This window comes from Shigella sp. SIG3 (assembly GCF_053555855.1).
Map to the genome: position 1 here is coordinate 1 of NZ_JBQZXE010000019.1, position 41,038 is coordinate 41,038.

Annotated in this window: 33 protein-coding genes and 2 pseudogenes; 20 read left to right on the forward strand and 15 right to left on the reverse strand. The window is 53.1% G+C overall.

Annotated elements, in window-relative coordinates; genetic code table 11:
* Nucleotides 1-117: 117 nt before the first annotated feature.
* Genes argH through argC form a run of 3 tightly spaced genes read right to left on the reverse strand, consistent with a single transcriptional unit; the run spans nt 118 to nt 3,340 of the window.
* Nucleotides 118-1,491, reverse strand: coding sequence for an argininosuccinate lyase (gene argH / locus ACUU1I_RS06095; protein ID WP_001230091.1), 1,374 nt, complete (start codon nt 1,489-1,491; stop codon nt 118-120).
* Nucleotides 1,492-1,551: 60 nt separating this feature from the next.
* Nucleotides 1,552-2,328 carry an acetylglutamate kinase gene (gene argB / locus ACUU1I_RS06100; protein ID WP_077696320.1) on the reverse strand — a complete coding sequence of 259 codons (777 nt, stop codon included), beginning with the start codon at nt 2,326-2,328 and terminating at the stop codon, nt 1,552-1,554.
* 7 nt (nt 2,329-2,335) lie between these two features.
* Nucleotides 2,336-3,340: an N-acetyl-gamma-glutamyl-phosphate reductase gene (gene argC, locus ACUU1I_RS06105; RefSeq protein ID WP_000935388.1), complete on the reverse strand. Its 1,005-nt coding sequence runs from the start codon at nt 3,338-3,340 to the stop codon at nt 2,336-2,338.
* A 153-nt stretch (nt 3,341-3,493) separates the two neighbouring features.
* On the opposite strand from argC, the gene argE reads away from it, so the two are divergent.
* The 4 genes from argE to ACUU1I_RS06125 all read left to right on the forward strand — a co-directional run bounded on the left by argE (nt 3,494) and on the right by ACUU1I_RS06125 (nt 10,564).
* On the forward strand, nt 3,494-4,645 hold the full coding sequence (gene argE, locus ACUU1I_RS06110) for an acetylornithine deacetylase (RefSeq protein ID WP_005071452.1): 1,152 nt from the start codon (nt 3,494-3,496) through the stop codon (nt 4,643-4,645).
* A gap of 351 nt (nt 4,646-4,996) precedes the next feature.
* On the forward strand, nt 4,997-7,648 hold the full coding sequence (gene ppc, locus ACUU1I_RS06115) for a phosphoenolpyruvate carboxylase (protein ID WP_001005561.1): 2,652 nt from the start codon (nt 4,997-4,999) through the stop codon (nt 7,646-7,648).
* 182 nt (nt 7,649-7,830) lie between these two features.
* Nucleotides 7,831-9,564 carry a phosphoethanolamine transferase CptA gene (locus ACUU1I_RS06120; protein ID WP_000556326.1) on the forward strand — a complete coding sequence of 578 codons (1,734 nt, stop codon included), beginning with the start codon at nt 7,831-7,833 and terminating at the stop codon, nt 9,562-9,564.
* Between the two features lie 148 nt (nt 9,565-9,712).
* On the forward strand, nt 9,713-10,564 hold the full coding sequence (locus tag ACUU1I_RS06125) for a helix-turn-helix transcriptional regulator (RefSeq protein WP_000274626.1): 852 nt from the start codon (nt 9,713-9,715) through the stop codon (nt 10,562-10,564).
* Here ACUU1I_RS06125 and ACUU1I_RS06130 read toward each other — a convergent pair.
* The 5 genes from ACUU1I_RS06130 to ACUU1I_RS06150 are packed head-to-tail and all read right to left on the reverse strand — an operon-like array spanning nt 10,551 to nt 15,500.
* On the reverse strand, nt 10,551-10,892 hold the full coding sequence (locus ACUU1I_RS06130; RefSeq protein WP_000323849.1) for a PTS fructose-like transporter subunit IIB: 342 nt from the start codon (nt 10,890-10,892) through the stop codon (nt 10,551-10,553). The two genes, ACUU1I_RS06125 and ACUU1I_RS06130, sit on opposite strands and share 14 nt — an antisense overlap.
* A 1-nt stretch (nt 10,893) precedes the next feature.
* A complete protein-coding gene (locus tag ACUU1I_RS06135) occupies nt 10,894-11,772 on the reverse strand; it encodes a [formate-C-acetyltransferase]-activating enzyme (protein WP_000204101.1) in 879 nt (292 codons plus the stop codon).
* Entirely contained in the window at nt 11,738-14,035 is a 2,298-nt protein-coding gene (locus tag ACUU1I_RS06140; RefSeq protein WP_000184806.1) for a formate C-acetyltransferase, read from the reverse strand. Before ACUU1I_RS06140 ends, ACUU1I_RS06135 begins: the two co-directional genes overlap by 35 nt.
* 50 nt (nt 14,036-14,085) lie before the next feature.
* On the reverse strand, nt 14,086-14,406 hold the full coding sequence (locus tag ACUU1I_RS06145) for a PTS fructose-like transporter subunit IIB (RefSeq protein ID WP_000161274.1): 321 nt from the start codon (nt 14,404-14,406) through the stop codon (nt 14,086-14,088).
* A 14-nt stretch (nt 14,407-14,420) separates the two neighbouring features.
* Nucleotides 14,421-15,500, reverse strand: coding sequence for a PTS fructose transporter subunit EIIC (locus ACUU1I_RS06150; protein ID WP_001004442.1), 1,080 nt, complete (start codon nt 15,498-15,500; stop codon nt 14,421-14,423).
* Nucleotides 15,501-15,808: 308 nt separating this feature from the next.
* On the opposite strand from ACUU1I_RS06150, the gene ptsP reads away from it, so the two are divergent.
* From ptsP to ACUU1I_RS06170, 4 genes and pseudogenes are all read left to right on the forward strand, one after another.
* The gene (gene ptsP / locus ACUU1I_RS06155; protein ID WP_001185161.1) at nt 15,809-18,310 is read left to right on the forward strand and encodes a phosphoenolpyruvate--protein phosphotransferase; all 2,502 of its coding nucleotides are present in this window, start codon (nt 15,809-15,811) and stop codon (nt 18,308-18,310) included.
* 11 nt (nt 18,311-18,321) lie between these two features.
* Entirely contained in the window at nt 18,322-18,984 is a 663-nt protein-coding gene (gene fsa / locus ACUU1I_RS06160) for a fructose-6-phosphate aldolase (protein WP_000424835.1), read from the forward strand.
* 10 nt (nt 18,985-18,994) lie between these two features.
* Nucleotides 18,995-20,087: pseudogene (gene gldA, locus ACUU1I_RS06165) on the forward strand (bifunctional L-1,2-propanediol dehydrogenase/glycerol dehydrogenase).
* Nucleotides 20,088-20,361: 274 nt separating this feature from the next.
* Complete coding sequence (locus ACUU1I_RS06170; RefSeq protein ID WP_000647876.1) at nt 20,362-20,979, forward strand: DUF1287 domain-containing protein; 618 nt, start codon at nt 20,362-20,364, stop codon at nt 20,977-20,979.
* Between the two features lie 26 nt (nt 20,980-21,005).
* On the opposite strand, the gene yijE is transcribed toward ACUU1I_RS06170, so the two are convergent.
* From yijE to metF, 3 genes are all read right to left on the reverse strand, one after another.
* Entirely contained in the window at nt 21,006-21,911 is a 906-nt protein-coding gene (gene yijE, locus ACUU1I_RS06175) for a cystine transporter YijE (RefSeq protein ID WP_001577485.1), read from the reverse strand.
* 93 nt (nt 21,912-22,004) lie between these two features.
* Nucleotides 22,005-24,185: a catalase/peroxidase HPI gene (gene katG / locus ACUU1I_RS06180; RefSeq protein ID WP_005071466.1), complete on the reverse strand. Its 2,181-nt coding sequence runs from the start codon at nt 24,183-24,185 to the stop codon at nt 22,005-22,007.
* 328 nt (nt 24,186-24,513) lie between these two features.
* Nucleotides 24,514-25,404, reverse strand: a complete 891-nt coding sequence (metF, locus tag ACUU1I_RS06185) for a methylenetetrahydrofolate reductase (protein WP_000007518.1) — start codon at nt 25,402-25,404, stop codon at nt 24,514-24,516.
* Nucleotides 25,405-25,479: 75 nt separating this feature from the next.
* On the opposite strand from metF, the gene ACUU1I_RS06190 reads away from it, so the two are divergent.
* On the forward strand, nt 25,480-25,614 hold the full coding sequence (locus ACUU1I_RS06190; RefSeq protein ID WP_000660586.1) for a hypothetical protein: 135 nt from the start codon (nt 25,480-25,482) through the stop codon (nt 25,612-25,614).
* Between the two features lie 138 nt (nt 25,615-25,752).
* On the opposite strand, the gene metL is transcribed toward ACUU1I_RS06190, so the two are convergent.
* Nucleotides 25,753-28,185 (reverse strand): bifunctional aspartate kinase/homoserine dehydrogenase II, encoded by a 2,433-nt coding sequence (gene metL, locus ACUU1I_RS06195; protein WP_000110745.1) that lies wholly within the window; start codon nt 28,183-28,185, stop codon nt 25,753-25,755.
* Nucleotides 28,186-28,187: 2 nt separating this feature from the next.
* Entirely contained in the window at nt 28,188-29,348 is a 1,161-nt protein-coding gene (gene metB, locus ACUU1I_RS06200; RefSeq protein ID WP_005050443.1) for a cystathionine gamma-synthase, read from the reverse strand.
* A 276-nt stretch (nt 29,349-29,624) separates the two neighbouring features.
* Between metB and metJ the strand changes: the two genes are divergently transcribed.
* Both metJ and ACUU1I_RS06210 read left to right on the forward strand, forming a co-directional pair.
* Entirely contained in the window at nt 29,625-29,942 is a 318-nt protein-coding gene (metJ, locus tag ACUU1I_RS06205) for a met regulon transcriptional regulator MetJ (RefSeq protein ID WP_000852812.1), read from the forward strand.
* 183 nt (nt 29,943-30,125) lie between these two features.
* Nucleotides 30,126-30,734, forward strand: coding sequence for a YiiX family permuted papain-like enzyme (locus tag ACUU1I_RS06210; protein WP_000797352.1), 609 nt, complete (start codon nt 30,126-30,128; stop codon nt 30,732-30,734).
* A 60-nt stretch (nt 30,735-30,794) separates the two neighbouring features.
* Here ACUU1I_RS06210 and rpmE read toward each other — a convergent pair whose 3' ends face one another.
* Nucleotides 30,795-31,007, reverse strand: a complete 213-nt coding sequence (rpmE, locus tag ACUU1I_RS06215; RefSeq protein WP_000710769.1) for a 50S ribosomal protein L31 — start codon at nt 31,005-31,007, stop codon at nt 30,795-30,797.
* Nucleotides 31,008-31,209: 202 nt separating this feature from the next.
* Between rpmE and priA the strand changes: the two genes are divergently transcribed.
* The 7 genes from priA to rraA all read left to right on the forward strand — a co-directional run bounded on the left by priA (nt 31,210) and on the right by rraA (nt 39,175).
* A complete protein-coding gene (gene priA, locus ACUU1I_RS06220; RefSeq protein WP_005050440.1) occupies nt 31,210-33,408 on the forward strand; it encodes a primosomal protein N' in 2,199 nt (732 codons plus the stop codon).
* A gap of 155 nt (nt 33,409-33,563) precedes the next feature.
* Entirely contained in the window at nt 33,564-34,589 is a 1,026-nt protein-coding gene (cytR, locus tag ACUU1I_RS06225; protein WP_000644904.1) for a DNA-binding transcriptional regulator CytR, read from the forward strand.
* A gap of 91 nt (nt 34,590-34,680) precedes the next feature.
* Nucleotides 34,681-35,640 (forward strand): cell division protein FtsN, encoded by a 960-nt coding sequence (gene ftsN / locus ACUU1I_RS06230; RefSeq protein WP_000068834.1) that lies wholly within the window; start codon nt 34,681-34,683, stop codon nt 35,638-35,640.
* A 92-nt stretch (nt 35,641-35,732) separates the two neighbouring features.
* Entirely contained in the window at nt 35,733-36,263 is a 531-nt protein-coding gene (gene hslV / locus ACUU1I_RS06235; RefSeq protein ID WP_000208242.1) for an ATP-dependent protease subunit HslV, read from the forward strand.
* A 9-nt stretch (nt 36,264-36,272) separates the two neighbouring features.
* Nucleotides 36,273-37,604, forward strand: a complete 1,332-nt coding sequence (gene hslU, locus ACUU1I_RS06240; protein WP_001293341.1) for an HslU--HslV peptidase ATPase subunit — start codon at nt 36,273-36,275, stop codon at nt 37,602-37,604.
* Between the two features lie 66 nt (nt 37,605-37,670).
* Entirely contained in the window at nt 37,671-38,597 is a 927-nt protein-coding gene (menA, locus tag ACUU1I_RS06245) for a 1,4-dihydroxy-2-naphthoate polyprenyltransferase (RefSeq protein WP_005050436.1), read from the forward strand.
* Nucleotides 38,598-38,689: 92 nt separating this feature from the next.
* Nucleotides 38,690-39,175 (forward strand): ribonuclease E activity regulator RraA, encoded by a 486-nt coding sequence (gene rraA, locus ACUU1I_RS06250; RefSeq protein WP_000872908.1) that lies wholly within the window; start codon nt 38,690-38,692, stop codon nt 39,173-39,175.
* An 84-nt stretch (nt 39,176-39,259) separates the two neighbouring features.
* Here rraA and zapB read toward each other — a convergent pair whose 3' ends face one another.
* Nucleotides 39,260-39,505: a septal ring assembly protein ZapB gene (gene zapB, locus ACUU1I_RS06255; protein ID WP_001296623.1), complete on the reverse strand. Its 246-nt coding sequence runs from the start codon at nt 39,503-39,505 to the stop codon at nt 39,260-39,262.
* 425 nt (nt 39,506-39,930) lie between these two features.
* Between zapB and glpF the strand changes: the two are divergent.
* Together glpF and ACUU1I_RS06265 are read left to right on the forward strand one after the other, a co-directional pair.
* Nucleotides 39,931-40,776, forward strand: a pseudogene (gene glpF, locus ACUU1I_RS06260) (glycerol uptake facilitator protein GlpF).
* Nucleotides 40,777-40,815: 39 nt separating this feature from the next.
* The coding region (locus tag ACUU1I_RS06265) for an FGGY family carbohydrate kinase (RefSeq protein ID WP_449144816.1) at nt 40,816-41,038 on the forward strand (223 nt) is incomplete at its 3' end.

A 41,038-nucleotide genomic window follows, 5' to 3' on the forward strand; every position in this document is an offset into this window, starting at 1 on the left:
CACCAGAATGCTGACAAATTTCTGCCTGATGCGGCGTAAACGCCTTATCCGCCTACGAAGTGTCGCACTTTGTAGGCGTGGTAAACTCCCCATTTTCAGGGGAGCAATATAAACAAATTACTCTAACCGAGCCTGCGCAAAAGCAATCGCCTGCGCCACCTGCTGCGGTGAGACGCCGCCTTTTGCCGCACGCTTTTCGAGGCACGATTGTAGCGACAGAATCGGATAGACATCTTCGCCAATCACCTGACTGAATTTCTGCAACTCACTGAGTGGCAGATCTTCCAGCGGTTTGCCCTGACGAATGGCTTCCACCACCGCTTCACCCACAATATGGTGCGCCTCGCGGAAAGGTACGCCTTTCGCCACCAGGTAATCCGCCAGTTCAGTGGCGTTCGCATACCCCTGCTGCGCCGCTTCCTGACAACGCGGACGTTTCACCTGAATGCCGTCCAGTACCAGCGCCGCCATATGCAGGCAGTCCAGCCAGGTATCGAGCGCGTCGAACAGACCTTCTTTGTCTTCCTGCATATCTTTGTTGTAAGCCAGCGGCAAACCTTTCAGCGTCATCATCATGCCGGTTAACGCACCCTGCACCCGGCCGCATTTACCGCGAATCAGCTCCAGCGCATCCGGGTTTTTCTTCTGCGGCATTAATGATGAACCGGAAGTCACGCGGTCCGAAAGCTCCACAAACCCCGCTTCGCCGGTGTTAAAGAAAATCAGATCTTCAGCAAAACGCGACAGATGCACCATGCCGATAGCGGCAGCAGAAAGCAGTTCCAACACATGGTCACGGTCAGAAACACTGTCCAGACTGTTACGGGTCGCCGAAGCAAAGCCCAGCCAGCCTGCTAACTGTTCACGGTCGATTTCATAGGCCGTTCCCGCCAGCGCGCCACAGCCTAATGGGCTGACATCCAGACGCTTAAGCGCATCCTGCAAACGGCTTTCATCACGCGCCAGCATCTCAACATAGGCCAGGCACCAGTGCGCGAACGTCACCGGCTGGGCGCGTTGCAGGTGAGTGTAACCTGGCATTACCGCGTCCTGATTGTTTTGTGCGGTTTCCACCAGCGCCGATTGCAGCTGCCGGTTAGCCGTCAGTAACTCGCTAACGGTATCTTTGCACCACAGTTTCAGGTCAGTCGCTACCTGATCATTACGGCTACGCCCGGTATGCAGCTTTTTGCCTAACTGGCCCACTTTGTCGATCAGTTTGCCTTCCACCCAGCTATGGATATCTTCGGCGTCGCTTTCAAGGATTTGTTGTGGCCTGGCGCGAACATCTTCCAGCAACACGTTCAGCGCCTCTTCCAGTTGCGCCTGCTCTTCTGCGGTTAACACGCCGACCGTTACCAAGGCTTTGGACCAGGCCACAGAGCCAACAATATCCTGCTCCGCCAGACGGTAATCAAAGCGCAGTGAGTCGTTGAATTGTTTGAACCGTTGATCTGCTGCCTGGGTAAAACGCCCGCCCCAAAGTGCCATAACTCTGTTTCCTTATTTTGAAATTCAATGCCGGAAAGCTGCTCCTCCGGCTAACAAAACTTAAGCTAAAATCCGCGTACCCATCGGCATACCGTTAAACAGTGCCGGAAGCTGCTCCGCATAACGCCAAGAAGCGATATCTACCGGACGGCCCAGCGTGCGGGCCGCATCCAGCGCCGCGTTCACTTTCACTATCATGCCGTCAGTAATAATGCCCTGCTCAATCAGTTGTTCTGCTTTCGCGGCGGTCATTTCGGCAATGCGTTGCCCTTTGCCGTCGAGAATGCCGCTGACGTCGGAGAGCAAAATCAGATCCGCGCCCAGCGTTGCCGCCAGCGCCGTTGCCGCCTGGTCGGCATTGACGTTCATCAGTTGCCCTTCGTCTGTTACGCCAATGGAGCTGACCACCGGCAGATAACCGTTCTCCAGCAAGGAGTTGATAAGCTTAGGCGAACCTGGCTGCGCCAGTCCAACATGACCTAACTCTTCATCAAGCTGGGTCACTTTGACGCTGTCGCCGTCACCGAGAAACAAACCTACGGCCGCAATCTGATGTTTCTTCGCCCATGCCAACAGGGTTTTATTTGCCGTTCCCGCCAGTGCTCCGGTGATAATGTCTATCTGATCAGCAGGCGTCACCCGCAGGCCGTTTTTCTTTTTCACCGGCAGATTCAGCCCTTTCATCAGCTCATCCACCACGCAACCGCCGCCGTGCACAATCACCAGCGGACGCTGATGTGACTCACGATAATTCACCAATGCGCTAAACAGACGTTCCAGCGCCTCTTCACTATCCAGCAGTACGCCGCCCAGTTTGATAATTAATGGATTCATCATTGCACCCTTAAATAAGAGACTGCGTTTCCGCATAGCCGAAACGAATATTGGCGCACTGTACCGCTTGTGCCGCCGCGCCTTTCAGTAAGTTGTCTTCGGTCGCCACAATAATCAGATGCTCGCCCTGAACGGCAAACCCGATATCGCAAAATGGCAGCCCAACGACATTTTTCAGCGCCGGAACGCCTTTGTCATACAGCCGCACCAGCGGTTTATGGGCATACGCCTGCTGTAACGCTTGCGCGACTTGCGCCTGGGTCACACCCGATTTCAGGCGGCAGGTAATGGTTTCGAGAATGCCGCGCGGGAAATTGCCCAGATGTGGGGTGAAGATAACGTCAGCACCGAGGTGTGTGGCGATCTCTGGTTGATGGCGATGAGTAAAGACGCCATACGGTTGCAGGCTAACTTCACAAAAACTATTTGAAATCGCTGCCTTACGTCCTGCACCGCTCACGCCGCTGGTGGCGTTGATCACCGGCCACTGATTGAGGTCAAGAAGATCGGCATCAATCAACGGTTTCAGCGCCAGCTGTGCCGCCGTCGGATAACAGCCTGGCACCGCAATCAAATTCGCTTCTTTTAATTTATTACCGCACCACTCCGCCAGACCGTAGGCTGCCTGTTCCAGCAGTTCCGGGTATTGATGGGTAAAGCCGTAATATTTTTCATAGAAGGTGGCGTCGTTAACACGAAACGCGCCGGAAAGGTCGAACACCACGCAGCCCGCTTCAAGAAACTGCGGCGCTAAATCGTGGCTAACTTCATGGGCGGTGGCGAGAAACACTACGTCCACCCCTGGGCTAAACTCGCTGATATCCGACATCGGCTGCAACGGCAGCTCAACGATGCCTTTTAGCTGCGGATGCAAATCGGAGATTAACTTTCCCGCATCATTGCTTTGCGCTGAAACAGTCAAAGCGGTTATGTTCATATGCGGATGGCGATTTACATAGGTCACTAGCTCTGCGCCAGCGTAGCCGCTGGCACCCACAATCAGCGTATTCAACATCGGGGCTATTCACCTTCTTATGTCTGGTTGCCAGGTTAAACGTAAAACATTCACCTTACGGCTGGTGGGTTTTATTACGCTCAACGTTAGTGTATTTTTATTCATAAATACTGCATGAATATTGATACTATCATGACCAGAGGTGTGTCAACAATGAAAAACAAATTACCGCCATTTATCGAGATTTACCGCGCTCTGATTGCCACACCTTCAATAAGCGCTACGGAAGAGGCACTCGATCAAAGCAATGCAGATTTAATCACTCTGCTGGCGGACTGGTTTAAAGATTTGGGCTTCAATGTGGAAGTGCAGCCTGTTCCAGGAACTCGCAACAAATTTAATATGCTGGCCAGTTACGGACAGGGGGCTGGCGGCTTGTTGCTGGCGGGGCATACCGATACGGTGCCATTTGATGACGGTCGCTGGACGCGCGATCCGTTTACACTGACGGAGCATGACGGCAAGCTTTACGGCTTAGGCACCGCCGACATGAAAGGCTTTTTTGCGTTTATCCTTGATGCGCTACGCGATGTCGACGTCACGAAACTGAAAAAACCGCTCTACATTCTGGCGACTGCTGATGAAGAAACCAGTATGGCCGGAGCGCGTTATTTTGCCGAAACTACCGCCCTGCGCCCGGATTGCGCCATCATTGGCGAACCGACGTCACTACAACCGGTACGCGCACATAAAGGTCATATCTCTAACGCCATCCGTATTCAGGGCCAGTCGGGGCACTCCAGCGATCCAGCACGCGGAGTTAACGCTATCGAACTAATGCACGACGCCATCGGGCATATTTTGCAATTGCGCGATAACCTGAAAGAACGTTATCACTACGAAGCATTTACCGTGCCATACCCTACGCTCAACCTCGGGCATATTCACGGTGGCGACGCTTCTAACCGTATTTGCGCTTGCTGTGAGTTGCATATGGATATTCGTCCGCAGCCTGGCATGACACTCAATGAACTTAATGGTTTGCTCAACGATGCATTGGCTCCGGTGAGCGAACGCTGGCCGGGTCGTCTGACGGTCGACGAGCTGCATCCGCCGATCCCTGGCTATGAATGCCCACCGAATCATCAACTGGTTGAAGTGGTTGAGAAATTGCTCGGAGCAAAAACCGAAGTGGTGAATTACTGTACCGAAGCGCCGTTTATTCAAACGTTATGCCCGACGCTGGTGCTCGGTCCGGGTTCCATCAATCAAGCTCATCAGCCTGATGAATATCTGGAGACGCGGTTTATTAAACCCACCCGTGAGTTGATTATCCAGGTAATTCACCATTTTTGCTGGCATTAAAACGTAGGCCGGATAAGGCGCTCGCGCCGCATCCGGCACCGTTGCCAAACTCCGGTGCCGCAATAATGTCGGATGCGATGCTTGCGCATCTTATCCGACCTACACCTTTGGTGTTATGTATGGCGATTTTTTAACATTTCCATAAGTTACGCTTATTTAAAGCGTCGTGAATTTAATGGCGTAAATTCCTGCTATTTATTCGTTTGCTGAAGCGATTTCGCAGCATTTGACGTCACCGCTTTTACGTGGCTTTATAAAAGACGACGAAAAGCAAAGCCCGAGCATATTCGCGCCAATGCGACGTGAAGGATACAGGGCTATCAAACGATAAGATGGGGTGTCTGGGGTAATATGAACGAACAATATTCCGCATTGCGTAGTAATGTCAGTATGCTCGGCAAAGTGCTGGGAGAAACCATCAAGGATGCGTTGGGAGAACACATTCTTGAACGCGTAGAAACTATCCGTAAGTTGTCGAAATCTTCACGCGCTGGCAATGATGCTAACCGCCAGGAGTTGCTCACCACCTTACAAAATTTGTCGAACGACGAGCTGCTGCCCGTTGCGCGTGCGTTTAGTCAGTTCCTGAACCTGGCCAACACCGCCGAGCAATACCACAGCATTTCGCCGAAAGGCGAAGCTGCCAGCAACCCGGAAGTGATCGCCCGCACCCTGCGTAAACTGAAAAACCAGCCGGAACTGAGCGAAGACACCATCAAAAAAGCAGTGGAATCGCTGTCGCTGGAACTGGTCCTCACGGCTCACCCAACCGAAATTACCCGTCGTACACTGATCCACAAAATGGTGGAAGTGAACGCCTGTTTAAAACAGCTCGATAACAAAGATATCGCTGACTACGAACACAACCAGCTGATGCGTCGCCTGCACCAGTTGATCGCCCAGTCATGGCATACCGATGAAATCCGTAAGCTGCGTCCAAGCCCGGTAGATGAAGCCAAATGGGGCTTTGCCGTAGTAGAAAACAGCCTGTGGCAAGGCGTACCGAATTACCTGCGCGAACTGAACGAACAACTGGAAGAGAATCTCGACTACAAACTGCCCGTCGAATTTGTTCCGGTACGTTTTACCTCGTGGATGGGCGGTGACCGCGACGGCAACCCGAACGTCACTGCCGATATCACCCGCCACGTCCTGCTGCTCAGCCGCTGGAAAGCCACCGATCTGTTCCTGAAAGATATTCAGGTTCTGGTTTCTGAACTGTCGATGGTTGAAGCGACCCCTGAACTGCTGGCGCTGGTTGGCGAAGAAGGTGCCGCAGAACCGTATCGCTATCTGATGAAAAACCTGCGTTCTCGCCTGATGGCGACACAGGCATGGCTGGAAGCGCGCCTGAAAGGCGAAGAACTGCCAAAACCAGAAGGGCTGCTGACACAAAACGAAGAACTGTGGGAACCGCTCTACGCTTGCTACCAGTCACTTCAGGCGTGTGGCATGGGTATTATCGCCAACGGCGATCTGCTCGACACCCTGCGCCGCGTGAAATGTTTCGGCGTACCGCTGGTCCGTATTGATATCCGTCAGGAGAGCACCCGCCATACCGAAGCGCTGGGCGAGCTGACCCGCTACCTCGGTATCGGCGACTACGAAAGCTGGTCAGAGGCCGACAAACAGGCGTTCCTGATCCGCGAACTGAACTCCAAACGTCCGCTTCTGCCGCGCAACTGGCAACCAAGCGCCGAAACGCGCGAAGTGCTCGATACCTGCCAGGTGATTGCCGAAGCGCCGCAAGGCTCCATTGCCGCCTACGTGATCTCGATGGCGAAAACGCCGTCCGACGTACTGGCTGTCCACCTGCTGCTGAAAGAAGCGGGTATCGGGTTTGCGATGCCGGTTGCTCCGCTGTTTGAAACCCTCGATGACCTGAACAACGCCAACGATGTCATGACCCAGCTGCTCAATATCGACTGGTATCGCGGCCTGATTCAGGGCAAACAGATGGTGATGATTGGCTATTCCGACTCAGCAAAAGATGCGGGCGTGATGGCAGCTTCCTGGGCGCAATATCAGGCACAGGATGCATTAATCAAAACCTGCGAAAAAGCGGGTATTGAGCTGACGTTGTTCCACGGTCGCGGCGGTTCCATTGGTCGCGGCGGCGCACCTGCCCATGCGGCGCTGCTGTCACAACCGCCAGGAAGCCTGAAAGGTGGCCTGCGCGTGACTGAACAGGGCGAGATGATCCGCTTTAAATATGGTCTGCCAGAAATCACCGTCAGCAGCCTGTCGCTTTACACCGGGGCGATTCTGGAAGCCAACCTGCTGCCACCACCTGAGCCGAAAGAGAGCTGGCGTCGCATTATGGATGAACTGTCAGTCATCTCCTGCGATCTCTACCGTGGCTACGTACGTGAAAACAAAGATTTTGTGCCTTACTTCCGCTCCGCTACGCCGGAACAAGAATTGGGCAAACTGCCGTTGGGTTCACGTCCGGCGAAACGTCGCCCAACCGGCGGCGTCGAGTCGCTGCGCGCCATACCGTGGATTTTTGCCTGGACGCAAAACCGCCTGATGCTCCCCGCCTGGCTGGGTGCAGGTACGGCGCTGCAAAAAGTGGTCGAAGATGGCAAACAGAGCGAGCTGGAAGCCATGTGCCGCGATTGGCCATTCTTCTCGACGCGTCTCGGCATGCTGGAGATGGTCTTCGCCAAAGCAGACCTGTGGTTGGCGGAATACTATGATCAACGTCTGGTAGACAAAGCACTGTGGCCGTTAGGTAAAGAGTTACGCAACCTGCAAGAAGAAGACATCAAAGTGGTGCTGGCGATTGCCAACGATTCCCATCTGATGGCCGATCTGCCGTGGATTGCAGAGTCTATTCAGCTACGGAATATTTACACCGACCCGCTGAACGTATTGCAGGCCGAGTTGCTGCACCGCTCCCGCCAGGCAGAAAAAGAAGGCCAGGAACCGGATCCTCGCGTCGAACAAGCGTTAATGGTCACTATTGCCGGGATTGCGGCAGGTATGCGTAATACCGGCTAATCTTCCTCTTCTGCAAACCCTCGTGCTTTTGCGCGAGGGTTTTCTGAAATACTTCTGTTCTAACACCCTCGTTTTCAATATATTTCTGTCTGCATTTTATTCAAATTCTGAATATACCTTCAGATATCCTTAAGGAATTGTCGTTACATTCGGCGATATTTTTTTCAAGACAGGTTCTTACTATGCATTCCACAGAAGTCCAGGCTAAACCCCTTTCTAGCTGGAAAGCCCTGGGTTGGGCACTGCTCTACTTTTGGTTTTTCTCTACTCTGCTACAGGCCATTATTTACATCAGTGGTTATAGTGGCACCAACGGCATTCGCGACTCGCTGTTATTCAGCTCGCTGTGGTTGATCCCGGTATTCCTCTTTCCGAAGCGGATTAAAATTATTGCCGCAGTGATCGGCGTGGTGCTATGGACGGCCTCTCTGGCGGCGCTGTGCTACTACGTCATCTACGGGCAGGAGTTCTCGCAGAGCGTTCTGTTTGTGATGTTCGAAACCAACACCAACGAAGCCAGCGAGTATTTAAGCCAGTATTTCAGCCTGAAAATTGTGCTTATCGCGCTGGCCTATACGGCGGTGGCAGTTCTGCTGTGGACACGCCTGCGCCCGGTCTATATTCCAAAGCCGTGGCGTTATGTTGTCTCTTTTGCCCTGCTTTATGGCTTGATTCTGCATCCGATCGCCATGAATACGTTTATCAAAAACAAGCCGTTTGAGAAAACGTTGGATAACCTAGCCTCGCGTATGGAGCCTGCCGCACCGTGGCAATTCCTGACCGGCTATTATCAGTATCGTCAGCAACTAAACTCGCTAACAAAGTTACTGAATGAAAATAATGCCTTGCCGCCACTGGCTAATTTCAAAGATGAATCGGGTAACGAACCGCGCACTTTAGTGCTGGTGATTGGCGAGTCGACCCAGCGCGGACGCATGAGTCTGTACGGTTATCCGCGTGAAACCACGCCGGAGCTGGATGCGCTGCATAAAACCGATCCGAATCTGACCGTGTTTAATAACGTAGTTACGTCTCGTCCGTACACCATTGAAATCCTGCAACAGGCGCTGACCTTTGCCAATGAAAAGAACCCGGATCTGTATCTGACGCAGCCGTCGCTGATGAACATGATGAAACAGGCGGGTTATAAAACCTTCTGGATCACCAACCAGCAGACGATGACCGCCCGCAATACCATGCTGACGGTATTTTCGCGCCAGACCGACAAGCAGTACTACATGAACCAGCAACGTACGCAGAGTGCGCGTGAATACGACACCAACGTGCTGAAGCCGTTCCAGGATGTGCTGAATGACCCTGCGCCGAAGAAACTGATCATCGTTCATCTGCTGGGTACGCATATCAAATACAAATACCGCTACCCGGAAAATCAGGGCAAGTTTGATGGCAATACCGATCATGTTCCTCCAGGATTAAGCGCAGAAGAGCTGGAATCATATAACGATTATGACAACGCTAACCTGTATAACGATCATGTGGTTGCCAGCCTGATTAAAGACTTTAAAGCGGCAGACCCGAACGGATTCCTGGTTTACTTCTCTGACCACGGTGAAGAGGTTTACGACACGCCGCCGCACAAAACTCAGGGGCGTAACGAAGACAACCCGACGCGCCACATGTACACCATTCCGTTCCTGCTGTGGACGTCGGAAAAATGGCAAGCGACTCATCCCCGTGATTTCTCACAGGATGTCGATCGTAAATACAGCCTGGCGGAACTGATCCACACCTGGTCAGATTTGGCGGGCTTATCTTACGACGGTTACGATCCAACCCGTTCAGTGGTGAATCCGCAGTTCAAAGAAACTACCCGCTGGATTGGTAACCCGTACAAGAAAAACGCGCTGATCGATTACGACACTCTGCCGTATGGCGATCAGGTGGGTAATCAGTAGATGACCTTTGTATAGCGTCTGGCGCTATTTGCCGGATGCGATACTGCCGCAATGTTTACATCGAACTCCCCTCAGGCCACACTTTTCAGGTGGCCTTTTTTAATAATGCCAGTTACTGTTTTCCCGTCTACATACCTAAGGGAATAACATGTATCACGACGTCAGCTATTTGCTCTCCCGCCTGATCAACGGCCCGCTGTCCCTGCGCCAGATTTACTTTGCCAGCAGTAACGGCCCGGTGCCCGATCTTGCGTATCAGGTCGATTTTCCACGGCTGGAAATTGTGCTGGAAGGTGAGTTTGTTGATACCGGCGCTGGAGCAACGTTAGTTCCCGGCGATGTGCTGTACGTTGCCGCTGGTGGCTGGAATTTCCCACAATGGAAAACACCCGCTACCACCTTTAGCGTGCTGTTTGGCAAACAGCAACTCGGCTTCAGCGTCGTGCAATGGGATGGCAAACAATATCAAAATCTGGCGAAGCAACACGTCGCCCGACGCGGCCCACGCATAGGTTCTTTTCTGCTACAAACGCTCAATGAAATGCAAATGCAGCCGCAGGAGCAGCAAACGGCAAGGCTTATCGTAGCCAGCCTGCTTAGCCACTGCCGCGATTTGCGCGGCAGCCAAATCCAGACCGCCTCACGCAGCCAGGCACTATTTGAAGCTATTCGCGATTATATCGACGAACGCTATGCCTCCGCGCTTACCCGCGAATCTGTCGCACAGGCATTCTATATTTCACCAAACTATCTCTCGCACCTGTTTCAAAAAACGGGGGCCATTGGTTTTAACGAATACCTGAATCACACGCGACTGGAGCACGCTAAGACGTTATTGAAAGGCTATGACCTGAAGGTAAAAGAAGTGGCGCACGCCTGCGGCTTTGTCGACAGCAACTACTTCTGCCGTCTGTTTCGTAAAAACACCGAACACTCGCCGTCGGAATATCGCCGGCAGTACCACAGCCAACTGACAGAAAAACCGACTACTCCAGAATAAGATGGGTTTGCTGCGGCGCAGAAAGCACTTTGCGCACCGCGCTCATTACCCGCTGCGGCTCACGCAGGAATGCGTAGATGCTGCATTGCACATAGCGGCAATGTTCAAATCGCTCGGCACCGGCAAGCTCGATATCCGTAATCAACAGAGCAACATCCGCCCGACGGATATCCTCGTCCGCTAAACGATTCTCCGTTCCCAGCGCGCCCTGAGTTTCAATGCTGACGCCCCACTTCTCTAACTGGCACAACTTTTCCAGCCGTTCCGCCGCCATATAAGTATGCGCCACGCCGCTTACGCAGGCGGTTACTGCCACCAGGTATGCCATTTTAACCTCCCACGGTAACCTGAAATCCGGCCCGTTCTGCCATTTCGCGCATCGTTGTCACATCGGCTGACGACGGCGCAGGCACCTCTTTCATCGACCATGTTTTCCCCAGCAGGCGGTATTTCGGTTCGCCGTACTGATGAAACGGTAACAGATGGATCTGCCTGATTTTCAGCGGGATCAGTACATCCAGCGCCTGCTGCATATTCTCCCGGCTGAGCGTGAAACCAGGGATCAACGGTAAACGCGGGATCACGTTGACACCCTCACTCACCAGCAAACGCAGATTCTCCAGCACGCGTGGCAGGTTCATCTTCACCACATCCCGCGCCTGAGTCGCGTCCATAATTTTTAAATCGAACAGCACTTCATCGCACAATTTCGCCAGCGGTAACAGCTTGCTTGCTGGCGCGTCTCCGGCAGTTTCAATGGCGCATGAGACACCCCACAGCCGCAGTCGCTGTAAAAAACGGGTAGCAAACTCCGCCTGCATTAACACTTCGCCGCCAGAAAGCGTGACGCCGCCGCCGGACGTGCGAAAGAAAATGTCATCTTTCATCACTTCCCGTTCCAGAGCGTCAAGGCTGATATCGCGACCAATCCGTTCAAACGCCCCGGAGGGGCATTCATCCGCATCACGCAAACATTTCGCACAGTGCAGACATTTCGCCTCTCTGCGTACCGTCTGGATTTTGCCGGAGATCGACTCCGGATTAGCACACCACGGGCAAAGATGCGGACAGCCTTTAAAAAAGACCACCGTACGAATGCCCTCGCCGTCATTCAGTGAATAACGCTGAATGTTGAAAATGCGCGCCACATCATCGCGGCGCGTTTCCACAACGTTACAGCTGATGCGCTGTCCGGCGGATGATGTCATCCTGGATCTCCTTCGACAGTTCGACAAAGAAGGCGCTGTATCCAGCAACGCGCACCACCAGCCCGGCATAATCTTGTGGGCGCTGTTGCGCTTCCCGCAACGTGTCGGCGTTCACCACGTTAAACTGAATATGCTGCAACTTAAGCTGGGTAAACACCCGTAAGAAGTCGGCCAGTTTGCGTAATCCCGCTTCACCTTCCAGGGTCGCCGGAGTGAATTTCACGTTCAGCAACGTACCGTTAGACAGCAGCGTATTATCGAGCTTACTGACTGACTTCAGTACCGCCGTTGGCCCTTGTGCGTCCTGACCCAGCATAGGTGACAAGCCGCCGTCTGCCAGTTGTTCCCCGGCAAAACGACCGTCTGGCGTCGCGCCAACCACCGATCCCAACGGAACGTGAGCAGAAACGGTATACGATCCCGGCGTGAAGTAACCGCCGCGCGGGTTCTGGTATTTTTCCACTTCTTTGCAGTAGTGGCGCAACAGTTCGGCGCTAATGTTATCCACCTCGTCGATATCGTTACCGTATTTCTCAAAGCGGTTAATTAAGCGAGCGCGGACTTTTTCGCCTTCTGGCGTTGCAAAGTTGGCTTTTAATACCGACAGCAATTCGTCAAAACTTAAACGCTGTTGCTCAAAAACCATCCCTTTCAACGCATGGAGAGAATCGCTCAGGTTGGCGATACCAATTCCCTGTACGCCGGAGAAGTTATAACGCGCGCCGCCATCGGTAATATCGCGACCTTTTTCCAGACAATCGCTGATAAAAGACGAGAGCAGCGGTACAGGTGCCCAGTCGCGATGGCCGATATCACAAATATTGCTGCCCTCAACCATCAGGGTGATGTAGTGGCTGATCTTGGCGCGGATCTGCTCCAGTAAACCTTCATAAGTCAGCGCAGCATTGCCTTCATTTTCATGCAGGCAGATTTCCATCACTTTCAGCAGATTAAACATCGCGATGTCATGCAAGCCGTAGGTTCTGCCGGGAATAGATAATTCCACACAGCCCACTACGGAATAGTCGCGCGCATCTTCCAGCGAAACGCCACGGTTGAGGAACGCTGGCACCACCACTTCATCGTTAAAGATTTGCGGAATACCGGTGCCGAGGCGAATGGTTTCGGCGGTTTTCATCAGGAACGGCGTGTCGATCAAGGCGTTAGTGCGCACGCCGAGGTTCGGTTGCGGTAATTGCACGCTTTGATAGGCGTCAAGGCAAAGGAACGAAAGCACGTTCACCGCGCTACGTCCGTTCTCGGTTAACCCGCCGAGCAGTGCGGTATAGCCGGTCGGGAAACCGGCGAAATAACGCGCGCTACTGGTGGAGCGCAACAGCACGATGTCGTTGCATTTCACCCATAAAGATTCGAGCAGTTCTTTCAGGAACGCCGGATCTTCGCCCTGGGTTAAAGATGCCTGATAGAACGGCAACATATACTGGTCGAAGCGCCCTAAAGACAGCGAACTGGCGTTGGATTCGTATTGCAGAATGATGTTCATGTACCAGAATAACTGGCACGCCTGCCAGAACGTCTGCGGCTTATGTTGCGCGTTATGGCGGGAGATCTCCGCAATAGTCAGCAGCTCTTCGCGACGCTGGGCATCTGTGCAGTTTGCCGCCATCGTTTCCGCCAGTTCGGCGTAACGCAAAATGTGTTTCTGCGAGGCTTCCAGCAGTAACAACGCGGCCTGATAAAAGTGATTCTCCGGCTGTTGCTGACAATGTTGCTGCATCTGTGCCACCAGCTCACCCAGACCGTGATTCAACAGGCGTGGGTAATCAATAATAATGTGCCCCTGGCCTTTATCCGTCTGGTTGATGCTGAAAATCTGCGTGTTGGTCGCGGCTTTTACTTCATCTGTCATCTGCCCGTTGATGAAATCTTTCATCGAACGTTTTTCCCAGTACGGGAACAACTCTTCACGGTAGATACGTTTATCTTCTTCGCTGATAGCAAAGCGGTCCTGCGGACGCGTCGGGAATTGATCCAGCTCTTTCAGCAGCCAGTAAGGGTCCATTTCCGGCGACATAATCCCGGCGCGCGGTTTTACGGTGCGGTTACCGGCAATCAGTTCTTCATCACGAATCGAAATTTCAACATGTTCAAGGATATACGCTGTTGCTTTCGCCCGGCGCAATATCACCGGTTCGCCTTCGGTTTGCCGATGGCTGGCGGTATAAAGCAGCGCCCGCTCCAGCGAGATTTCACGGGTATTGGCAAACAGTGCAGTTTTGAGGCGAGAGATACGATTCGTCATGAGGAACTCCTGTGAGAAAGCGAACCCGCCCTTGCGAGCGGGAGAAGAACTTAAGCGGTTTGCGCCAGGTGAGCTTCAATTTTGCTCATAATGGCGTCAGCACGTTTTACTGCATCGCTGATGTTGACGCGCACGATGGTCTTGCCAGCAAAACGCTCTTCAAACTTGATGCCGATATCTTTGGTCAGAATCACCATATCAGCGCTCGCCACGTCTTCCGCAGTCAGTTCATTTTCCAGACCAATTGACCCCTGGGTTTCTACTTTCACTTCCCAGCCTTTCGCTTTCGCGGCACTTTCCAGCGCCTCTGCTACCATATAGGTATGGGCAACACCTGAAGGACATGCGGTTACTGCAATAATTTTCGTCATGGCTCGTTCCTCAATTAATTAATTTCAAAATCCAAATCCAGGTCGTCTTCTTTTTCATCAGTCGAAGACCCATTTTTACGCGCCAGACTTTTCAGCACGTTCACACAAACAGCCGTCACCACTGCTCCGACAGCCACTGCTGCGATATAACCCAACTTACCTTCAACCACCGGCAGCACAATCAGACCACCCCAGCCTGCATAGCACTGCGCACCGACCAGCGCCGCAGTTACTGCACCACAAACTGAACCGACCATAATGGAAGGAATGACACGCAGCGGATCGGCAGCGGCGAAAGGAATCGCCCCTTCAGTAACGCCAACACAGCCCATCACCAGTGCCGCTTTGCCGGTTTCGCGCTCTTCTGCGGAGAAATTTTTACGACCAATCAGCGTCGCCAGCCCCATCCCCAGCGGCGGGATACAAATACCCACGGCAGCAATGGCCACCACGGTATAAACACCCTGAGCAACGCAAATCAGCATGAAGGCATAGGCCACTTTGTTAACCGGACCGCCCATATCGAACGCCAGCATCAGCCCCATGATCACCGCCAGCATAACAATGCTGCCCTGCTGCATCCCCTGAAGCCACTGAGTCAGGCTGTTGGTCAACGCCCCTACAGGCTCGCCCAAGCCCCACATCATGATGCCTGCGGTAATCAGTGTGCCGATGATAGGAATAATGAAGATGGGCATCACCGAGCGCAGAACTTTATGCACCGGAATTTTCTTCAGGTAATGCACCACGATGCCGCCGATAATCCCGGCGATCAGCGCACCAAAGAAGCCCGCACCAAAGCTGTTACCAACCCAGGCACCGATAGCGCACGGAGCCAGCGCAGAACGCTCTGCAATGGAGTAACCAATGTAAGCGGCGAGGAAAGGCACCATCAGCGTCAAACCTGCAACGCCAATATCAAACAGTTTTTTCAAATTCGGATCGGCTACGGCATCCGGCACTGCGCCTTTGCCATACAACATGACGGAAACCGCCAGCAAAATACCGCCCGATACCACGAAGGGAATCATGTGTGAAACGCCCGTCATTAAATGCTGACGGGTATTTTTCAGGATCTGCACCAACTCATTCATAAGCTGCTCCCGGGCTTGCAAAAGCCCATGTCCATATTTTTGATGGAGGAAACAATAGGCAATCGCAGGCGGAGCAAACAGTGGATAAAAAGGCCATTTACTGGACTTTTGTAATATCAGTACAAAAATGCGATCCGCCTCATAACTTGCGATAATCCGGAAGCATGCCGCAAAACGGCGTCTTGTGAGACGCGTCGCAAATTGACGGTTACATTACATTTGTCCAGCTTTTGGCAGATTTGTCACATGGCAGGCCGTTACCGTGCGCTCTTATCCTGTAAACAGAAAACCGTACCGGGAGAAAGGCAATGGCCCTGATTGTGGAATTTATTTGTGAGCTACCTAACGGCGTACATGCGCGTCCGGCAAGCCACGTTGAAACGCTGTGTAATACTTTTTCATCTCAAATTGAGTGGCATAACCTGCGTACTGACCGTAAAGGCAACGCCAAAAGCGCTCTGGCGCTGATTGGCACCGATACGCTGGTGGGTGATAACTGCCAGCTACTGATTTCCGGGGCCGACGAACAGGAAGGGCACCAGCGTTTAAGCCAATGGCTGCGCGATGAATTCCCCCACTGCGATGCGCCGCTGGCGGAAGTTAAATCTGACGAACTGGAACCACTGCCGGTTTCACTGACCAATCTGAATCCGCAAATTATCCGCGTCCGCACCGTGTGCAGCGGTAGTGCAGGCGGCATTCTGACGCCGATCTCTTCTTTAGATCTCAATGCGCTGAGTAATCTTCCCGCAGCCAAAGACGTTGACGCCGAGCAATCCGCACTGGAAAACGGCCTGACGCTGGTACTGAAAAACATTGAGTTTCGTCTGCTGGATAGCGACGGTGCTACCAGCGCGATTCTGGAAGCGCACCGATCCCTGGCTGGCGATACTTCCCTGCACGAACATTTACTGGCAGGAGTCAGCGCCGGATTAAGCTGCGCCGAAGCGATTGTCGCCAGTGCGAATCACTTTTGCGAAGAGTTCGCCCGTTCCAGCAGCAGATACCTGCAAGAACGTGCCCTGGACGTACGCGACGTCTGCTTCCAGTTACTCCAGCAAATCTACGGTGAGCAACGCTTCCCGGCACCGGGCAAACTGACGCAGTCCGCCATTTGTATGGCTGATGAACTGACCCCCAGCCAGTTCCTCGAACTGGATAAAAATCACCTCAAAGGATTGTTACTGAAAAGCGGCGGCACCACCTCACATACGGTGATCCTTGCCCGTTCGTTCAACATTCCGACGCTGGTTGGTGTGGATATTGATGCCCTCACTCCGTGGCAGCATCAAACGATTTATATCGACGGCAACGCCGGGGCGATTGTGGTTGAGCCAGGAGAAGCCGTAGCTCGTTATTATCAGCAAGAAGCCCGCGTACAGGACGCCCTGCGTGAGCAACAGCGTGTCTGGCTGACCCAACAAGCCCGTACCGCTGACGGTATCCGCATTGAAATTGCCGCTAACATCGCTCACTCCGTGGAAGCGCAGGCCGCATTCGGCAATGGTGCGGAAGGCGTTGGTTTGTTCCGCACTGAAATGCTCTATATGGATCGCACCAGTGCACCGGGCGAAAGCGAGCTGTACAACATTTTTTGTCAGGCGCTGGAGTCTGCCAACGGACGCAGCATTATTGTGCGCACTATGGACATTGGCGGCGACAAACCCGTTGATTATCTAAACATTCCCGCAGAGGCAAACCCGTTCCTCGGTTATCGCGCCGTGCGTATTTATGAAGAATACGCGTCGTTATTTACCACACAACTACGCTCGATCCTGCGCGCCTCCGCTCACGGCAGCCTGAAAATCATGATCCCGATGATCTCCTCAATGGAAGAGATCTTATGGGTGAAAGAAAAACTGGCAGAAGCCAAACAGCAACTACGTAACGAACACATTCCGTTTGATGAGAAGATCCAGCTCGGCATTATGCTGGAAGTGCCGTCGGTGATGTTCATCATCGATCAATGCTGCGAAGAGATTGATTTCTTTAGTATTGGTAGTAATGACCTGACGCAATATCTGCTGGCAGTGGATCGCGATAACGCTAAGGTTACTCGTCACTACAACAGCCTGAATCCGGCATTCTTGCGGGCGCTCGATTACGCCGTGCAGGCGGTGCATCGCCAGGGTAAATGGATTGGTCTGTGCGGTGAGCTGGGAGCGAAAGGTTCCGTGCTGCCGTTGCTGGTCGGCTTAGGGCTGGATGAACTCAGCATGAGCGCACCATCAATTCCGGCGGCGAAAGCGCGGATGGCGCAACTTGATAGCCGTGAGTGCCGCAAGTTGCTCAACCAGGCAATGGCCTGCCGTACTTCGCTGGAAGTGGAACACCTGCTGGCGCAATTCCGCATGACCCAACAGGACGCACCGCTGGTCACCGCCGAGTGCATCACGCTGGAAAGTGACTGGCGCAGCAAAGAAGAAGTGCTCAAAGGCATGACCGATAACCTGCTGCTGGCGGGCCGCTGCCGCTATCCGCGTAAACTGGAAGCCGACTTATGGGCGCGCGAGGCCGTTTTCTCTACCGGTCTGGGCTTTAGTTTTGCCATTCCACACAGCAAATCAGAACACATTGAGCAATCCACCATCAGCGTGGCGCGTCTGCAAGCGCCGGTGCGCTGGGGCGATGATGAAGCGCAATTCATCATTATGTTAACCCTGAACAAACACGCTGCGGGCGATCAGCACATGCGCATTTTCTCGCGCCTCGCTCGCCGCATCATGCACGAAGAATTCCGTAACGCGCTGGTTAACGCCGCCTCTGCCGACGCTATCGCCAGCCTGCTGCAACATGAACTGGAACTGTAAAAGGAAACATCATGGAACTGTATCTGGACACCGCTAACGTCGCAGAAGTCGAACGTCTGGCACGCATATTCCCGATTGCCGGGGTGACAACTAACCCGAGCATTATCGCTGCCAGCAAGGAGTCCATCTGGGAAGTGCTGCCGCGTCTGCAAAAAGCGATTGGTGATGAGGGCATTCTGTTTGCTCAGACCATGAGCCGCGACGCGCAGGGGATGGTGGAAGAAGCGAAGCGCCTGCGCGACGCTATTCCGGGTATTGTGGTGAAAATCCCGGTGACTTCCGAAGGTCTGGCAGCAATTAAAATACTGAAAAAAGAGGGTATTACTACACTTGGCACCGCTGTATATAGCGCCGCAGAAGGGTTATTAGCCGCACTGGCAGGGGCAAAATACGTTGCTCCGTATGTTAACCGCGTAGATGCCCAGGGCGGGGACGGCATTCGTACGGTTCAGGAGCTGCAAACGCTGTTAGAAATGCACGCGCCAGAAAGCATGGTGCTGGCAGCCAGCTTTAAAACGCCGTGTCAGGCGCTGGACTGTTTACTGGCAGGATGTGAATCCATCACCCTGCCCTTAGATGTAGCGCAACAAATGCTCAACACCCCTGCAGTAGAGTCAGCTATAGAGAAGTTCGAACACGACTGGAATGCCGCATTTGGCACTACTCATCTCTAAAGGAGCAATTATGGACCGCATTATTCAATCACCGGGTAAATACATCCAGGGCGCTGATGTGATTAATCGTCTGGGCGAATACCTGAAGCCGCTGGCAGAACGCTGGTTAGTGGTGGGTGACAAATTTGTTTTAGGTTTTGCTCAATCCACTGTCGAGAAAAGCTTTAAAGATGCTGGACTGGTAGTAGAAATTACGCCGTTTGGCGGTGAATGTTCGCAAAATGAGATCGACCGTCTGCGTGGCATCGCGGAGACTGCGCAGTGTGGCGCAATTCTCGGTATCGGTGGCGGAAAAACCCTCGATACTGCCAAAGCACTGGCACATTTCATGGGTGTTCCGGTAGCGATCGCACCGACTATCGCCTCTACCGATGCACCGTGCAGCGCATTGTCTGTTATCTACACCGATGAGGGTGAGTTTGACCGCTATCTGCTGTTGCCAAATAACCCGAATATGGTCATTGTCGACACCAAAATCGTCGCGGGCGCACCTGCACGTCTGTTAGCAGCGGGTATCGGCGATGCGCTGGCAACCTGGTTTGAAGCGCGTGCTTGCTCTCGTAGCGGCGCGACCACCATGGCGGGCGGCAAGTGCACCCAGGCGGCGCTGGCACTGGCTGAACTGTGCTACAACACCCTGCTGGAAGAAGGCGAAAAAGCGATGCTTGCCGCCGAACAGCATGTAGTAACCCCGGCGCTGGAGCGCGTGATTGAAGCGAACACCTATTTGAGCGGCGTTGGTTTTGAAAGCGGCGGCTCACGCGGTGCATAACGGCCTGACCGCTATCCCGGACGCGCATCACTATTATCACGGTGAAAAAGTGGCATTTGGTACGCTGACGCAGCTGGTACTGGAAAACGCGCCGGTGGAGGAAATCGAAACCGTAGCTGCACTTAGCCATGCGGTAGGTTTGCCAATAACTCTCGCTCAACTGGATATTAAAGAAGATGTCCCGGCGAAAATGCGCATTGTTGCAAAAGCATCTTGTGCAGAAGGTGAAACCATCCACAACATGCCTGGCGGCGCGACGCCAGATCAGGTTTACGCCGCACTGCTGGTAGCTGACCAGTACGGTCAGCGTTTCCTGCAAGAGTGGGAATAACCTACTCCAAACTCCCGGCTTGTCCGGGAGTTTGAACGCAAAATTGCCTGATGCGCTACGCTTATCAGGCCTACGCAATCTCTGCAATATATTGAATTTGCGTGCTTTTGTAGGCCGGATAAGGCGTTCACTCCGCATCCGGCACTCTGTGCCAGTAATCTGAAACTCCCACGTTGTTCAGGAGTTTTTTATCCGCTTCTGGACATTTTCTCCACAGAACAATCGTTAGCCCGGAAGGTCGAATCTGTGACTCTTATTTTCACGGACGAACCAGATGAAAGCTTCACTGGCGCTGCTCAGCCTGCTAACGGCATTTACCAGCCACTCCTTAAAATCTCCCGCCGTTCCACCAACCGTGGTACAAATCCAGGCCAATACCAACCTTGCCATCGCAGACGGTGCCAGACAGCAAATTGGCAGCACGCTATTTTACGATCCGGCGTATATGCAGCTTACCTATCCTGGCGGTGATGTTCCGCAAGAACGCGGTGTATGTTCCGATGTGGTGATCCGCGCATTGCGCAGCCAGAAGGTCGATTTGCAGAAACTGGTTCACGAAGATATGGCGAAGAATTTTGCTGAGTACCCGCAAAAATGGAAGTTAAAGCGCCCGGACAGCAACATCGATCACCGTCGGGTGCCTAATCTGGAAACCTGGTTTAGCCGCCACAACAAAACACGCCCCATCAGTAAAAATGCCGGTGACTATCAAGCGGGCGATATTGTCTCCTGGCGATTAGATAACGGGCTGGCGCATATTGGGGTGGCGTCAGATGGCTTCGCCCGCGACGGTACGCCGCTGGTGATACATAACATTGGCGCAGGCGCGCAGGAAGAAGATGTGCTGTTTAGCTGGCGGATGGTGGGGCATTATCGTTATTTTGTTAAATAAGAGATCGCCCCACATGAAGAAAAAATTCAGATGCTTTTTACACTGACAGCTTCTTTTTTCTTACGGCTCACCAGCGCCAGTGCCAGCACAATCAGCACAATACCGCTACCTTCAACGGCCCCCGGATTCTCACCGAGCAGCCACCAGGAAAAGAGTACGCCACAAACGGGAACGGCCAGTGTGCTTAAGCTGGCAATACTGGCAGGCAAGTTTTTCAGCACAAACAGCCATAAGCTCCACGCTAGCGCCGTCGCCAGAATCGCACTGTAGGCCAGCGCCCAGAACACGGTGGGCTGCCAGTCAATTTCACGTTGCGGCACCAGTAAAGCGACCACACTCATCACCAGCGCCGCATACAGCATCTGCCAGGATGTTAACGATAATAAATCCACGCGCGGATGACGGGCGTATAGGCGTTTAGCAACAATCGCGCTCGCCCCCCAACTAACACCGGAGAGGATTGCCAGCATGGCACTTTTCATCGAAGAGAAATCGAGTTGCCACGGCTGCAACACCAAAAATAAGCCGAAAGCGGCAATCAGAATCGCGAAATATTGCCCACGTCGCAGGCGTTCACCGAGAAACAACGCGGCGAAAATCACCACCCAGAACGGCATGGTATAGCTCAGGATCGCCACCTTCCCCGCACCTCCGCTGACCAACGCCCACTGCGCCAGACCAACCATCCCGCAGGTTTGTAACAGGGCAATGGCTAAGGTGTATTTAAACGGCGTCGGGCGCATTCCGCGACCACGTAATAAAAGGACGATGAATAAAACGAGAGCGCCGAAAATGCAGCGTAAGGCGGTAAAGTCGAAGGCACCGATGTAACTGGTGACTTGCTTCATGAAAATCCAGCTATAACTCCAGATAAGTGTGAGCACAACCAGGCCACTGATTGCCAGTGGGTTGCTCTTTCCTGCGGCAGACATGAGAGATCCAGTGTGTAGTTTTCCTGTGGACACTATACGCCGGTAAAGAAACTTCAGCGACTGCCTGAAAGACAGTCGCTGAAGAAGGTCAGATTACAGCAGGTCGAAACGGTCGAGGTTCATCACTTTCACCCATGCCGCTACGAAGTCTTTAACAAACTTCTCGTGGGCATCGCTGCTGGCGTAAACTTCCGCTACTGCACGCAGGACAGAGTTAGAACCAAATACCAGATCCGCACGGCTGGCTGTGTATTTCACTTCGCCGGTTTCGCGGTCACGTCCTTCGAACAGCTCTTTCGATTCGTCAGTCGCTTTCCACTCGTAACGCATATCCAGCAAGTTCACGAAGAAGTCATTGCTCAATACGCCAACGCGGTCAGTGAAGACGCCGTTTTTGCTGCCATCGAAGTTGGCACCCAGTACACGCATCCCGCCCACCAGCGCAGTCATTTCCGGCGCGGTCAGCGTCAGTTGCTGTGCTTTGTCGATCAGCAGTGACTCGGTGGTGGAAACGTCCAGACGAGCGCGATAGTTACGGAAACCGTCAGCAATTGGCTCCAGCAGCTCAAACATCTCAATGTCAGTCTGATCCTGACGCGCATCAACGCGACCCGGCGCAAACGGTACATGAATGCTCAAACCTGCGGCGCTTGCGGCTTTCTCAACACCAACCACACCAGCCAGCACGATGATATCCGCCAGCGAGGCTTTACCAGACTCTTTCTGGATTTTCTCCAGAACAAGCAGAGCACGAACGGCTGCGGCGTTCACATCCCAGTCGCGCTGCGGCATTAATGCCAGACGCGCACCGTTGACACCACCGCGTTTGTCGCCACCACGGAAGGTAGAAGCAGATGCCCAGGCCACCGATACCAGCTCACTAACAGACAGACCAGAATCCGCAATCGCGAATTTCAGATCGATAATGTCCTGCTCGGTCGGGTTGTAGATCGGCTGCGGCAGCGGATCTTGCCAGATCAGATCTTCTTTCGGCACTTCCGGCCCGATGTAGCGAGATTTCGGCCCCATATCCCTGTGCGTCAGTTTGAACCAGGCACGGGCAAAGGCTTCGTTGAACGCCTGCGGATCGTTGAGGAAACGACGAGAGATCTTCTCGAACTCAGGATCAAAACGCAGCGTCAGGTCGGTCACCAGCATTGTCGGTTTACGTTTCTTCGACGGATCGAACGGATCCGGGATAATTTCCGGTGCGTCTACCGCTTCGAACTGGATTGCTCCAGCCGGACTGCGGGTCTGTACCCACTCATACTTGAACAGATTCTCGAAGAAATAGTTGCTCCACTGGGTCGGCGTCTGGGTCCAGACTACTTCCAGACCAGAGGTAATGGCATCTGCGCCAACGCCGCTGCCGTAAGTGCTCGCCCAGCCTAAACCTTGTTCTTCAATCGGTGCAGCTTCTGGATCAGGACCTACGTTTGATGTCGGACCGGCACCGTGGGTTTTACCCAGCGTATGACCACCCGCAATCAGCGCCACGGTTTCTTCGTCGTTCATGCCCATGTTGCCGAAGGTCGCGCGGATAGCTGCTGCCGCAGAAAGCGGTTCGCCGCTGTGATCCGGGCCTTCCGGGTTAACGTAAATCAGGCCCATCTCGGTTGCACCCAGCGGTGCTTTCGCCAGCGCTTCCGGATGACGGTGAGTCAGCCAGGCTTTTTCATCACCCCAGTTAACATCCAGATCCGGTTCCCAGACGTCTTCACGACCGGCACCAAAACCGAAGGTACGGAAGCCGGAGTTTTCCAGCGCCACGTTACCTGCGAGGATAAACAGGTCGGCCCAGGAGATTTTCTGACCATATTTCTGTTTGATTGGCCACAACAGGCGACGCGCTTTATCGAGGCTTACGTTATCCGGCCAGGAGTTCAGCGGTGCAAAACGTTGCTGACCACGACCCGCGCCGCCGCGTCCATCGATTGAACGGTAAGTACCTGCGCCGTGCCAAGCCATACGAATAAACAGACCGGCGTAGCTGCCCCAGTCGGCTGGCCACCACGGCTGAGATTCTGTCAGCAGGGCTTTCAGATCTTTTTTCAGGCCGTAGTAATCTAATTTGCTGAATTCTTTGCGGTAGTCAAAGTCCTCACCCAGCGGGTTAGAACGATTAGAATGTTGGTTTAACAGGTCAACACGGAGTTGATTTGGCCACCAGTCGCGAGTGGTTGTGCCCGCCCCCGCGCTCTGGTCGTGACCGCCCTGATGGAACGGGCATTTGCCAGTGGCTGTGGTGTTATGGATATCGTCTGACGTGCTCATCAATGTGCTCCCCTCTACAGTGTTACCGTTACGATACACAGCGTTAGAGAGAAGTTATAATTGAATTAATCCACGGATGCGATAGTTGAGATCTTACATATTGTTGGTTAAAGAGATGTAGATCAAATTGATCGTAATTAAGCTTTTTTGATTATGTCCGAATTCGGACAAATGCTTTATAAAAAAGGGTTTTAGCTTCATATCCTTCAAGTAATGAGGGAGAAAACAAGGCTGACAACCTTATTTTCCCGCCCTCATTTCGAGGCAGCATTTTGTGCTCTGTTTAAAATTTGTGATCACTGTGTGATTTTCACAAAAGCCACACTATTTATAAACCAGGTCGAACACCCAGCGTATGGCAAATCGCGTAACTCATTTCAGCGCGGTTAAGCGTATAGAAGTGGAAATCTTTCACTCCTTCACGGCTTAAAATCTTCACCATATCCATGGCAATATTCGCGCCCACCAGTTTGCGGGTTTCGGCATCGTCATCCAGCCCGTCAAACATTTGCGCCATCCACGCCGGAATACGCACGTTGGTCATGTCGGCAAATTTCTTCGCCTGTTTAAAGTTAGATACCGGCAAAATGCCCGGGATGATTTCCACATCAATGCCCGCCGATACACAGCGGTCACGAAAACGCAGGTAGCTTTCGACATCGAAGAAGAACTGAGTAATCGCGCGGTTGGCTCCGGCATCCACTTTGCGTTTCAGATTAAGCAAATCCGCCTGAGCGCTTTTTGCTTCCGGGTGAACTTCCGGATACGCCGCCACGGATATATCGAAATCTGCCACTTCTTTTAACAGCGTCACCAGGTCAGAAGCATACATTTCTGGCTTACCACTTCCCGGCGGCAGATCGCCACGCAGTGCCACGATATGACAAATACCGTTATTCCAGTAGTCGCGTGCAATGGTGCGCAGCTCGTCGGGCGTCGCATCAATGCAAGTAAGATGCGGTGCCGCTTCCAGACCAGTGCGATCTTTAATGCCTTTAATAATGCTGTGCGTACGGTCGCGCTCGCCGGAGTTCGCGCCATAGGTCACCGATACAAACTTCGGTTTCAGGCTGCTAAGGCGATCGATGGAGTTCCACAGGGTCTGCTCCATTTCACTGGTACGCGGCGGGAAAAACTCGAACGAAACGTTAATCTGCCCCTGGACTTCTGCCAGGCTCTGATTCAGGGCATCCCGCTGGCTGGCGTGAAAAAAGCTCATACCTTACCTCATCAATCGCTTGTAGTTATATGTTGTGTTGTGCACATCTATCCATTTAGACGTCCAGATGTAAAGATGAAGGAAAAGCCGAAGGGCGTCAACCGAAAAATGACCAATGATGGTGAGGAAAAATCAGGGAAGATGAAAAAACTTCAGGATGGTAAGAAAAAGAAAATCCGATATGCAAAGCAAACCGGACTGCAAATATAAACTAACCATGTACTTATTGCTTCTTGCCGGATTCGTTGTAAACGCTTCATCCGGCCTAATTCTATGATAATTCAATATATTTCATTAGAAACCATAGACCCGAAAACATGAGTACCGGGCATTATTAAATTTCTGAAATTACAACAACTGTGCCAGCCGGTTGATATCCGACTGAATCGCCCCGGCGGTGACGTCGCGCCCAGCGCCAGGCCCACGGATCACCAGCGGATTATCGCGGTACCAGCGGCTTTCGATGGCAAAGACGTTATCGCATGGCAGCAGTGATGCCAGCGGATGGTCTTCACGCACCGCCTCCACGCCCACACGCGCTTTGCCGTTGGCATCGAAACGCGCCACGTAGCGCAGCACCAGCCCCATTTCGCGGGCCGCTTCCAGCCGTTGCACCATCTGCTCGTTAAGTTCATCGCCATTTTCAAAGAAATGGTCGATGCTGCCACCTTCGCAATGAGCAGGCACCAGCGATTCCACACGTACCTGGTCCGGTTCAATGTTGTAACCCGCTTCACGCGCCAGAATCACCAGCTTGCGCATTACGTCTTTGCCGGAGAGGTCGTCACGCGGATCAGGCTCGGTTAAGCCCTGCTGCCACGCCTGATCCACCAGCTCGGTAAACGGCACGCTACCGTCGAATTGCAGGAACAGCCAGGAGAGCGTGCCGGAGAAGATCCCACTGATCGACAAAATGGTATCGCCGCTGTCGATCAGATCGCGCACGGTATGGTTGATCGGCAAGCCCGCACCAACGGTGGCGTTGTATAGCCAGTGACGCCCGGTTTTTTCGAAGGCGTCGTGGATCTGGCGATATTTATTGCTGTCGCTTGCTCCCGCCAGTTTGTTGGCACTGATGACGTGGAAACCGTGGCTGGCGAAATCGAGATACTGATCAGCAAGCTGCTGGCTGGCGGTAACGTCCAACACCACTAAATCATCATACGGATGGGCGCGCATCCACAGGAAAAGCGACTCTTCATCCTGCTCGACCGCTTCATCGTTGAAGAAGGCTAACGCGCGGCTGGCGTCCAGCCCGTCATAACTCAACAGACTGCGGCGGCTGTCCACCACGCCTGCCAGCACAAATTCAAAGCCAGTACGCGCCGAAAGCGTGCTCTGCTCGCGGGCGAACAGTTCCAGCCAGCGAGAGCCGATATTGCCTTTGCCGAACAATACCAGGCCGATGCGTTTTTCTGCGCGGAAGACGGACTGATGCAGCCCCTGAATCAGGCTTTCGGTCGGGCCGGTGCGCAGTACTGCCACCAGACTGATGCCGTCATCGGACTGCCACGTAAACTCGACCGGCTGGCCTTTCAGTTGCTGCCAGAAGCGGTGGCAATGCAGCGGGTTACGGGTGACACCCGCCCCGACCATCGCCACCAGCGCCAGCCCCTGACGCAGGCGCAGTTCTCCAGGTAATCCCGCTTCGTCGAGGATTTTCAGCGCACTGTCGGCCACTTCTGAGGTGTAGCAAAATTGCAGCAACTGGCGATCGTTATGCACGCCAACCGCCAGTGGACGCACCTGGGCACGTTTCAGGATCTGGTCGATCTCTTTATGCGCCAGTTTGAAATCCTGACTGGCGGGCACCTGAAACTCAATCAAACAGACATCATCGTGGCTGGTGACAATACGCGCACCAGTACCGGAGGCCAGCACGCGTTCAATGCGCGTGGAACCTTGATCCGGCGTGTAGCTACAGCGCAGCTGCAGGTCGATTTCGCTGCCAGAAACTGGCTGTAAAGTACGGGCGTGAAGAACGGGAGCCGCCAGACGCGCCAGTTCGCTGGCCTCATCCAGACGCAGCAACGGCAGCAGGCAGGCATCTTTCACTTTACGCGGGTCGGCACTGTATACCCCGGCGACGTCGCTCCAGATGGTTACACGAGAAACACCCGCCAGCGCACCGATTTGTGTCGCGGAATAGTCGGAACCGTTACGCCCCAGCAACACCGTTTCACCGGCGTTGTTACGGCTGATAAACCCGGTCACCACCAGACGTTTGCTCGGATGTTGTACCAGTAGCTGTTGCAGCAACGGGTAAGAAAGCCCTTCATCAACCTGCGGTTGCGCAGCGCGTTCAGCGCGTAAAAACTCACGGGCATCAAGCCAGGCCGCTGGCAGCCCTTGTTGATTAAGTACCGCAGACATCAGGCGCGCCGACCACACTTCACCGTGGCCCACCACTTCCGCATACACCGCATCGTTAATACCACTGTCGAGCAACGCCGCCAGGCGCTCAAGATCGCTGACAAAAGCGCTAATGAGGCTATCGGCTTCTTCAGCGGGTAGCAGACCGCTAATCAGATCGCACTGATAGCGACGCAGCGTTTGTTGAACCTGATGCGCAGAGAGACGATCGGTCTGGCTTAGTTTCAACCAGTTAATCAACTGGTTAGTGGTGCTACCGGCGGCGGAAACCACCATCATATCGTCAGGCTGAGAGAACTCCGCCATAATGCCCGCGACACGCAAATAACACTTCACATCAGCCAGACTACTGCCACCAAATTTATGCAGCTGACGACCTTTCGCCCCTGCCTGCGCAATCACACTCATTTTTACCCCTTGTTTGCAGCCCGGAAGCCATTTTCCAGGTCGGCAATTAAATCTTCGCCATCTTCAATACCGGTGGAGATACGCAGCAGCGTCTCGGAGATCCCGGCGGCAGCACGCGCTTCTGGTGCCATGCCTGCATGTGTCATGGTTGCGGCGTGAGAGATTAAACTTTCCACTCCCCCTAATGATTCCGCCAGCGTAAACAACGACAGCCCGCCCAGGAAACGACACAGCGTCTGCTCATCGCCATCCAGTTCAAAACTCAACATTGCGCCAAAGCCTTTTTGCTGACGCGCGGCAATTTCATGCCCCTGATTTTCCGGCAGCGACGGGTGATACAGTTTTTTCACCAACGGCTGGGTTTGCAGATATTTCACAATCGCCTGCGCGTTGCGCTGCGCCAGCTCCATACGCGGCACCAGCGTTCGCAACCCGCGTAGCAGCAGATAGCTGTCAAACGCGCCGCCCGTCACGCCAATATTGTTTGCCCACCAGGCAAGTTCAGTGACAACGTCCGGGTCTTTAGCAATCACCACGCCAGCCACCACGTCAGAGTGACCGTTCAGATATTTCGTACATGAATGCAACACCAGATCGGCACCCAATGCCAGCGGATTTTGTAATGCCGGGCTTAAGAAGGTGTTATCCACCACGCTCACCGCCCCGACTTCCCTTGCCAGATGGCAGATTTTCGCAATATCCACGACGCGTAACAATGGATTACTTGGGCTTTCTACCAGTACCAGTTTGGGTTTTTCTGCCAGCGCTGCCCGTAATGCCTGTTCATCGCCTTGATCAACAAACAACACGCGATAGCAACCGCGTTTCGCCAGACTGTCGAACAGGCGATAGCTACCGCCGTAGCAGTCGTGCGGCGCAACCAGCAGATCGCCAGGTTTCAAAAAGACGGTCGTTACCAGGTGAATCGCGGACATGCCGGTATTAGTAAGTACTGCGCCAGCACCGCCTTCCAGTTCTGCCAGCGCACGCTGAACCACATCGCGCGTTGGGTTGCCGCGACGCGAGTAATCATGCGCGCGCGGTTCATTAAATCCGGTAAAGTTATAGGTGCTGGAAAGATGGATGGGAGGGACAACGCAACCATACTGTTCGTCGTCATTTAACCCGCTACGCACTGCGATGGTGGCCTGTTTACGCGTCATGTGATGAAGTTTCCTGGGCTTTGTCGGTGAAATGTCAGGCACCAGAGTAAACATTGTGTTAATGGACGTCAATACATCTGGACATCTAAACTTCTTTGCGTATAGATTGAGCAAATCCCAAATAGCCGTTAAAATTATATGCATTATCACGCCGACAGGTGCATTACACGATGTCACGGTAACGCCTGTACGGTAAACTATGCGGGTTTACGGTCAGTACCCACATAAATTGTGGGGTCTGGTCTCAATTTATTGACGAAGAGGATTAAGTATCTCATGGCTGAATGGAGCGGCGAATATATCAGCCCATACGCTGAACACGGCAAGAAGAGTGAACAAGTCAAAAAGATTACGGTTTCCATTCCTCTTAAGGTGTTAAAAATCCTCACCGATGAACGCACGCGTCGTCAGGTGAACAACCTGCGTCACGCTACCAACAGCGAGCTGCTGTGCGAAGCGTTTCTGCATGCCTTTACCGGGCAACCTTTGCCGGATGATGCCGATCTGCGTAAAGAGCGCAGCGACGAAATCCCGGAAGCGGCAAAAGAGATCATGCGTGAGATGGGGATTAACCCGGAGACGTGGGAATACTAAAGCGGAAAAGAGCGGCGCGGAGTGGAATCGCCTGATGCACTACGCTTATCAGGCCTACGTCATATTGCAATTTATTGAATTTGCACGAACTTGTAGGCCGGATAAGGCGTTCACGCCGCATCCGGCATAAACAACGAGCACGTTGTCTGCGACCCACCGCTTTTTATACATGGACGTTTAACTATGAAAAACAGGCTGCTGATCCTCAGCCTGCTGGTTTCTGTACCTGCCTTTGCCTGGCAGCCGCAAACTGGCGACATCATCTTTCAAATCTCTCGCTCATCGCAAAGTAAAGCGATCCAACTGGCAACCCATTCCGATTACAGCCACACCGGTATGCTGGTGATGCGTAACAAAAAGCCCTACGTTTTTGAAGCGGTCGGCCCGGTGAAATACACCCCGCTCAAGCAGTGGATTGCCCATGGTGAAAAGGGCAACTACGTTGTTCGCCGCGTTGAAGGCGGACTGAGTGTTGAACAACAGCAAAAACTGACGCAAACGGCAAAACGTTATCTCGGTAAACCGTATGATTTCAGCTTCTCATGGAGCGACGATCGCCAGTACTGTTCGGAAGTGGTGTGGAAGGTTTACCAGAACGCGCTGGGAATGCGCGTGGGCGAACAGCAGAAGTTGAAAGAGTTTGATCTCAGCAACCCGCTGGTCCAGGCGAAGCTCAAAGAACGCTACGGTAAAAATATTCCGCTTGAGGAAACGGTAGTTTCACCACAAGCCGTTTTCGACGCGCCACAACTCACCACGGTTGCCAAAGAGTGGCCGCTGTTTTCGTGGTGATACGACCAAAATTCAGGCACAAAAAAAGCGCCGTGCGGCGCTTTTTTCGGAAATCCGGTCTTATTTGCTGCCCGGGATGTTGAAACGCTTGTTGAAGCGGTCAACACGGCCACCGGTAGCAACATCACGCTGTTTGCCAGTGAAGAACGGGTGGCACTTGCTGCACACGTCGAGGTTCAGGTCATGACCAACGGTGGAGCGGATTTTCATTACGTTACCGCAAGAGCAGCTAGCAGTAATTTCTTCGTATTTCGGGTGAATATCTTTTTTCATGGGAAAACCTCGGTTTAAGGCCGCGTCGCTCTTCCAGCCCTAACGCCAGACACCACGCGATGTTAAAAGTATAGCTTCAATACGATCATTTCGTACGAAGGCGCGAAATCATACAGAAATTAACCAGCGTATGCAAACTGATCCGCACTCTTCTACGGCAATGTGTATACTAACCCACCGAATTTCAAGTCAGGATGATGCTATGCCCGTTGCCCACGTTGCCTTGCCCGTTCCGCTTCCTCGTACCTTTGACTATCTGCTGCCAGAAGGCATGACGGTTAAAGCTGGGTGTCGCGTGCGCGTGCCGTTTGGCAAACAGCAGGAGCGCATCGGGATTGTGGTATCAGTTAGCGATGCCAGCGAACTGCCGCTCACTGAGCTAAAAGCGGTAGTCGAAGTGCTGGATGGTGAGCCGGTGTTTACTCACTCCGTCTGGCGATTGCTGCTATGGGCGGCAGATTACTATCATCATCCGATTGGCGATGTGCTGTTTCATGCCTTGCCGATTTTACTACGCCAGGGGCGGCCTGCGGCGAACGCGCCGATGTGGTACTGGTTTGCCACTGAACAAGGTCAGGCGGTGGATCTGAACAGCCTGAAACGCTCACCCAAGCAACAACAGGCGCTGGCAGCGTTACGGCAAGGCAAAATCTGGCGCGACCAGGTTGCCACGCTCGAATTTAATGATGCCGCGTTGCAGGCGCTGCGCAAAAAAGGTCTGTGTGATTTAGCAAGTGAAACACCAGAGTTTAGCGACTGGCGAACGAACTATGCCGTTTCTGGTGAGCGGTTGCGATTGAATACCGAACAGGCCACCGCCGTTGGCGCAATTCATAGCGCGGCAGATACTTTTTCTGCCTGGCTGCTGGCGGGCGTTACCGGTTCCGGTAAAACGGAGGTTTATCTCAGTGTACTGGAAAACGTGCTCGCTCAGGGCAAACAGGCGCTGGTGATGGTGCCGGAAATCGGCCTGACACCGCAAACTATCGCCCGTTTTCGTGAACGGTTTAATGCGCCCGTGGAAGTTCTGCATTCCGGTCTGAACGACAGCGAGCGTCTTTCGGCGTGGCTGAAAGCGAAAAATGGCGAGGCGGCGATTGTGATCGGCACCCGCTCCGCGCTGTTTACGCCGTTTAAAAATCTCGGCGTGATTGTCATTGACGAAGAGCACGACAGTTCCTACAAGCAGCAGGAAGGCTGGCGCTATCATGCCCGCGACCTGGCGGTGTATCGTGCGCATAGCGAGCAAATCCCGATTATTCTTGGCTCCGCAACGCCCGCGCTGGAAACGTTGTGCAACGTCCAGCAGAAAAAATACCGCCTGCTGCGCCTGACGCGCCGGGCGGGGAATGCGCGTCCGGCAATTCAACACGTGCTGGATTTAAAAGGTCAGAAGGTGCAGGCAGGTCTGGCTCCGGCGTTAATCACCCGTATGCGCCAGCATTTACAGGCCAACAATCAGGTTATCCTCTTTCTTAACCGCCGTGGCTTTGCGCCTGCGCTACTGTGCCACGACTGCGGCTGGATTGCCGAATGCCCACGTTGCGATCACTACTACACGCTGCATCAGGCGCAACAGCATTTGCGCTGTCACCACTGTGACAGTCAGCGTCCGGTGCCGCGCCAGTGCCCTTCCTGCGGTTCCACGCACCTGGTACCCGTGGGGCTGGGCACCGAACAGCTTGAACAGACGCTTGCGCCGCTGTTCCCTGATGTGCCCATTTCTCGTATCGACCGCGATACCACCAGCCGCAAAGGGGCGCTGGAACAGCAACTGGCGGAAGTACATCGCGGCGGTGCGAGGATTTTGATCGGCACACAAATGCTGGCGAAAGGTCACCACTTTCCGGATGTGACGCTGGTGGCGTTACTGGATGTGGACGGCGCGCTGTTTTCTGCCGATTTTCGCTCGGCAGAGCGTTTCGCTCAGCTTTACACCCAGGTCGCTGGTCGTGCCGGGCGTGCGGGTAAACAAGGCGAAGTGGTGCTGCAAACGCACCATCCGGAACATCCTCTGTTGCAAACGTTGCTCTATAAAGGCTACGACGCCTTTGCCGAACAGGCGCTGGCTGAGCGACGGATGATGCAACTGCCGCCATGGACCAGCCATGTGATTGTGCGTGCGGAAGATCATAACAATCAGCATGCGCCGCTGTTCCTGCAACAACTGCGTAATCTGATCCTCTCCAGTCCGCTGGCAGACGACAAACTGTGGGTTCTCGGTCCGGTTCCGGCACTGGCACCTAAACGTGGCGGCCGCTGGCGCTGGCAGATATTGTTGCAGCACCCTTCCCGCGTGCGCTTGCAACACATCATTAGTGGTACGCTGGCGCTCATCAATACAATACCGGATTCCCGCAAGGTGAAATGGGTACTGGATGTTGATCCGATTGAGGGTTAAACCGCTTACGATGCGAGGCGGATCGAAAAATTCAATATTCATCACACTTTTCATGAAAATTCTGTAACCGTTTTCACGCGCTATCTGCTAAAAATGTTGCCGATGTGAAGTAAACATGGATGTAGTACGCCTGACGTGCCAGGCGAGGAGTGAGTGTGAAAGCGAAGAAGCAGGAAACTGCCGCGACCATGAAAGACGTTGCCCTCAAGGCAAAAGTCTCTACAGCGACTGTCTCCCGAGCATTAATGAATCCCGATAAAGTCTCCCAGGCCACCCGTAATCGGGTTGAAAAAGCGGCCCGGGAAGTGGGTTATTTACCGCAGCCTATGGGGCGCAACGTCAAGCGTAATGAATCCCGCACCATTCTGGTGATTGTCCCGGATATCTGCGATCCCTTCTTTAGCGAAATTATTCGCGGTATCGAAGTTACGGCGGCAAATCACGGATATCTGGTGCTGATTGGCGACTGTGCGCATCAAAATCAGCAGGAAAAAACCTTTATCGATTTGATCATCACCAAGCAAATTGATGGCATGTTGCTGCTGGGTTCAAGGCTGCCGTTTGATGCCAGCATTGAGGAACAGCGTAATCTGCCGCCGATGGTGATGGCGAACGAATTTGCACCGGAACTGGAGCTGCCTACCGTTCATATCGACAATCTGACCGCCGCATTTGATGCAGTAAATTATTTATATGAGCAAGGGCATAAACGGATTGGCTGTATAGCCGGTCCCGAAGAGATGCCACTGTGTCACTACCGCCTGCAAGGCTATGTTCAGGCGCTGCGTCGCTGCGGAATTATGGTTGATCCACAATACATCGCCCGTGGCGACTTCACCTTCGAAGCCGGAAGCAAAGCAATGCAACAGCTGCTTGATCTTCCACAACCGCCTACTGCAGTCTTCTGCCATAGCGATGTGATGGCGCTCGGCGCACTTTCTCAGGCAAAACGCCAGGGGCTGAAAGTCCCGGAAGACCTTTCCATAATCGGTTTTGATAACATCGACCTGACGCAATTTTGTGATCCGCCGCTGACAACCATCGCGCAGCCGCGTTACGAAATCGGTCGGGAAGCTATGCTGTTATTGCTTGATCAAATGCAGGGGCAACACGTTGGCAGTGGCTCTCGTTTAATGGACTGCGAACTTATCATCCGGGGATCAACACGCGCGTTACCTTAAAGTAAACCTTTAAGACTGCCGTGACTGGTCAAAGGCCCGCCGCTTAAGTAACATGGCGGGCTGACGAACGAATAAATACAGCGAAACGATAGTGGCACAACGAGATTATGTACGCCGCAGCCAACCGGCACCTTCGCGGCGAAAAAAGAGCACCTCACGGAAAAAGCAACGAAATCTGCCTGCGGTTTCTCCCGCTATGGTCGCTATTGCTGCCGCCGTTCTTGTGACCTTTATCGGTGGTCTGTACTTCATTACGCATCACAAGAAAGAAGAGTCCGAGACGCTGCAAAGCCAGAAAGTGACCGGAAACGGACTACCACCAAAACCAGAAGAACGCTGGCGCTACATTAAAGAGCTGGAAAGTCGCCAGCCGGGTGTGCGTGCGCCCACAGAACCTTCTGCCGGTGGTGAAGTGAAAACGCCGGAGCAACTGACACCAGAACAACGTCAGCTTCTTGAACAAATGCAGGCTGATATGCGCCAGCAGCCAACGCAGCTGGTTGAGGTTCCGTGGAATGAACAGACGCCGGAACAGCGTCAGCAAACGCTACAACGCCAGCGTCAGGCGCAGCAATTAGCGGAGCAGCAACGCCTGGCTCAGCAGTCGCGTACGACTGAACAAAGCTGGCAGCAGCAGACGCGTACGTCGCAAGCCGCGCCGGTACAGGCGCAACCGCGCCAGTCTAAACCAGCTTCTACTCAGCAGCCGTACCAGGATCTGCTGCAAACCCCTGCGCACACGACCGCGCAGTCGAAGCCGCAGCAAGCTGCGCCGGTTGCTCGTGCCGCTGACGCGCCAAAACCGACGGCGGAGAAAAAAGACGAACGCCGCTGGATGGTGCAGTGCGGTTCGTTCAGAGGCGCGGAACAGGCAGAGACGGTACGTGCTCAGCTGGCGTTCGAAGGATTTGACTCGAAAATCACCACCAACAATGGCTGGAATCGTGTGGTCATTGGCCCGGTGAAAGGCAAAGAGAACGCAGACAGCACCCTCAATCGGTTGAAGATGGCGGGTCATACAAACTGCATTCGGCTCGCCGCCGGGGGTTGAAACCCTCAAAATCCCCCCCATCTATAATTGCATTATGCCCCGTACTTTTGTACGGGGTTTGTACTCTGTATTCGTAACCAAGGGGTCAGCTCGTGACAACTATAGTAAGCGTACGCCGTAACGGCCATGTGGTCATCGCTGGTGATGGTCAGGCCACGTTGGGCAATACCGTAATGAAAGGCAACGTGAAAAAGGTCCGCCGTCTGTACAACGACAAAGTCATCGCGGGCTTTGCGGGCGGTACTGCGGATGCTTTTACGCTGTTCGAACTGTTTGAACGTAAACTGGAAATGCATCAGGGCCATCTGGTTAAAGCCGCCGTTGAGCTGGCAAAAGACTGGCGTACCGATCGCATGCTGCGCAAACTTGAAGCACTGCTGGCAGTCGCGGATGAAACTGCATCGCTTATCATCACCGGTAACGGTGACGTGGTGCAGCCAGAAAACGATCTTATTGCTATCGGCTCCGGCGGCCCTTACGCCCAGGCTGCGGCGCGCGCGCTGTTAGAAAACACTGAACTTAGCGCCCGTGAAATTGCTGAAAAGGCGTTGGATATTGCAGGCGACATTTGCATCTATACCAACCATTTCCACACCATCGAAGAATTAAGCTACAAAGCGTAAGGATCTCCCATGTCTGAAATGACCCCACGCGAAATCGTCAGCGAACTGGATAAGCACATCATCGGCCAGGACAACGCCAAGCGTTCTGTGGCGATTGCTCTGCGTAACCGCTGGCGTCGCATGCAGCTCAACGAAGAGCTGCGCCATGAAGTGACCCCGAAAAATATCCTGATGATCGGCCCGACCGGTGTCGGTAAAACTGAAATCGCCCGTCGTCTGGCTAAGCTGGCGAATGCGCCGTTCATCAAAGTTGAAGCGACCAAATTTACCGAAGTGGGCTACGTCGGTAAGGAAGTTGATTCTATTATTCGCGATCTGACCGATGCCGCCGTGAAAATGGTACGCGTCCAGGCTATCGAGAAAAACCGTTATCGCGCTGAAGAACTGGCAGAAGAACGTATTCTCGACGTGCTGATCCCACCTGCTAAAAACAACTGGGGACAGACTGAACAGCAGCAGGAACCTTCCGCTGCTCGTCAGGCATTCCGCAAAAAACTGCGTGAAGGCCAGCTTGATGACAAAGAAATCGAGATCGATCTTGCCGCAGCACCGATGGGCGTTGAAATTATGGCTCCTCCGGGCATGGAAGAGATGACCAGCCAGCTGCAGTCCATGTTCCAGAACCTGGGCGGCCAGAAGCAAAAAGCGCGTAAGCTGAAAATCAAAGACGCCATGAAGCTGCTGATTGAAGAAGAAGCGGCGAAACTGGTGAACCCGGAAGAGCTGAAGCAAGACGCTATCGACGCTGTTGAGCAGCACGGGATCGTGTTTATCGACGAAATCGACAAAATCTGTAAGCGCGGCGAGTCTTCCGGTCCGGATGTTTCTCGTGAAGGCGTTCAGCGTGACCTGCTGCCGCTGGTAGAAGGTTGCACCGTTTCCACCAAACACGGGATGGTCAAAACTGACCACATTCTGTTTATCGCTTCTGGCGCGTTCCAGATTGCGAAACCGTCTGACCTGATCCCGGAACTGCAAGGTCGGCTGCCAATCCGCGTTGAACTGCAGGCACTGACCACCAGCGACTTCGAGCGTATTCTGACCGAGCCGAATGCCTCTATCACCGTGCAGTACAAAGCACTGATGGCGACTGAAGGCGTAAATATCGAGTTTACCGACTCCGGTATTAAACGCATCGCGGAAGCGGCATGGCAGGTGAACGAATCTACCGAAAACATCGGTGCTCGTCGTTTACACACTGTTCTGGAGCGTTTAATGGAAGAGATTTCCTACGACGCCAGCGATTTAAGCGGTCAAAATATCACTATTGACGCAGATTATGTGAGCAAACATCTGGATGCGTTGGTGGCAGATGAAGATCTGAGCCGTTTTATCCTATAATCGCGTTCAATCATTTTCATCATTGTTTGATGGGGCTGAAAGGCCCCATTTTTATTGGCGCGTATTATGACTGAACAACAAATTAGCCGAACTCAGGCGTGGCTGGAAAGTTTACGACCTAAAACCCTCCCCCTCGCCTTTGCTGCAATTATCGTCGGGACGGCGCTGGCATGGTGGCAAGGTCACTTCGATCCGCTGGTCGCCCTGCTGGCACTAATTACCGCCGGGCTATTACAGATCCTTTCTAACCTCGCCAATGATTACGGCGATGCGGTAAAAGGCAGCGATAAACCTGACCGCATTGGGCCGCTACGCGGCATGCAAAAAGGGGTCATTACCCAGCAAAAGATGAAACGGGCGCTCATTATTACCGTCGTGCTCATCTGTCTCTCCGGGCTGGCACTGGTTGCAGTGGCATGCCATACGCTGGCCGATTTTGTCGGTTTCCTGATTCTTGGCGGGTTGTCGATCATTGCCGCTATCACCTACACCGTGGGCAATCGTCCTTATGGTTATATCGGTCTGGGTGATATTTCCGTACTGGTTTTCTTTGGCTGGTTGAGTGTCATGGGGAGCTGGTATTTACAGGCTCATACATTGATTCCGGCACTGATCCTTCCGGCGACCGCATGCGGCCTGCTGGCAACGGCAGTACTGAATATTAATAACCTGCGTGATATCAATAGCGACCGCGAAAATGGCAAAAACACGCTGGTGGTGCGCTTAGGTGAAGTGAACGCGCGTCGTTATCATGCCTGCCTGCTGATGGGCTCGCTGGTGTGTCTGGCGCTGTTTAATCTCTTTTCGCTGCATAGCCTGTGGGGCTGGCTGTTCCTGCTGGCGGCACCATTACTGGTGAAGCAAGCCCGTTATGTGATGCGGGAAATGGACCCGGTGGCGATGCGACCAATGCTGGAACGTACTGTCAAGGGAGCGTTACTGACTAACCTGCTGTTTGTTTTAGGGATATTCCTAAGCCAGTGGGCAGCATAACTGACAAATATCAATTAACAATTGATGACTTTGCCAACAGCCCACATAGCGCGATATACTGAAAATTCTCGCAGCAACTGAATGTTAAGCCTATGAAATACGATACTTCCGAGCTTTGTGACATCTATCAAGAAGATGTTAACGTCGTGGAACCGCTGTTCTCCAACTTTGGCGGACGGGCGTCGTTTGGCGGACAAATAATCACGGTAAAATGTTTCGAGGACAACGGGTTGCTGTACGATCTGCTCGAACAGAATGGCCGTGGTCGTGTTCTTGTCGTCGATGGCGGTGGTTCTGTTCGTCGCGCACTGGTCGATGCTGAACTGGCGCGTCTGGCAGTACAAAATGAATGGGAAGGTCTGGTCATTTACGGCGCGGTGCGTCAGGTAGATGACCTGGAAGAGTTGGATATCGGCATCCAGGCGATGGCGGCAATTCCGGTTGGTGCCGCTGGCGAAGGCATTGGCGAAAGCGATGTCCGCGTCAATTTTGGCGGTGTCACCTTCTTCTCCGGCGACCATCTTTATGCCGACAATACCGGGATTATTCTTTCAGAAGATCCGCTGGATATTGAATGATAAGAAAGGCACCGCAAGGTGCCTTTTTTCTGCGTTACCTGTTGGCCTACACAGTAAAGAAATTACGCGAAAGATGAAGCGTAATCAGACCTCTTCCATGCGACCCAGCAGGGCCTGCAGACGTTCCTGCCAGCCGTTCTGCTGTTCTTTCAGATGGTTGTTCTCACGCTCCAGCTCTTCGCGCTGATGCTGGGCATTTTGAACTTCCTGCGACAGTGAGTTGTTTTTTTCTTTCAGCTCTTCGATTTCCATCTGCAACAGAGTGATGGTATCAATCGCCTGCTGTACTTTTGCTTCCAGTTTCTCAAACACTTCTAATGACATTGTCATACCTCTCCTGAATTGCAAGGCGTTGATGGATAAAAAATCCTCGTCCCGATTACCGGTGACGCCTTAATAAATACGAGCGCACTTTAGTTAGCTCCGATTGTATGAAGCCGCGCCATCGCTGTCCAGCGGCACGCCTTGCAGATTACGGTTTGCCACACTTTTCATCCTTCTCCTAGTGACATAATCCACATCAATCGAAAATGTTAATAAATTTGTTGCGCGAATGATCTAACAAACATGCATCATGTACAATCAGATGGAATAAATGGCGCGATAACGCTCATTTTATGACGAAGCACACACATTTTAAGTTCGATATTTCTCGTTTTTGCTCGTTAACGATAAGTTAACAGCATGCCTACAAGCATCGTGGAGGTCCGTGACTTTCACACATACAACAAACATTAACTCTTCAGGATCCGATTATGAGTCAAACATCAACCTTGAAAGGCCAGTGCATTGCTGAATTCCTCGGTACCGGGTTGTTGATTTTTTTCGGTGTGGGTTGCGTTGCAGCACTAAAAGTCGCTGGTGCGTCTTTTGGTCAGTGGGAAATCAGTGTCATTTGGGGACTGGGGGTGGCAATGGCCATCTACCTGACCGCAGGGGTTTCCGGCGCGCATCTTAATCCCGCTGTTACCATTGCATTGTGGCTGTTTGCCTGTTTCGACAAGCGCAAAGTTATTCCTTTTATCGTTTCACAAGTTGCCGGCGCTTTCTGCGCTGCGGCTTTAGTTTACGGGCTTTACTACAATTTATTTTTCGACTTCGAGCAGACTCATCACATTGTTCGCGGCAGCGTTGAAAGTGTTGATCTGGCTGGCACTTTCTCTACTTACCCTAATCCTCATATCAATTTTGTGCAGGCTTTCGCAGTTGAGATGGTGATTACCGCTATTCTGATGGGGCTTATCCTGGCGTTAACGGACGATGGCAACGGTGTACCACGCGGCCCTTTGGCTCCCTTGCTGATTGGTCTACTGATTGCGGTCATTGGCGCATCTATGGGCCCATTGACAGGTTTTGCCATGAACCCAGCGCGTGACTTCGGTCCGAAAGTCTTTGCCTAGCTGGCGGGCTGGGGCAATGTCGCCTTTACCGGCGGCAGAGACATTCCTTACTTCCTGGTGCCGCTTTTCGGCCCTATCGTTGGCGCGATTGTAGGTGCATTTGCCTACCGCAAACTGATTGGTCGCCATTTGCCTTGCGATATCTGTGTTGTGGAAGAAAAGGAAACCACAACTCCTTCAGAACAAAAAGCTTCGCTGTAATATGACTACGGGACAATTAAACATGACTGAAAAAAATATATCGTTGCGCTCGACCAGGGCACCACCAGCTCCCGCGCGGTCGTAATGGATCACGATGCCAATATCATTAGCGTGTCGCAGCGCGAATTTGAGCAAATCTACCCAAAACCAGGTTGGGTAGAACACGACCCAATGGAAATCTGGGCCACCCAAAGCTCCACGCTGGTAGAAGTGCTGGCGAAAGCCGATATCAGTTCCGATCAAATTGCAGCTATCGGTATTA

Excerpts from the sequence above, each read along its gene's own strand:
- argH (WP_001230091.1), bottom strand. The coding sequence starts at position 1,491 with ATGGCACTTTGGGGCGGGCGTTTTACCCAGGCAGCAGATCAACGGTTC.
- argB (WP_077696320.1), bottom strand. The coding sequence starts at position 2,328 with ATGATGAATCCATTAATTATCAAACTGGGCGGCGTACTGCTGGATAGT.
- argC (WP_000935388.1), bottom strand. The coding sequence starts at position 3,340 with ATGTTGAATACGCTGATTGTGGGTGCCAGCGGCTACGCTGGCGCAGAG.
- argE (WP_005071452.1), top strand. The coding sequence starts at position 3,494 with ATGAAAAACAAATTACCGCCATTTATCGAGATTTACCGCGCTCTGATT.
- ppc (WP_001005561.1), top strand. The coding sequence starts at position 4,997 with ATGAACGAACAATATTCCGCATTGCGTAGTAATGTCAGTATGCTCGGC.
- ACUU1I_RS06120 (WP_000556326.1), top strand. The coding sequence starts at position 7,831 with ATGCATTCCACAGAAGTCCAGGCTAAACCCCTTTCTAGCTGGAAAGCC.
- ACUU1I_RS06125 (WP_000274626.1), top strand. The coding sequence starts at position 9,713 with ATGTATCACGACGTCAGCTATTTGCTCTCCCGCCTGATCAACGGCCCG.
- ACUU1I_RS06130 (WP_000323849.1), bottom strand. The coding sequence starts at position 10,892 with ATGGCATACCTGGTGGCAGTAACCGCCTGCGTAAGCGGCGTGGCGCAT.
- ACUU1I_RS06135 (WP_000204101.1), bottom strand. The coding sequence starts at position 11,772 with ATGACATCATCCGCCGGACAGCGCATCAGCTGTAACGTTGTGGAAACG.
- ACUU1I_RS06140 (WP_000184806.1), bottom strand. The coding sequence starts at position 14,035 with ATGACGAATCGTATCTCTCGCCTCAAAACTGCACTGTTTGCCAATACC.
- ACUU1I_RS06145 (WP_000161274.1), bottom strand. The coding sequence starts at position 14,406 with ATGACGAAAATTATTGCAGTAACCGCATGTCCTTCAGGTGTTGCCCAT.
- ACUU1I_RS06150 (WP_001004442.1), bottom strand. The coding sequence starts at position 15,500 with ATGAATGAGTTGGTGCAGATCCTGAAAAATACCCGTCAGCATTTAATG.
- ptsP (WP_001185161.1), top strand. The coding sequence starts at position 15,809 with ATGGCCCTGATTGTGGAATTTATTTGTGAGCTACCTAACGGCGTACAT.
- fsa (WP_000424835.1), top strand. The coding sequence starts at position 18,322 with ATGGAACTGTATCTGGACACCGCTAACGTCGCAGAAGTCGAACGTCTG.
- ACUU1I_RS06170 (WP_000647876.1), top strand. The coding sequence starts at position 20,362 with ATGAAAGCTTCACTGGCGCTGCTCAGCCTGCTAACGGCATTTACCAGC.
- yijE (WP_001577485.1), bottom strand. The coding sequence starts at position 21,911 with ATGTCTGCCGCAGGAAAGAGCAACCCACTGGCAATCAGTGGCCTGGTT.
- katG (WP_005071466.1), bottom strand. The coding sequence starts at position 24,185 with ATGAGCACGTCAGACGATATCCATAACACCACAGCCACTGGCAAATGC.
- metF (WP_000007518.1), bottom strand. The coding sequence starts at position 25,404 with ATGAGCTTTTTTCACGCCAGCCAGCGGGATGCCCTGAATCAGAGCCTG.
- ACUU1I_RS06190 (WP_000660586.1), top strand. The coding sequence starts at position 25,480 with ATGAAGGAAAAGCCGAAGGGCGTCAACCGAAAAATGACCAATGATGGT.
- metL (WP_000110745.1), bottom strand. The coding sequence starts at position 28,185 with ATGAGTGTGATTGCGCAGGCAGGGGCGAAAGGTCGTCAGCTGCATAAA.
- metB (WP_005050443.1), bottom strand. The coding sequence starts at position 29,348 with ATGACGCGTAAACAGGCCACCATCGCAGTGCGTAGCGGGTTAAATGAC.
- metJ (WP_000852812.1), top strand. The coding sequence starts at position 29,625 with ATGGCTGAATGGAGCGGCGAATATATCAGCCCATACGCTGAACACGGC.
- ACUU1I_RS06210 (WP_000797352.1), top strand. The coding sequence starts at position 30,126 with ATGAAAAACAGGCTGCTGATCCTCAGCCTGCTGGTTTCTGTACCTGCC.
- rpmE (WP_000710769.1), bottom strand. The coding sequence starts at position 31,007 with ATGAAAAAAGATATTCACCCGAAATACGAAGAAATTACTGCTAGCTGC.
- priA (WP_005050440.1), top strand. The coding sequence starts at position 31,210 with ATGCCCGTTGCCCACGTTGCCTTGCCCGTTCCGCTTCCTCGTACCTTT.
- hslU (WP_001293341.1), top strand. The coding sequence starts at position 36,273 with ATGTCTGAAATGACCCCACGCGAAATCGTCAGCGAACTGGATAAGCAC.
- menA (WP_005050436.1), top strand. The coding sequence starts at position 37,671 with ATGACTGAACAACAAATTAGCCGAACTCAGGCGTGGCTGGAAAGTTTA.
- rraA (WP_000872908.1), top strand. The coding sequence starts at position 38,690 with ATGAAATACGATACTTCCGAGCTTTGTGACATCTATCAAGAAGATGTT.
- zapB (WP_001296623.1), bottom strand. The coding sequence starts at position 39,505 with ATGACAATGTCATTAGAAGTGTTTGAGAAACTGGAAGCAAAAGTACAG.